This window comes from Streptomyces sp. NPDC048659 (assembly GCF_040650575.1).
Classification (GTDB): Bacteria; Actinomycetota; Actinomycetes; order Streptomycetales; family Streptomycetaceae; genus Streptomyces.
This window is the reverse complement of record NZ_JBEZHM010000052.1, coordinates 1-55,821: the sequence shown is the minus strand read 5'-3', so window position 1 is coordinate 55,821 and position 55,821 is coordinate 1. Positions and strand designations below refer to the sequence as shown.

Here is a 55,821-nt window from a genome sequence, read left to right as displayed (position 1 = left end):
GTGGAGAGTTCACCGCGTGACAACGTCCTGCTGCTGACGTTCCAGGACCCGGAGCGCTGCGGCGACGCGTTCCGGGAGGCGCAGCATCTGTCGGGGTACCGGCAGGAGGTGAGTGTCGCCCGGCGGGACGACGGGGAGCTGGAGGTGCTCGACGCGCATGTGCGCGGGACGGGGGCCGCCACGGTCGGCGGGGGTGCGGCCGGGCTCGCGCTGGGGCTGCTCGGCGGGCCGGTCGGCGCGCTGCTGGGGTTCACCGCCGGGGCGCTGCTGGGCAACGCGGCCGAGCAGCACAATCTGGAGGCCGGCGGCGAGGCGGTGATCGCTCTCAACACCCGCGTGCCCGACAGCGGTGCCGTCCTGATCCTCTCCCTGCACGAGAAGCACCCCGAGCCCGCCGACGAGCTCGCGGCCCGGCACGGCGCCTCCGTCGAGCGGCTGAGCGCCGAGGAACTGGACGCCGAGATCGAGGACCTGAAGCGCCGGGCTGATGTCGACGGGCCCGGGGACGAGTAGCGCGGCGCGGCCGACGCCCGGGGGGTGGGCGTCGGCCGCTGGGGGGATGGCCGGCGGGGTTACTGCCAGGCGCAGTGGACGTGGTTGCCCTCGTCCAGGGCCTCCGTCGCGCCGTAGGCGCGGCAGGCGCTGACGAAGGTGGCGTTGCTGACGGACATGTTGTCCGCGTCGAACGCGACGCCCTTGTAGTGGTTGGAGTTCGAGGAGTGGTCGCCGCCCGCGATCTCGGTGACGAGGAAGGTGTAGCCCCGCTCCGTGGACAGCTTCAGCATGCCGTTGAGCATGGCCGTGGAGAGCCAGACCTCGCGCTCGCCGACGTCGCTGTAGTTGCTGGTCTCGGCGGTGGTGCCGTTCTTCGTGTCGGTGATGTTCGCCTGGGCCGTGGAGTCTGCGTCGACGACCCCGCTCACGTGGTAAGTGAGCAGCGAGATACGGGAGTTGCCGTCGATCGAAGCGGCCAGCTGGGCGCGGGTGGTGCCGCCCCCGCCGCTGCCGGAGCCGCCGACCAGGGCGTTCCAGGTGTTCGGGCCGACGATGCCGTCCGCCGTCAGGCCGTGCTTGGACTGGAAGTCCTTGGCGGCGTTCGTCGACGCGGTGCCGAAGTCTCCGTCGACGGCGAGCCCGTACCCGTACCGGTTCAGCTGGGTCTGGGCGGCCTTGGCCGCGTTGCCGGTGCTGCCGCTCTGCACCGTGGCGACCAGCTTGGGCCAGGTCAGCGGGCCCACCGAGCCGTCGGCCGTGAGGCCGTTGGCGCTCTGGAAGGCCGAGACCTTCGTCTCGGTGGCGGGGCCGAACTGGCCGTCGGCGGTGGTCGCGTACCCGCGGTGGTTGAGCAGGTGCTGGACCGTCGTCACCTGCGCCCCGCTGTCGCCGTTGGCGATGACGGGCCAGGTGGCGGCCGACGCGGTGGTCGGCCCGAGCAGGACGGCGACCATCGCGGCGACGACCGCGGCGATCAGCGCCGGGAGGCGTCTGCGCATGTCTCTCCTTCGCGTGCTGTGCCGGCCCGCGTCAGCGGTAGCGGACGTGCAGGTGGTTGTCGTGGTTCGGGTACTGCGTGGTCAGGCCCTCGGAGATGAGCGTCGGGTCGTTGAAGTAGATGACCTCGATGTGCCCCGGGGCCGCCGCGCGGATCGCCTGCACGAGCTGGCGGGTCGCCGACCGGTCGTAGGTCCCGGACTGCCAGGTGATCCGGCCGGCCGAGCACTGCGCCGAGTCGGTGCGGATCGGCCAGATGTCGATGTCCAGGCCGACCTCGTGGCTCGCGTGGCCCGGGATGTCGCCGCCGTGCTCGAAGCCCGCGTCGCCCATCGGCACCTTGCCCTGGCCCGTCGAGGCGAACGACGCGGCCGCGGCCTCCAACTGGCCGACGGCGGCGGCGGTGGCCCAGTTCGCGGTGGCGTTGCCGTCCGGGTTCTGGTCGCAGATGTGGGTGAAGTTGACCAGCTCGTAGTGCCAGACCAGGTTCCGCCAGGTGTCGGGGCCGACGACGCCGTCGGCGGACAGGCCGGCGTGGCTCTGGAAGGTCTTCACCGCCGTGGCGGTCGCCGGGCCGAAGGCGCCGTCGACCGTCAGGCCCGCCGAACGCTTTGCGTTGAGCAGGTACTGCACGGCCTTCACGGCCGACCCGTTGTCGCCCTCGCGCACCGTGGAGACGAGCTTGCCCCAGGTGTTCGGGCCGACGACGCCGTCCGCCGTGAGGCCCTGGGAGCTCTGGAAGGACTTGACGGCGGTCGCCGTGCCGGAGCCGAAGACGCCGTCGGCGGTCACGGACTGGCCGTGCGCCCCCAGCAGGTACTGGAGGGCGACGACGTCACTGCCTCGGTTGCCCGAGCTCTGCAGGTGGTACGCCGCCCCCGCGAACGCCTGCGCCGGCGTGCCCGTCTGGACGAACAGGGCCATGGTCAGGGCGAGGAACAGGGCGATCCGGGCGCTCTGCTTGCGCAGACCGGACGATCGGAGCATGGTGCGTTCCCTCTCGTTTCGAGTTGTGCCGGGTTGTTCCGGGTTGTTGCGGTCTCCACGTCCCTCACGGGACCGGGTGCCCGAACGTCAGGCCGTGCCGCCGCTCCAGCTCCCGGATGCGCTGGACCAACGTGCCTTCCAGTGCGTCGAGTTCCGTCCGGTGTGCCGCCACGAAGGCGGTGCGGCGGGCGGCGCGCAGGGGTTCGCGGACCGCTTCCACCGGGGCCATGCAGGCGGCGTACGCCGCCCCGAGGCCCCGGTCGGCGCGGGCCGCCTCCGCGCCGTCCTCGATGCCCTGGACGGTGCGGTCGACGAGGGCGAAGAAGCCGTCCTCGTCCTCGACGTCGACGCCGTAGCGCGCGAGGCAGCCGGGCAGCGTCCGCAGGGCCTCGCGGGAGCGCGGGTCGTCACGGACGGCCGAGACCTCGGGCCACCACAGCGACTGGACCGGCGAGTAGATCTCCTTGAACTCCTTCGTCGCGGCGCGGCCCGCCGCCTCGCAGCGCTGCTGCGCCGCCCGGTCCGTCCGGCCCGTCGCCGCCCGCTCGGACGGGCCCGGCTCCGGCAGGGCGCGGACGCTCATGGTGAGGCCGTGCCGTCCGATGAAGCCCAGGTCGGGCAGGTCGGACCAGCCGATGTACGCCGGGGGCGGCACCTCGGGAGGCCGCACGCCCGCCTGCCGCGCGCACTCCTGGAGCCGCGCGTCGCCCACCAGTTGGGCGAAGCCGTCGAGTCCCTGGGCCAGTCTGCTGTCCGGGCCCGTGGCGGGCAGCACCATCGCCGTGAAGTCCCTCGGCAGCCCCTCCTCCACCGTCGGCGGCCGCACGGGCCCCGACGGCGTGGGAAGGGACGCCGAGGCGAGGCCCGACGGGCCGCCCCCACAGCCCGTCAGGGCACCGGCCGCGATGACGGTGCCCAGGATCACCGCGGTGAACTGCCTCTTCTTCACGGCGTCTCGTGTCCTCTGCTCGGTTCTCCGGGCGCCGCGGGGCCGTCCGCCGATGGCCCCGCGGCGTACTGCCGATCCGCCGATCCGCCGGGGAGCGGGTCAGTGGGGCGGTGGGTCAGTGGGTGATCTGCACCGTGTCGCCGCCGTCGAGCAGGCTGGAGACGCTGAACTGTGTGCCGGCGGAGAGGCCGGTGATCAGCCAGTAGGTGGAGTCGTTGACGCTGTGGTAGCCGTCGGACGCCTGGACGTACCGCTTCGAGCCGGTGACCCAGCCGGACGACTTCTTGTAGCGGCCCGCGTAGTGGTCGTAGGTGCGGCTGCCGGAGTTGTACGAGTAGGTCAGGTTCAGGTCACCGCAGCCGCTGGACGCCTTCGAGACGATGGTGCCCTGCGCCTCGTACTCACCGGTCGTGAGGGTGGAGACCGTGCACGCCTGGGCCGAGGCGGACGCGGCCGGGGCCAGCGCCACGCAGGTGGCGGCGACACCGGCGAGGGCGAGGGCACCCGCGGTGAGGGTGGTGCTCCGTATGCGACGCATGTCGTGACTCCCTTGATCGGATGGCTGGTTCTGGTGGGTGGTGCGGGGTGGAGCTCGATGGGCTCGTTCGGCCGCCGCCGTTTTCGGCCCAACGGAATCCTGACCATGACGTCCGGCGAATGCGTAGGTCCCAACGCCCACTCGGGACACTTCCGGGACGCGTACCCAAGGGCGGGACGGGTGGGTTCAGGCCAGCAGCCGGCTCCAGGTGCGGGCGTCCGCCACCCCGTCGGCCGTCAGGCTCGCCGAGGTCTGGAACGCCCGTACCGCCGTCTCGGTCCCCGTCCCGAAGCTGCCGTCGACGACGAGCGACTGACCGCGCGCGTTGAGCTGGCCCTGGAGCGCCTTCACCGGGTCGCCCTGCGCGCCGCGCGCGAGCGGGGTGGCGAGCTGGTGCCAGGTCTGGTTGCCGGCCACGCCGTCGACCCCGGCCCGGTTGGTCGTCTGGAAGGCGCGTACCGCGGTCTCCGTCGCCGGCCCGAAGGAGCCGTCGGCGACGATCGTGGCGCCCCGCGAGTTCAGCAGGTGCTGGAGCGACCTCACCCGCTCCCCGGTGTCGCCGAGCCGCGCCACCGGCCAGCCGGCCCACGCCGGGCTGCCGCCGATCCGGGCGGCGACGTCGGCCCTGAGCTGCGGCAGCAGCGCGTACAGCCGGTCGCCGGGGCACTCGGTGTTGTTGAAGTCCCGGTGCCCGAAGATCTGGTAGGCGCGCAGCCCGTACTGCTCGCAGATGTACGCGCAGAGGTCGACCAGCTTCGCGTACTGGGCCGACCGGGGGTCCACCGTCGTGTACGTGCCCTCGTTCTCGATGCCGACGGCGACGGTGTTCTGGCCGGTGCAGTGCGCCGACTCGACCTGCTGGGTCCCGGCGGCCAGCGCGGCGGCGCTGGAGTGCCGGCCCTCGGTGATCCAGCCGCCGCGGCTGATCGTGAAGTGCTGGCCCGAGTCGATCCAGCCCCGCGCGTCCATGTGGTCGGCCTGGATCGACCGGGACAGCTCGAAGGCGTGCGCCTGGGAGTAGTCGGTGCTGTTCGGGCTCGCGGTGTGGTGGACGATGATCTTCTGCGGCCCGGTGGCCAGCAGCTTGACGGGGGTACTCGGCTCCCGGGCCCCCCAGGCCACGCACCCGGAGATCACCGGCCCGGCGAGCGCGGCCCCCGCGGCGGCCCGCGCCGTCCCCGGCAGGGCGGTCCCCAGGACCGCTCCCGCCCCGAGTGCGAAGGCCCCGGACAGCAGTGCGCGGCGTCGCGGACGCGGCATCGGCAGGTCGCTCATCGTCTTCTCCCCATGGGTTCGGCCGCCGCCCCGCACGGCGCGGAGCGGCGGCCGAATGCTATGAGCAACCCCCCTGTCCCATCTGCGGATCCCGCACCTCAGGCTTGGGCGCGCCGCCGTCTCGGGACGCCCGGGGCCCGCGGCCGGGACAGCGCCGCGCCGGGGCCGGGTCAGGGCGGAGCCAGCGCCGCGACAGAGCCGAGTCAGGGCCGCGTCAGGGCCGCGTCAGGGCTGTGGGGCGTCCTGGGCGGGGTCGCACTCCTGCTCCTTGACCTTCGGGATGGTCCCGCAGATGGAGATGGTCGAGAGCGGGTACTCGGCCACGGAGAGCATCCGCGTATAGGTGTCGCGGTCCACCCGAATGGTGGACTCCTCCGTCCGGCTGCCCTTGTCGGTGATGATCACACCGTCGCCGATCGCCCCGTTCTCCAGCCTCCCCCACACCGCCTGGCAGGCGGCGCTGTGCCGGAGCTGGATCCGCAGCCCGCGCAGATAGAGGAGACGGACGGTCGTCGCGTCCCACTGGCAGTTCATCGTCTGCGGCTCGCGGCCCAGGCACGATTCGCCGGAGCAGCCGGGGAGGGGGTGGTCGGACTCGGCGCCGGGGGTCCGCTCGGTCGCGCCCTGCGCCTCCACCCCCGCCTTCTCGGCGCTCGCGGTCGGCTTGCCCGCGTCGGACCGCGCGCCGTCGGGGGTGGACTTCACCCCGAGGACGGCGATCACCACCAGGGCGCCGACGACCGCGCCGATCGCCATGTGGACGAGCGGGCGCACGCGTCCGGCGGGGCGGGGTGCGGGGCGGTCGGGTTCATCGGGCGCGGCGGGCTCCTTGGGTGGCGCCGACGCGGATGCCGGTTCGCGGGCCGGGGCGCCCTCCCGTTCGGGGTCCCCGTCGCTTACGGGCGCCCGCTCCCCCGCAGGCTCCTGCTCGCGTACCGGTCCCCCCTCCCGTATCGGATCGGATTCGCGTATCCGCTCCTCCCGTCCCCCCGGCTCCCCCTCCTCCTCTTGCTCCCCCTGCTCCCCCTGCTTCTTCTCCTCCCCTTGCTTCTCTTCCTCTTCCTCCCCCTGGCCCCCCACGCCCTCGCGTCTGCTTCTGCGGGCCAGTTCCTCGGCGCGCTCCCAGAGTGCGATCAGGGGCTTGGGGTCCTCTCCGACCACGTCCGCGAGTTGCTGGATCGCCGCGCGGCTCGGCCACTGCTTCCCGTTGAGGAAGCGCTCCCAGGACGAGCGGCTGTAGTGCGTCTTCTCCGCGAGCCGGCCGTAGCTCAGGCCGAACTCCTCCTTGATCCGGCGCATCCCGGCCAGGACCCGTTCGCGGACGGCCCTGAGCTCGGCGTCCCGCCGACGCCGCTCGTCCCGGGCCTGCTTCTCGACAGCAGTCATGCGAAGCCTCTCCCCCGTGTCGAACCCCCGTCGCAGGCAAGGGAGTTCATGAACAACGTGCCGCTGCCTGCGGCAGGACTTTGTCACACCGGCACACCGGCGACACAGCGGACTCACTGACCTCCAGGCCCCACGGGAGTGATCTACGCCACAAACGGCCGCGTGACACGAGTCGTCCCGCCCCGTCCCGTCCCGGGCGCCCCCGGCGTCCCGGCCGTCCCGGCCCCGTCCCGTATCGCTCGCGAGACGCCCCGAACCGACCGCCCCGGCAGCACCATGACGTGGGCCGCCCCCCGGCCCGACATCGAGGACAAGGACTCCGAGTGATACCCACCCGAACGCCGGCCCTCCGGCGCCGCCTGCCGCTCGCGCAGGCGGCGCTCGTGCTCGCCGCCGCGCTGCTCGCCGTGCTGGCGCCCTCCGTTCCCGCGCACGCCCTGGACTCCACCACCTGGATCCAGCGCAACCTCGCGGGCATCGGCTACCTGCCGTACAGCGGGATCGACGGCGTCTACGGCTCGCAGACCAGCGCCGCGGTCCGCTCGTTCCAGCAGGACAACGGGCTCGCCGAGGACGGCGACTACGGCAGCCGCACCGAACTCGCCCTGCACAACAAGGTGAAGGAGGTGCAGCGCAAGGCGGGCGTCACCGCCGACGGCGCCTACGGCGACGGCACCAAGTCCAAGGTGACGTCCTGGCAGCAGGCGAACGGCCTGTCCGCCGACGGCGTCTCCGGTCCGGCGACGATGAACGCGATGCGGGTCGCCCGCACCGTGAAGATCACCGCCCAGTGGAAGATCACCGAGCACGGCTGGTCCGTGAGCGGCCAGTTCGGCTGCCTGGACAACCTCTGGATCCGCGAGAGCACGTGGAAGGTGTACGCGACGAACCCCTCGTCCGGCGCCTACGGCATCCCGCAGTCCCTGCCCGGCGACAAGATGGCCGCGGCGGGCGCCGACTGGCAGACCAATCCGGCCACCCAGATCGAGTGGGGCCTCGACTACATCAAGTCGCGGTACACCACCCCGTGCGGGGCATGGTCCTTCTGGCAGTCCCACAACTGGTACTAGGAAACCTAGGAAACAAGGGAGTTCACCATGGCATCCGACCTCTCCCGCCGCTCGCTGCTGCGCTTCGGCGCCGGCGCGGCCGCGGCCACCGGTCTGGCCGTCGGCGGCGGTCTGGTCCTCGCCACCCCGGCAGCCGCGTACGGCTGGCCCTCGCAGCTCGCCCAGGGCGCGAGCGGCGCGGCCGTCACCGAGCTCCAGATCCGGATCGCGGGCTGGGCGGCGAGCTCGGCCCAGCAGACGTACGTCGGCGTCGACGGCCAGTTCGGCCCCGGCACCGACGCGGCGCTGCGCCGCTTCCAGGCGGCGTACGGGCTCTCCGCCGACGGGGTGGCCGGGCCGCAGACCTTCAGCCAGCTCAACGCGCTGGAGAGCGCGGACGGTTCGACGGCGCACTTCGAGTTCTCCGAGTTCCAGAGCAAGGACGGCTCCGGCTTCTCGGGCGGCAAGGTGGGCGCGGCGACCGTGAAGGAGAACGTGCGCCGCAACATGTACAAGCTGGAGGCGCTGCGCAAGAAGTGCGGGGACCGGGCCGTCACGATCAACTCCGGCTTCCGCAGCATCTCCCACAACTCCTCGGTGGGCGGGGCCTCGAACTCGATGCACCTGTACGGCGTCGCCGCGGACGTCGCCATCTCGGGGCTGTCCACGAAGAGCATCTACCAGAAGGCCGAGACCTGCGGTTACTCCGGCCTGGAGACCTACTCGGTGTCGTGGCAGCACGTGGACTCCCGGGTCGAGTACGCCTACGGCTCGCAGTCGTGGTGGTGGGAGGACGGCGTGGCCTGAGGCCAGGCCGAGCCAGGCCGCATCGGGGAATGTGACGTGGATCACACCCCTGGGCGGTACGGGATGGAACCGGATATGCACGCTTCCCCTCTCTATGTCCGGTAATGCCGCGCGGGCCCTCCCCGGGCCCGCGCGGCTCCTCCGCCCCGCCCCTCGCGCCACCTGGAGTACCCGTGAAACGCCGGTCGACGACCCTGCTCGCGTGCGCCGCCGTCGGCGCCGCCCTGTTCGTCACGTCCTGCTCCCAGGGCGACGAGCACGTCCGGTTCAGCGACAAGCCGGGCACCACCTCGGCGCGGCCGAGCTCGGCGGCGCCGACGACGGTCCGCCCGAGCAACAACGTGCAGTTCCCCACGAACCCGCGGGACTGGACCACGCAGCGCACCCTGGACAACGGCACCAAGGTCGTGTGGACCGAGCTCAAGGGGCCCAAGTCTGGATTCACCGGCCGGGTGTGGGCGTGGGTGCCGAAGCAGTACGAGGACGAGAAGTACCGCGACAGCGCGTTCCCCGTGCTGATCGCGCTGCCGGGCAGCAACGGCTACCCGACGAACTACTGGTTCGGCGCCGACCTCAGGCTCCAGGAGTCCGTCCAGGAGATGGCCGACGACGGCCGGGGCCTCCCCTTCATCCTCGTGATGCCGGTCCTCAACGCCTCCGACAACGCCTACTGGGACGGCTCGGACATCCCCGGGCAGCCCAAGATGGGCACCTGGATGTCGGACGACGTCCCGAACCTGGCCCGGGAGAACTTCCGCACCTACAAGGACCCCCGCGGCTGGGGCTTCTTCGGCTCGTCCTCGGGCGGCTACGTGGGGATGAAGATGGTCCTCCAGTACCCCGACCGCTTCGGCTCCGCGATCGCGGGCGGCCCGGACACCGCGCCCACCTCCCCCTTCTGGGCGGGGCACGACAAGGAGAAGCGGGCGAACGACCCGAACTACCTGGCCACCCGCCTGATCGAGAAGGGCGGGCCCAAGGTGAACATCTCGATCATGCTCGGCACCAAGGAGAGCGGGCAGGCGGCCACGAAGGCGTTCGTCAAGAAGTACGACAAGGGCCCGATCTCGATGCAGCTGCACGTGATCCAGAACGGGCAGCACAGCGGACGCCAGTACGCCAAGTCCCTCGGCGACGGCCCGCTGGAGTGGATCAGCAAGCGGATGCTGGGGCCCGTGGCCGCGAACTGATCGCGGCGCCGGCGCGACGTGCGACGAGGGGCCGGACACCCGGTCGGGCGTCCGGCCCCTCACCCGCGCTCGTGGAGCATCAGAAGCGGTCGGTGCCGCCGATCGGCAGGCGCTCGGGGATCCCCGGGAGCGTCCGGCCGTCGGAGCGCTGGGCCTGGCCGGCCGGGGTGCGGCAGGTCAGGTCCTTCGCGGGCAGCCGGCCAGTGACCAGGTAGGAGGTCGCGGTCGCGTCGGCGCAGGAGCCGAACCCGTACACGCCGTGGCCCTGGCCGCCGAGGACGGTGACCATCTTGGCGCCCTTGAGGGCCCGGCGCAGGCCCTGGCCGCTGGCCAGCGGGGTCTGGGAGTCCCACTCGTTCTGGAGGACCAGGGCGTGGACCGAGTTGTTCACGACGGTGGCCGGCTCGGCGCCGGGGCTCCAGAACGCGCAGGGCTTGATGTTCGACGCGAAGTCCCCGTACAGCGGGTAGCGGACCTTGTCGCGGACCGCGTCGCGGCGGTACTGCTCCGGGTCCTTCGGCCAGGCGCGGGTGTCGGAGCAGACCACGGACCAGAAGACCGCGTCCATGTTGTCGGCGGGCACCTCCGGCGGCGTGGCCGGGGCCGACGGGGCGGCGCGGCGGGCCGGGGCCGGGGTGCGGCCCTCGGCGGCGGCCTTGAGCCGGGCGGTCTCCTGGGAGGCGTACTCCACGTCGAAAACGAGGCCGCGGGCGGCGAGCCGGATGTCGTCGCCCGTCATCGGGAAGCCGTCGAGCTCGATCGGCTTCCGGTCCGCCTGGGCGACCAGGCCCCAGAAGGTGGCGCCGACCTGCGCGGGGGTGGCGCCGAGCCCGTACGTGGCGTTCCGCTCGGCGGCCCAGGCGGTCCAGCGCGCGAACGCCGGTTCCGCGCCCTCGCCCCATATCTGGATCATGCCGCGCCAGATCCGTGCCGGGTCCACGGCGCTGTCCAGGACGAAGCGGTCGGCGCGCTTCGGGAACAGCTGGGTATACACGGCGCCCAGGTAGGTGCCGTAGGAGTAGCCGAGGTACGAGATCTTCCGCTCGCCGAGCACGGCGCGGATGACGTCCATGTCGCGGGCCGTGTTGCGGGTGCCCATGTGCGCCAGGGCCGAGCCGTTGCGCGCCCGGCACTTCTCCGCGACGGTACGCGCCCACTGGACGTCCTTCGTGAACGTCGCCGCCTTGTACGGGCGCTGCCAGTTGCTCTCCTGCTGGTTGAGGTCGCAGGTCAGCGGGGTGCTGCGGCCGACGCCGCGCGGGTCGAAGCCGATCAGGTCGTACCGCTTCTTCAGGTCGTCCGCGAGCATCGGGCCCATCCAGACGGGCATGTCGAGGCCCGGCCCGCCGGGTCCGCCGGGGTTCAGGAGCAGCACCCCGCGCCGGTCCTTGGCGCTGGTCGCCTTCACCCGGGAGATGGCGAGGTCGAGGGTGCGGCCGCCGGGGCGGGCGTAGTCGAGGGGGACCTTGATCGTGGCGCACTCGTACGAGGCCGGCCCCTCGGCCTCGCAGCGGGTCCAGCGCGGCTTCTGGTGCTCGAAGCGGGCGAGCGGGGCGGCGGTGGCAGCGGCTGCCGCTAAGGGGGTGGCAGGGGACGCCGGTCCGGCCGCCGCCGAGGCGACGGCCGGGGTGAGCGCGGGCAGGAGCGTCGCGATGGCCCCGAGGGCCACGACGGACGCGGTGCGTCGGTTTCGCATGATGAGGGAGATCCTTGTGGGAGGTGGACATCCGGTCCCAAGAACCCTTACGTACAAGCGACTTGTCCGGATCCCCCCGAAGGAGGGCGTCTTCTCCACCTGAAGGAGGATTCGCCGCGTCGGATGCCTCGGGGTCAGCCGATGTCCGTGTCCCCGAACGCCTCCATCACCTGCCGCAGGCCCTGGGCGGTCGAGTCCACCACCTCGCGGTCGACGTCCGCGAGCAGCCGGGCGTAGGCCGCCAGGTGGTCGGCGAAGGCGGCGCGGGTGACCTCGTGGCCGTGCTCGGTGAGGCGGATCCCGATGGTGCGCCGGTCGTCGCCCTCGCGGACCCGCTCGACCAGGCCCTTGGCCTCCATCCGGTCGATGCGGTTGGTGATCGCGCCCGAGGTCACCATGGACGCCTTGAGGAACGCGCCGGCGGTCAGCGTGTACGGGGGGCCCGAGCGCTGGAGCGTGGTGAGCACGTCGAACTCGCCGTGCTCCACGCCGTGCGCCGCCGCCGCGGCCTTGGCGGACTTGTCGATGACCCGGGCCAGGCGCTGGACGCGCCCGAAGAGCTCGACCGGCCAGAGGTCCTCCACCACGTCGGGGCGCTCCTTGGCCCACTGTCCGATGATCGCGTCCACGGCGTCGCTCATGACCACGGGTCCTCTCCACGTTCATTCTCTCAACGTTAAGACACTTGACGTTGAGAGAATCCGGCTGCTTTTATCTCAACGTTGAGATTATCAAGACTGAACGACTTCCCGGAGTCCGCCGTGCCCCTGCCCCTGCCCGTCCGCCGTCTCCACCGCCACGCCGCACCCGCCGCACCCGCCGCGGCCCCCCTCGCCTCGCCCCGGACCGTGCCCGCCGGGTGGCTGGCGCTGCTCGCCGCCCCGGTCGCGGCGAGCGCCAACAGTCCCGTCCTGATCCTTCCCGACATGGCCGGCGCGCTCGGCGTCTCCACCGCCACCGCTACCTGGCTCGTCACCGTCTTCGCCTGGGCCATGGCCGTCGGCACCCCGCTGATGGCCGCCCTGCTCCGGCGGCACGGCCTCGGCGCCACGCTGCGGCTCGGCGCGACGCTCATCGTGGCCGGTACGGCGGTGGTCGCCGCGGCGCCCTGGCTCCCCGTCGCCATGGCGGGCCGCGCGGCCCAGGCGGTCGGCGGGGCCGGGCTGATCACCGCCGCGATGAGCCTGGCGGGTTCGGTGCGCCGGATGGGCGTCATCACCGCCGGGTTCGGGACGCTGGGCGCGGTCGGGCCGCTGCTCGGCTCGGCCGTCGCGGGCGCGAGTTCGTGGCGGGTGTCCCTCGCGGTCGGCGCCGTCGCCCTGCTGGCCCTGCCGCCGGTCATGCGCCGCGCCGACCTCTCGGCCCCGCCGCGCACCGCGCCCTTCGACACGCGCGGCGCCGCACTCCTGGTCCTGACCGCCACGGCGCTGGTCCTGCTCCCCCGCCACCCGCTCCCGGCGCTCGCCGCTTCGCTCCTGACGGGCGCGCTGCTCGCCCTGCACATCCGGTCCCGCGCCGACGGCTTCGTCCCCGCCGTTCTGCTGCGCACCCGGGCGTTCGTCCTCCCGGCGCTCCTCGCCTGCGCCTTCGCCACCTCGTACTTCACCCTCCTCTTCACCGTCCCGCAGCTCCTGCGCGAGCGCACCGACTGGTCGACGGCGGTGATCGGCACCGGCCAGATGTGCGCCCTGCTCGTCGGCTCCGCGCTCTCCATGGCCATGGCCGCGGGCGCCGCGCGCCTGGGCCGGCCGCGCGTCCTGACGGTCCTCATCGCCGTCGGGGCACTGGCACCGCTCACCGCCCTGCTGACCCCCTGGGCACCGCCGCTCCTGCTCGTCGCCACCCTGGCCGTCTTCACGACCAGCGCCGGACAGGCCACCCTCGCCGTCTACGCCACGCAGGCGGCGCCCCCGGCCCAGCGGCCCACGGCGATCGGCCTGTTCAACCTCTGCTACCAGCTCGGCGGCGCCTTCGGCCCGGCGATCGCCGCACTGATCACCTTGGGGGCGTGAGCCTCCGCGCCCCCGCGTCCCGTGCCCTGCGTCCCGCCTGTCACACCCCGCCCGTCACACTCTGCCTCCCACGCTCTGCCTCTCCCACGTCGCCGCCCCCAGGAGTACGCCGATGAACGCCAGTCACCCCGACAGCCCCGCCACCACTCCGGGCACCCCCGTCATCGATGCCGCCACCCGTATCCGAGTCGCCCGGCCCTCCCGCGATCTCGCGGCGGCCGAGCGGTTCTACGTGGACGGGCTCGGCCTCGGCGTGCTGTGGCGGACCACGGAGCGGGTCCCGGGCGAGCACGACCTCGTGATGGTCGGCCCGCCCGGCGCCTCCTGGCACTTCGAGCTGACGCACGATCCGGAACGGCCGCTCCCGCCCACCCCCACCGTGGACGACCTGTTCGTCGTCTACCTCGGCGCCCCGGTCGGCGAGAACCTGGTCGAGCGGCTGCTGGCCCACGGCGGCACCCGGGTGCCCTCACACAATCCCTACTGGGACACCCACGGCGTCACCGTCGCCGACCCGGACGGCTACCGGCTCGTCCTCTGCTCACGCGACTGGACCCTCTGAGTCCGCCGGACAGCTCCGGTTCGCCGAGCCGGGCGCCGGCCGTCGCCTGGATCCGGTCGAGCACCGCCGCCGGGTCCGGGCGGCCGGCGGCTCAGCCGGTGTGGAGGGCCGTGCGGAGGGTGTCGACGGCCAGGGTGATGGCGGCGTCCGCCGCCCGGGTCTCGCGGAGGGCGTTGAGCATCACGAAGTCGTGGATCACGCCCTGGAAGCGCACGCCGGCCACCGGGACCCCGGCCTCGCGGAGCTTGTCGGCATACGCCTCGCCCTCGTCGCGCAGGACGTCCGCCTCGGCCGTGATGACCAGCGCGGGCGGCAGGCCGGCCAGCTGCTCGACGGTCGCCCGCAGCGGGGAGGCGGTGATCTGGGCGCGCTCGGCCTCGTCGGTCGTGTACTGGTCCCAGAACCAGCGCATCGCGTCCCGCCGCAGGAAGTAGCCCTCGGCGAAGGTCTCGTACGAGCCGGTGTCGAAGTTCGCGTCGGTCACCGGGTAGAACAGCACCTGCTGGACGAGCGGCAGCCCGCCCCGCTCCTTCGCCAGCAGGGTCAGCGCCGCGCTCATGTTGCCGCCGACCGAGTCGCCCGCGACCGCCGTCCGGGTCCCGTCCAGGCCGTGCGCCGCGCCCTCGGTGACCGCCCAGCGGGCGACGGTCCAGCTCTGCTCCAGGGCCACCGGGTAGCGGTGCTCGGGCGAGCGGTCGTACTCCGGGAAGACCACGGCCGCGCCGGCGCCGACGGCGAGCTCGCGCACCAGCCGGTCGTGGGTGTGGGCGTTGCCGAACACCCAGCCCGCGCCGTGGATGTAGACGATCACCGGCAGCGGCCCGCCGGCGCCCTCGGGCCGGACGATCCGGGCGCGCACGGAGCCGGTCGGGCCGCCGTCCACGGTCACCCACTCCTCGTCCACGGCGGGCAGCGCGACCGGCCCGCCCTGCACGTCGTCGACGGCGGCGCGGCCCTCGGCCGGGGGGATCTGGAAGAGGTACGGGGGCTTCGCCGTCGCCTCGGCGAAAGCGGCCGCGGCGGGTTCGAGCACGGGGCGGGCGGGCTGCTGCTTCTCGGACACGGGACGACTCCTCGGGGACGTACGGCAGGGATGGCGGCGGATGGCCGTCGGTCGTGACGTTAGGGCGCGGCGGACGCCCGGCCTCGCACGTGGGCGCGGCGACACGCGCCCGTCAGCGCATGGGACCCGCCCGGCCTCGCGACGCGGCCGGGCGGGCCTGGGGGCGGAGCGGGGCGTGCGGGCGACCAGACAGGGCTGCTCGGGCTGGATCCCCGGCCCGGGTGGATCTCCGTCGCCGCCCTCGTGGTGGGGCCGGTGAGCGGGCTGCCCGCACGTACGCTGCTGCACCGCACCCCCTCCGCCGCGGAAGGAGCGTCCACCGATGCACGCACTGCTGGCTGACGTCGCCCGCACGCTGATCCCGCCGAAGGGCGACCCGCACGGGCCGCTGCCGCCGCTGATGCTGGCCCTCACGGTGGTGACGGGCCTGGTGGACGCAGTGAGCTATCTGGGCCTCGGCCATGTCTTCGTCGCGAACATGACGGGCAACGTGGTGTTCCTCGGCTTCGCCCTGGCGGGTGCCGACGGGCTGTCCGCGCTCGCCTCGGTGGTGTCGCTGGTGTCGTTCCTCGCCGGCGCGCTGGCGGGGGGCCGCTTCGGCGTCCGGTTCGCCGCGCACCGGGGGCGGCTGCTCGCGTCGGCGATGGGCGTCCAGGTGGTGCTGCTCGCCGGGGCGTTCGGCGCGGCCCTCGCGGGCGGCGCCGAGCCGGACGCCGCCGTCCGGTACACCCTGATCGTGCTGCTCGGCCTCGCGATGGGACTCCAGAACGCGGCCGTGCGGCGGCTCGGGGTGCCGGACCTGACGACGACCGTGCTCACGCTGACGCTGACCGGGCTCGCCGCCGACTCCGGCGCGGCGGGCGGCGCCGCGCCGCGGCCGGGGCGGCGGATCGTGTCGGTGCTCGCGATGTTCCTCGGCGCCCTGATCGGCGCCGTGCTCCTGAAGACCGGGCTCGCCCTGGCCCTCGGGGTGGCGCTGGCACTGCTGGCGGCGAGCGCGGCGCTGCTCTGGCGGCTCTCGGTACCGGGGGCGGGCTGGGCGGCGACGGCACGCTAGGGCCTGCACATCTGCCTGTTTACCACCCTGATGGGTGGTCAGGGCAGCGGCGTGCGGTGCAGGTTGACGAGCAGGCGCCAGACGCGGCCCGCGATCCGCTCGGGCGTGGCCTCGATCAGGCCGTGCAGCCAGTCGGCGAACACGGCGGCGAAGGACGCGGCGACGGCCGACGCGACGAGCTCCGGTTCGGGGGCCCCCGCCAGGGTCCGCTCGCGGCGGCTGCGGTCCCGGAGCTCCTGATGGAGTACGAGGCCCAGCGGGCCGCCGCCGCCCGGGCGGAGGAGCTCGCGGTAGAGCGGCGCGTGCGGGGCGATCCGCTCGAAGAAGTCCGTGAGGGCGGGCGGCGGGCTCGCCGGGTCGGGGGTGCCGCGCCAGGCGTGCAGGGCGTCGACGGCGTCGCGGACGATGTCGGCGCACGCGTCGACGGCCAGCGCCTCCAGGTCCGCGTAGTGGAGGTAGAAGGTGGCGCGGCCGACGCCTGCCCGGCGGACGACGGCGGCGACGCTCGCCTCCGCCAGCGGGCGCTCGGCGCACTCCTCGAACAGGGCCCGGCCGAGCTTGGCCCGGGTCCGGGCGGCGCGGGGGTCCGGCCGCTCGGCGGTCACCCGGCCACCAGGACGGCGGCGAGGGCCAGCGCCCCGGGGGCCGCCTGCGCGACGAGGATGCGGCGGTTGGCGGTGAACCCGCCGTACAGGCCCGCGATGACGACGCACACCAGGAAGAAGACCCGGACGGGGAAGCCGACGGGCTCGTCGGCGGTCAGGCCCCAGACGAGTCCGGCGGCGAGGAAGCCGTTGTAGAGGCCCTGGTTCGCGGCGAGCGGCGCGGTGGCCCTGGCCATGTCGGCGTCGAAGCCGGAGAGCGCGCGGCCGGGGCCGCGCTGCCACAGGAACATCTCCAGGACCAGGAAGTAGACGTGCAGCGCGGCCACCAGCCCCACCAGCACGGTCGCGGTCGTTCCCATGGACCTCACCCCTCACGCGCGCCGCCCGGCACGCCACATTTACTGGACAGGTGTCCACAATACATGGACACCTGTCCAGGAATGGTGGTCGTTACTTCACCGACCCGGCCATGACGCCCTGGACGAAGTGCTTCTGGAAGGCGAAGAACACCACGAGCGGGACGATGAGGGAGAGGAAGGCGCCGGGCGCGAGGACGCCGATGTTGCTGCCGAACTGGCGCATCTGCGACTGGAGCGCCACGGTCAGCGGCTGGGACTCGCTGTCGGCGAAGAGCAGCGCCACCAGCATGTCGTTCCACACCCAGAGGAACTGGAAGATCGCGAGGCTGGCGATGGCGGGCCGGCCTAGCGGCAGGACCAGCCGCAGGAAGATCCGCCATTCGCTGCCGCCGTCGAGGCGGGCCGCCTCCAGGAGTTCCTTGGGGATCTCGGCGAAGTAGTTGCGGAGCAGGAAGACGGCGAACGGCAGGCCGTAGGCCACGTGGAAGAGGATGACACCGGCGGTGGTACCGAACAGGCCGACGGCGCCGAAGAGTTTGGCCACCGGGAGCAGGCCGATCTGCACCGGGACCACGAGCAGTCCGACCACGACGAGGAAGACGGCGTCGCGCCCGGGGAAGCTGAGCCAGGCGAAGGCGTAGCCGGCGAGCGCGGCGATGCCGACGACGAGCGCCGTGGCGGGCACGGAGATCAGGACCGTGTTCCAGAACGCCTGGACGAGCCCGGAATCCTCGAAGAGGGCCCGGTAGTTGTCGATGGAGAGCTGGGCCGGGTCGAGCAGCGAGGTCCACCAGCCGCGCGAGGCGTTGTCCTGTTCGGAGCGGAGCGAGGAGAGGAAGAGCCCGGCGAGCGGGGTGATCCAGACCAGGGCGACGAGGGCGAGCAGGATCTGGACGGCCGAGTTGCCCAGCCATCGGGTCCGGCGGGTGTGGCTGTTCATGCTCCGCCCTTCCGGAAGCGCCGGATGTTGAAGATCATCGCGGGGACGACGAGGGCGAGCAGCAGCACGCTGAGGGCGCTGCCGAGTCCCTGGTCGTTGCCGCCGCCGAAGGAGACCAGCCACATGCGGGTGGCCAGCACGTTCGCCTCCTCCTGCACGGGTCCCGGGGCGATGATCCAGACGAGGTCGAAGACCTTCATGACGTTGATGACGAGGGTGACGAAGACGACGGTGAGGACGGGCGCGAGCAGCGGGACGGTGATCTTGCGGAAGATCTGTCCCTCGCTGGCGCCGTCCACCCGGGCGGCTTCCAGGGCGTCGCGCGGGATGGCGGCGAGTCCGGCCCCGATGAGGACCATGGAGAAGCCGGTCCAGACCCACAGGTAGGCGCCGATGATGGCGGGGGTGATGAGGGCGGGGCCGAGCCAGTCGACACCCGCGTAGCCCGCGGCGAAGTTCGAGGCGGGGACCCGCAGGGTGTAGCCGCCCTCGCCGAGTCCGGCGAAGCGGAAGGAGCCGTCGGGGCCGGTCTCGGCGGTGCCGACGACGGTGCCGTCGCGCAGCGCCTCGACGGTGACGCCGGGCAGGCCCTTCTCCTGGGGGTCGATGCTGCCCTGCCGGCCGCCCGCGCCCGGGGTGAAGTCCAGGTAGACGGCGCCGGTCAGGGCGTCCGGGGCGGGGGCGGGGGCCTTCGCGGGCGCCGCGCCGCCGGGCAGGGCGTCGGGGGCGACGCCGACGAACGGCAGCACGGCGTCCGTGCCGGGGCGCAGCGCGCCGGTGGTGTATCCGGCGCCGGGGCTGCCGTTCAGGACGCCGCCGGGGCGGGCGCGGGCGGTGGGGTAGGGGGCGGGCGGGTCGACGGCGTCGTGGACGGCGACGACGGCCGCGTTGAGGACGCCGCGGTCGGGGTCCTGTTCGTAGGCGAGGCGGAAGATGATGCCGGCGGCGAGGAAGGACACGGCCATGGGCAGGAACAGCACCAGTTTGAAGGCGGTGGCCCAGCGGACCTTCTCGGTGAGCACGGCGAGGACGAGCCCGATCCCGGTGAGCAGGGCGGGGGCGACGACGACCCAGATGGCGCTGTTGCGGACGGCCTTGACGGTGGCGGGGTCGCGGAACATCTCCACGTAGTTGCCCGCGCCGACGAAGCGGTCGCCGCTCGCGTCGAAGAGGCTGCGGCCGATGGAGAAGACGACGGGGTAGACGACGAGGGCGCCGAGCAGGAGCAGGGCGGGGAGGGCGAAGAGCACGCCGAGGAGGCGGCGTCTGCGCAGGGCGCGGCGCCGCGGGTCCACCGCGGCGCGCGCCTTCGGGGCGGGGGTGGCGACGGACACGGCGTCAGTTCCCGTACGCCTTGGCCGCCGCGTCCTCCAGGGCCGCCGCGGTGGCCTTCGGGTTCGACGGGTCGCGCAGGAAGTCCTGGAGGATCTTCCACTCGCCGGCGCCCTTGGTGCCGCCGAAGGCGGCGGGGGCCTGGTCGGACATGTCGAAGCGGACCGTGTCCCCGGCGTCGACGAGCGACTTGGCGGTGGCGCGGGCGGTGTCGTCGCCGTACGCCTCGGGCTTGACGTTCTTGTTCGGGGAGAGGAAGCCGCCCGCTCCGGCCCACACCTCGGCGGCCTCGGGGGTGGCGAGGAACTCCAGGAGCTTCATGCCGCCCGCGCCGTTCTTGGCGTCCTTGAGGACCACGGCGGCGTCGCCGCCGCTGACGACGGGCGGGGTGCCGGTGCCGACGGCGGGGAACGGGAAGAACTTGGCGTCGACACCGGGCTTCTTGCCGAACTCGTCCTTGGCGACGCCGCCGACGAAGTCGCCCTCGTAGACCATGCCGGCCTCGGGCTTGGGGCCGAAGACCTTCTCGACGGAGCCGGGGAAGTCGGTCTGGAGGGCGCCCTGGGCGCCGCCCGCGACGAGCTGCTTGTCCTTGAAGACCTCGGCGAGGGTGGTGAGGGCGGTGACGACGCTCGGGTCGGTCCACTTGAGCTTGTGCTGGGCGAGCTGGTCGTATTTCTCGGGGCCCGCCTGGGACAGGTAGACGTTCTCGAACCAGTCGGTGAGGGTCCAGCCGTCCTCGCCGGCGACGGCGAAGGCGGGGCGTCCGGAGTCGGCGAGGGCGCGGCCCGCGGCGAGGAGTTCGGCCCAGGTCTTGGGCTCGTTGACACCCGCCTGGCTGAGGGCGTCGGGGGCGTACCAGACGGTGGACTTGTGGGCGGCCTTGAAGTACAGCCCGTAGTAGGTGCCGTCGACGGTGCCGTAGTTCTTCCAGACGGGGGCGAGGCCCGCGGTGGCGGTGTCGGTGGCGGTCTTGGACAGCGGGCTGAGCCAGCCCGCCTTGGCGAACTGCTGGAGGACGCCGACCTGGGGGACGAGGACGACGTCGGGGGCGTTGCCGCCCTCGATCTTGCTCCCGACGAAGGTGGAGACGTTGTCGCCGGAGGGCACGAAGACGGTCTTGGCGCCGGTCTTGGCGCTGAAGGCGTCGAGGACCTTCTTGAAGTTCTTCTGCTCGCCGCCGGTCCAGACCCCGGCGACGGTGACGGTCTTGCCGCTGAGCTCGCCGCCGCCGCCCGCGGGCGCGGGGTCGCCGCCGCAGGCGGTGGCGGTGAGCGCGAGGGCGAGCACGCCGGAGGCGGCGGCGGTGGTACGGAGGGCGGTCGCTGCGGTTCGTCGCATGACGGTGCTTCCTTCCGGGGGAACGGGACGGGGCGGGGCAGGCGGTGGGTCGGGGTGCGGATCGGGGGGCTGGTCAGGGGGCGGACGTGTCGGTGGACCACCAGGCGGCGGTGCCGCCGGGGAGTTCGCCGTCGGGGCAGGGGCCGCTGGCGAGCAGCGGCGCGCCGGGCACGGGGGCGGGGACGGTCGCGTCGCCGAAGTTGACGGCGCAGACCAGGCCGTCGCCGCGGGCGAGGGCGAGGACCTGGGGCGGGGCGTCGAGCCAGCGCAGGGTGCCCTCGCCGAGCTGGGGCAGGCTGCGGCGCAGTTGCAGGCCCTCGCGGTAGAGGTGCCAGAAGGAGCGGGTGTCGGCGAGGGCGCGGTCGGTGGCGTACTCGGCGAACCACTCGGGCTGCGGGAGCCAGGTGCGGGCCCCGGCGGCGCCGCTGAAGCCGAACGGGGAGGCGTGGCCGGACCACGGGAGGGGGACGCGGCAGCCGTCCCTGATCCGGGCGCGGCTGCCGGTGCGGTGGTAGATGGGGTCGGTGAGGACGTCGTCGGGGAGGTCGAGCACCTCGGGCAGGCCGAGCTCCTCGCCCTGGTAGACGTAGGCGGCGCCGGGGAGGGCGAGCATGAGGAGGGCGGCGGCGCGGGCGCGGGCGGCGCCGGCGTGCTCGGTGCCGGGGCCGCCCGCGTAGCGGGTGACGGTGCGGACCTGGTCGTGGTTGTTGAGGACCCAGGTGACGGTGGAGCCGGTGCCGGCGATGTCGCGCAGGGCCTCGTCGATGGCGGCGCGGAAGGCGTCGGCGCCCCAGGGGGCGCCGAGCAGGTCGAAGAAGAACGCCTGGTGGAGCTCGTCGGGGCGTACGTAGAGGGCGTGTTCGCGCGCGTTGGGTACGGACACCTCGCCGACGAGGAGGCGTTCGGCGCCGTCGCGGGCGGTGTACTCCTCGCAGACGGCCCGCCAGCGCCGCCACACGTCGTGGACCTCGGGCTGGTTCCAGGCGAGCGGGTTGACGGAGTCGCGGGTGCGTTCGTCGGCGGCCGGGTCGTCGGAGTCGGGCAGCTCGGGGTGTTTGAACAGGCCGGCGGCGACGTCGATGCGGAAGCCGTCCACGCCGCGGTCCAGCCAGAAGCGGAGGACCTTCTCGAACTGCTCGCCGACGCGCGGGTCGCGCCAGTTGAGGTCGGGCTGTTCGGGGGTGAAGAGGTGGAGGTACCACTCGCCGGGGGTGCCGTCGGCCTCGGTGACGCGGGTCCAGGCAGGGCCGCCGAACATGGCGCGCCAGTTGTTCGGCGGCTCGGCGCCGTCGGGGCCTCGGCCGGGGGCGAAGTGGAAGCGGGAGCGGGCGCGGCTGCCGGGCCCGGCGGCGAGCGCCTCGCGGAACCAACGGTGCTCGCTGGAGTAGTGGTTGGGCACGATGTCGATGAGCAGCTTGAGGCCGAGCCGGTGGGCCTGGGCGACCAGGCGCTCGAATTCGGCGAGGTCGCCGTAAACGGGGTCCACGTCGCGGTAGTCGGCGACGTCGTAGCCGTGGTCGTGCTGCGGCGAGGGGTAGAAGGGGCTCAGCCAGATGCCGTCGACGCCGAGTTTCCTCAGGTAGGGCAGTCCGGCGCGGACACCCGCGAGGTCGCCGACGCCGTCCCCCGTGCTGTCGAGGAAGCTGCGGACGTAGACCTGGTAGATCACCGCGTCCCGCCACCAGGGGGTGTGCGTGCGGGTGCGGGGAGGGCAGCCGGCCTGGGCCGGAAGAGTGCTGAGCATCTCGCGTCGACCTGTCTGGAGTGAATGCGGGAGCGCCCGAACGGGAGCCTCTGCTATGCATTCATGTTAAGTAGGTGTGACGGCGGGGTGTCAACGATGCTGCCGAACTTGCCCGCCCCGTTGCCCTGTTGGGCGGAACGGGTGGGCGAAGGGGCAGCCGTTGTGACGCAACGGGCGCGTGGGGCTGGGGAGTCGGGGCCGGGGGCGGCTCGGGGGTCAGCGTCCGCCGGAGATCGCGGTCAGTTCGCGGGCCAGCCGCCGGACGCCGTCCTCGGGGGTCTCGCGCCGGGCCAGCACGTCCTGGCCGACGGCCTGGACGGCGAGGCTCACCTGCTCGTAGCGCGCGCTCTTGGGGCGTGGCACGGCCGCCAGCACGCTGCGGCGCAGGATCGGGAGGTAGGGGTGGGAGGCGACGAGCTCCGGGTCGTCGTACAGGGAGGCCCGCACCGGCGGCAGGGAGCCGCGGACGAGGACGTCCCGCTGGACCGGCTCGCTGGTCAGGTACGCGATGAAGTCGGCGGCGGTGGCGGCGTGCCGGGAGCGGGCGGACACGGCCAGGTTGGAGCCGCCGAGCACGCTGGTGCCGGGGCCGTCCAGCCCCGGCAGCGGCACGGCGCCGACGCGCCCGGCGACCCGGGAGCCGGGCCCGTTGGCGTCGGTGTACACGTACGGCCAGTTGCGCAGGAAGAGCAGCCGGCCCGCCTCGAACGCGGCCCGGGACGCCTCCTCGTCGTACCGCAGCGCCGCCTCGGGGATCCAGCCCTCGCGCAGCCCGTCGGCGAGGAAGGCGAGGCCCGCGCGGGCGGCGTCGGAGTCGACGCCGACGCGGGTGCCGTCGTCGCGCAGCACGGTGCCGCCCGCGGACTGGACGGCCTCGGTGACGTTCACCGTCAGCCCCTCGTAGGGCAGGAACTGGCCCGCGTACCCGTCCAGTCCGTGCCGGGGGGCGAGGGTGCGGGCCTGCCGGGCGAGCTCGGCCCAGGTCCGGGGCGGCCGCTCGCCGGCCGCCGCGAGCACGTCCGTGCGGTAGTAGAGCAGCCCGGCGTTGGTGACGTACGGGACGGCGTAGAGCCGCCCGTCGAAGGTGGCCGTGTCCACCACGGGCGGCAGCAGGGCGCCGAGTTCGAAGCGGCCCGGGTCCAGCGGGCGGATCAGGCCCGCGGCGGCGAACTCGGAGGTCCAGGCCACGTCGATGTTGAGGACGTCGAAGCGGCGGCTGCCGGAGCGCAGTTCGCTGAGCATCTGGGCGCGGGTCTCGTCCGCGGTGTCGGGCAGCTCGACCAGGGTGACCGGCTCGTCGCGGTGCGCCCGGTTCCACTCGGCCACCAGCGGGGCGAGGTAGCGGGTGAGGTCCCCGGCGGTGACGAAGGTGAGCGGGCCCCGCTCCCAGGCGGCCGGTCCGGGGCGGGGCGCGGCGCCGGAGCAGCCGGCCAGCAGCACCGCCGCCGCGAGGATCCCCCGCGCCATGGCCCGTATCCACCCCATGGGCTCCTCCTGGACGTGGTCCCGGACGTGAACGGGGACCATCGTGGCATAGGTCGGCCGGGGGGAATCGGTGATACTGGACCGCCGGACGGCCCCGTGGTCGGCCGGTGCGCCGGGCTCGGGTCCGGGCTACCGGAACGACACAGAAGGGGGAGCGTGTGCGGCAGCAGTTGCTGGCACTCCTCACCCGGGGCCCCGCCCACGGCTACGAGCTCAAGCAGGGCCTTGAACAGATGCTGGGCGCGGCCTACCCTCAGCCGAACGTCGGCCAGGTCTACGTGACGCTCGGGCGGCTGGAGAAGAGCGGTCTGATCGAGGGCGAGGACGTCGAGCAGACCGGCCGCCCCAACAAGCGGACGTACCGGCTGACGGAGGCGGGGCGGGCGGCCGTCACCGCCTGGTTCGAGGAGACCGCCGACGAGCCGAGGGTCCGCGACGAGTTCTTCATGAAGCTGGCGCTGGCCCCGCTCTCGGGTCTCGCCGACCCGATCGCCCTGATCCACCGGCAGCGGCGGCACCACCTGAACACGATGCGGACGCTGTCCCGGCTGGCCGCGGCGGAGGACCGCGACAACAAGATCGCCCGACTCCTGATCGAGGGGGCCATGCTGCACCTGCAGGCCGATCTCGACTGGCTGGAGCGCTGCCAGGAGGAACTGGAATGACCGGAGTTCCGGACGCGTCCCCCGCCGAGGGGACGATCGTGCACGCCGAGGGCCTGACCAAGACCCATCGCGGGGACAGCGCCCCCGTCCAGGCCGTGCGCGGGGTCGACCTGACCGTGCGTCCGGGCGAGTTCGTCGCCGTCACCGGGCCCTCCGGCGCCGGGAAGTCGACCCTGCTGCACCTGGTGGGCGGGCTCGAACGGCCGGACGGCGGGCGGCTGTGGCTGGGCGGGGAGCGGGTGGACGGCTACTCCGAGGCCCGCTGGGCGGTGCTGCGGCGGCGCCGGGTCGGCGTCGTCTTCCAGTTCTTCAACCTGGTCTCCGACCTCACCGTCGCCGACAACGTCGAGCTGCCCGCGCTGCTCGCCGGGGCCTCGCCCCGCGCCGCCCGCCGCGCGCGGGCCGAACTCCTGGAGGAGCTGGGCCTCTCGGCCCGGCACCGGGCGATGCCGGGCGAGCTGTCCGGCGGCGAGCAGCAGCGGGTGGCGCTCGCCCGCGCGCTGGTCAACGAGCCGGCGCTGCTGCTGGCCGACGAGCCGGCCGGCAGCCTCGACGGCAAGGGGACCCGGGACGTGCTGCGGCTGCTGTCCCGCTTCCACGGGCGGGGCCAGAGCATCCTGATGGTGACCCACGACGCCCGGATGGCGAGCGCCGCCGACCGCGTCATCAGCTTCTTCGACGGGCAGGTCACCGACGACGCGCGGCTCGGCGCCGCCGGGCCCGCCGCCCGGCCCGGGGTGTCCGGCGTGCTCGAACTGCGAGACTGAGGCGGTACGCCGTGCGGGCCATTCTGCGCTGGGCGCACTCCGGCCTGCGGGCCCGTCGGGGCGAGGCGCTGTTCGCGGTCCTCGCGAGCGCCGGGGTGATCGCCTCGCTGCTGCTGTCCGGGGCGCTCCTCGGCTACGCGGTGAACCCCTGGCAGCGGGTCTTCAACCAGTCCCAGGGCGCCCACGTCTGGCTGCACACCCGGGGCGGCCTGGACGCCTCGGCGCTGGCCTCGCTGGACGAGGTCGCGGCGCTCTCCGGGCCGTTCCGCACCGCCGACGCGACCGTCGCGGCGGGCGGCGCGCGGGCCCGGGTCACGCTGCGCGGCGCCGGGGCCCGCCCGCCGGAGGTGGCCCGGCCGCTGCTCACCGGGGGCGGCTGGCTCGCGGCGGGCGGCGAGGGGGTGGAGGACGCCCGGGACGGCGGCGGCAAGGGCGGGGTCGGCTCCGGCGGCGACGGCGAGGTCGTGCTGGAGAGCGGGCTCGCGCGGGCCCTGTGGGCCGGTCCCGGCGACCGGGTGACCGTCACCGGCGCGGCCGGGACGCCGCTGACGCTGCGGGTCGCGGGGGTCGCGGAGACCGCCGAGCCGCGCTACCGGGCCGGTCAGGACCCGGGCCTCGGCTGGGTGCTGCCGGGGACGCTGGACCGGCTGGGTCCGGCCGGGCAGAGCGTGGGGCTGCGGCTCAAGGACCCGGACGACACCGAGTACGTGGTGCAGCGGGCCGTGACGCTGCTGGGCGCCGCGCGGGTGGACCGGGTGACGAACTGGCAGGAGGCCAGGGCCGCCGCCGGAGACGCCGACCGGCTGCTCGGGCAGATGTTCGCCGCCTTCGGGGTCGCGGCGCTCGGCGCGGCGGCGGTCGCCGTCTCGGGCGCGGTCGGCGCGCGGGTCCGGGGCCAGCTGCGGGACATCGCGGTCCTCAAGGCCGTCGGCTTCACACCGGGGCAGGTGATCAGGGGCTTCCTCGTCCAGCACCTGGGCTTCGCGGTGCTCGGCGCCGGGCTCGGCACCGCGGCGACGCTGACGCTCGGCCGCTGGATCCCGGGCCGGATCGGGGAGGCGGTGGTCCTGTGGCCGCAACTGCCCGGCCACCGGGCGGTCGTCGTCGGCCTGCCCGTCGCCGCCGTGCTGCTGATCGGCGCCGCCACCGGGCTCGCCGCCTGGCGCGCCGGGCGGGTGCCGCCGGTGCCCGGCGCCCGGTCGGCGCTGCCCGCCGCGCACCCGCTGACCCGCCTGGGCCGCCGCGCCATCGGGCTGCGCCTCTCCCCCGCGCTGGTCCTCGGCTGGCGCTCGGCGTTCACCGGGCGCGGCCCGGGGCTGCTGTCGATCGCGCGGCTCGCGCTGCCGGTGGCGCTGATGACGGTGGCGCTGGTGGCCTGGACGACCCTCGACCGGTTCGGCGGCGATCCCGCCGCGATGGGCCGCGCCGCCGCCCTCACCGTACGGGCCGAGCAGCCGGGACCGGGCGACGATCCGGCGCTGGAGCGCGCCCTGGCGGCGGTGCCGGGCGTCCAGGACGCCTATCCGGGCGCGGAGTTCGCGGCGCTGGCGCCGGGCCAGACCGGCACGATCACGCTGCGCGGGCTGGGCGGGGCGGCCCGCCCCTATCCGCACACCGTGGTGGCGGGGCGCGCCCCGAGCGGCCCGGACGAGGCGGTCGCCGGGCAGGGGCTGCTCGACCTGCTGGGGGTGCGGGTCGGCGAGTGGGTCCGGCTGACGGTCGAGGGCCGCCCGCAGATCCTGCACATCGTGGGGCGCAGCCTGGAGCCCGACCAGAACGGGCGGGTGATCTCCACGGGCCTGGACGTGCTGCGCGACGGCGATCCGGCGCTGCGGGCGCAGTTCCACGCGCTGGTGCTGCGGCCGGGGGCCGATCCCGGGCGGGTCGCGGCGGCGGTGCCGAGGGCGGCGGGCGCGGCGCTGGAGGTGCGCCAGACGCCGACACCGGCGGACCGGCTCGACGCCCCGCGCGGGGTGGTGGCCGCGCTCATCGCGGTGCTGGCCTTCATCGCCCTGGTCGAGCTGCTCACCCTGATCGGCACGGGGGTACGGGCCCGGGCGCGCGACCTTCTGGCGCTGCGGGCGATCGGGCTGACCCCGCGCCAGATCGGGGCGGTGATCGTCACGGCGGCGGCGCTCGGCGCCCTGGTCGCCGCGCTGCTCGGCACGGCGGCGGGGGCGCTGCTGGGCCGGTGGCTGGTGGACCGGGAGGGCCGGGCCGGCGGCATCGGCGCGGGCATCGCGCAGGTCCCCTCGCCCGCGCTGCTGGCGGCGCTGGTGGCCGCGGTGACGGCGGTCGGCGCGGTGGCGGCGCTGGCCCCGGCCGCGCGCACGGCCCGCCGGCGGCTCATCGACTCGGCGCACGAGCTCCTGTAGGGACCGGGTGCCCGGGGTCGATCGGGGACCCGGGGGCTGTCCCGGCGGTCGTCCGCGCGGACATCGGCAGGAGTAGTTATCCGTTAGGTAGGTGAGACCGCCCTCCCGCGCCCTCCCCGCGTGCGCCCGCCCTCCGTCACTCCTCGGAGAGCAGCTCCCACACCCTGAGGTGGGGGCGCCCGTCCCGGCGGGCGCCCCCGCCGTCCGCGTACACCTCGTGCCGGTAGACGGGGCCCACGGCCGGGACGGGGGTGTGCGCGGTGGTGCGGACCCGGCAGGCGTCGAAGACGAAGAGCGGCCGGTGGAAGACGGCGACGAGCGCGCGCAGCGGCAGCCGTACGGCGTCGAGCGCGGCCGGCGGGGGCGGCGTGTCCGGCGGGGCGCCGGGCGGGCCGACGGTGTAGAGGCGCTCGCGGGCCTGCGCGGCCAGCTCCGTCATCTCGACGAACGACCACTGGTCGGCGACCTCGCAGTGCCCCCGGTGCAGCGAGGTGCGCCAGTCCCGGGCGAGCACGGCGGGGGTGGCGTCCGCGCCGAACGGGTCGGGGCGCAGGTCCGGGGAGCGGAGCCCGGCGGCGGGCCCGAGGCCGTCGGCGCTCAGCAGGCTCCGCAGCTCCGGCGGCAGGGTGCCGGGGAGCGCGGACATGCTCGCGGCGTCCTGGAGTTCCAGGATCCGCGCGATCAGCCGGGCGCGGACGGCCTCCCTCCCCGTGTGCCGTCCCGCGCCCGGCCCTTCGCCGTCCCGGCCCGGGCAGCCGCCCTCGTCTCCCGGCCCGTCCCGCCAGCCCCGCCCGCCCGGGGCCGCGCAGCTCAGCTCGACGGCCGCGAAGCCGCCGCAGTCGCTGAAGGTGACCGAGGTGCGGGCGGTGAGCCGGGGGCGATCGGTGTAGTCGGCGAAGACGGGGTCGGGGGCCCGGTAGTCGATCCGGAGGCTCTGGACGGCCAGCGCCCGGTGGTGGGCGTGCAGGAGCCTCGGGAAGGGGACCAGGTGGGCCTCCATCCAGCGGGCGAAGCCGTTGAAGGCGAGGTCCAGCACGGCCCGGGGGCGTAACTGCCGGGGGCTGAACTGGGTGGTGCGCACGGGGTCGGTGAAGGTGATCGGGCGCGGCACCTCAGCCCCCCGCCACGGCGGTGAGCACCTCGACGCGGTCCCCGGCGGCGAGCGGCTGGTCCGGGGACGGGTCGGGGAGCCGCAGGTCGTTGAGGAAGAGCTGGTGGGTGCGGCGGATCCCGCCCGCCGCGTCCAGCATCAGTTCGGCGGCGCGCGGATGGAGCCGGGCCAGCTCGGCCATCGCGTGCCCGAGGGTCGCCGCGTCGAGGTCGACGGTCCGCCGGTAGTCCACGTACTGGAGCATGAACCCGCTGAACACCAGCCTCATCCCGCGCCTCCCGGGGTGTGCGCCGCGTGGACGCCGAGGTTGATCTCCAGGTGCTCCTGGGTGCCGGAGCCCGCGACGAGGCCGTGGAACTCCCGTACCGCCATCGCGAAGTGCGGGTCCCCGTAGTAGGCGTGGCCGCCGAGCACCCGGAACGCCTCCTCGACCAGGGCCAGCGCGGCGGCCGTGACCTGGTGCTTCGCGGTGGCGACGACCGGGTCGAAGCCGGGCTGGAGGCGCCCGCTCTCGATGTGGCGCAGCGCGTGCCCGGTCACCGCGTGGGCGGTGACCACGCCCATCGACATCCGGCCGAGGGCGGCCTGGACGTTGGGCAGGTCGATGAGCAGGCGGCCGTGCCGCTCCGTCACGCGCAGCCGCTCCACGGCCCGGTCCAGGAGGGTCCGCATCTGGCCGGCGACGGTGCAGGCGATGTCGATGCGCCGGGTGTTGAGGAAGCGCTGGGCGTGGCTCAGCCCGTCCACCGGCGCGACGATCCGGTCGGCGGCGATCGGCACGTCGGCCATCAGCAGCCGCGCCGAAGCCCCGGTCGCGAAGCCGAGGCCGGTCACCGGCTCGACGCGCACCCCCGGGTCCCCGGCGTCGACGAGACACGCCACCAGGTCGCCGCCGGGCGCCGCCGCGTAGACCAGGAAGACGTCGGCCGTCAGTCCCCCGCCGACGAACTCCTTGCGCCCGTCAAGGCGGAAGCCCGCGCCGTCGGGCCTGATCCGGGTGCGCATCGAGAAGAGGTCGGCGTCCTCGGAGAAGGCCAGCGCCGGTACGCACGCGCCCGCGACGATCGGCCGCACCCACCGCTCGTCCAGCCCGTCGTCCCCGGCGGCGGCCAGGACGCCCGCGATGCCCGCCTGGACGCCGACCAGCATGGGGAAGACCGGGTCGGCGCACAGCCGGCCGAGCTCCTGCTGGGTGCGGCCCCAGGCGCCGGGGCCCGCCCCGCCGCCGCCGACCCGGGGCGGCAGCGCGTAGCCGGTCAGGCCCTCCTCGGCCGCGCGCCGGAACGCCTCCCGGGGCAGCGCGGTCCCTTCGGCGTACCGTCGCGGCGCGTCCTTCCCCACGTCGTCGAGGAGTCCGCCCCAGCGGCGGCGCGCCTCCGCCGCCGCGTCCTCGTACCCGCGTCCCTCGCCTGTCACCAACGCTGCGGTCACCGCGCTCCTGCCCACACCTCACGACTGTCCGAACGCCCCCGACCCTGCCCCGCGCGCGTCTCGGCATGCGGACGGCGGTGCCCCGTCACCACAACGGATGACGGGAGAACGGGCGGTCTACGCGCGTCCGTTGCCGTGTTTGCATATCGGAAAGCACCAGCCGGAACCGGCCCGCTTGGATCTATGACCACAACCCGCCGGTAGGGGGCGAAAAACCGTCTGGACACGGGAGAGAATCCCGGACGCACTGTCCAAAAGAGCAAGAGGAAATCCCGTGCGACCACGACTCCCCGGCCTCGCCGCCTCCCTGGCCGCGTTCGGACTGCTGGGCTCCCTCGTCACCGGCTGCGGTACGGAGGGGAGCTCGGGGACGACGGTCCGGCTGGTCGTCCCCGAATACGGCGACGGCCCGGCGACCTCCTCCAAGGCGTACTGGGACAAGCTGGCCGCCGCCTTCACCGCCGCGCACCCGGGCAAGACCGTCGAGGTGACGCTGCTGCCCTGGGCGGACGTCGACCGCGAGGTCACCCGCATGGTCGACGAGGACCGGGCCCCGGACGTGGCCCTGATGGGCGCCTACTCCGACTTCGCCGCGCAGGGGCGCCTGTACTCCGCCGACGAGGTGCTGTCGATCCGCGCCGAGGCCAACTTCCTGGCCCCGCTGAAGGAGGCGGGCACGGTCGACTACACCCTCTACGGCCTGCCCTTCGTCGCCAGCAGCCGGCTGCTCTTCTACAACAAGGACCTGTTCCACAAGGCCGGGGCCGAGCCGCCCCGCACCTGGTCGGAGCTGAAGACCGCCGCCAAGGCGCTGAAGCGGGAGGGCGTGAGCTACCCGTACGCCCTGCCGCTCGGCCCGGAGGAGGCGCACGCGGAGGCGCTGATCTGGGAGCTGAGCAACGGCGGCGGCTACACGGACAACACCGGCGCCTACAGCATCGCGTCCGCGCAGAACACCCAGACCTTCCGCTGGATCCGGGACAACCTCGTCGCCCCCGGCCTCACCGGCCCCGTCGCGCCCGCCCGGCTCAACCGGCAGGACGCCTTCGCCGCGTTCCTGCGCGGCGAGGTCGGCATGGTCAACGGCTACCCGTCCCTGCTCCACCAGGCCGAGGCCAAGGGGATGAAGGTCGGCACCCTGACCATGCCGGTCGCCGACGCGCTGCGCGGCAAGGAGGCCCCGCCCTCGGCGGGTGTCGCCGACTGGATGATGGCCTTCAAGCACGACGGCAACCGCGAACTGGTCGGCAGCTTCCTGGACTTCGTCTACGAGGACAAGAACCTCAACGAGTTCGCCGGGCGCTACCACCTGCTCCCCTCCACCGTCTCCGCGACCCAGACCTCCCGCGACGCCGCGTCGGACCCCGACGCCGAGCAGTTCCTCACCGCGCTGCGCACCGCCAGCCTCTACCCGGTCAACGACCCCTCGTGGCTGAGCGTCAGCGACACCATCAAGCGGAACATAGGCAAGGCCGTCGACCCCGCCGCCGACCCGAAGCAGGTCCTGGAGGGCATCGCCCAGAAGGTCCGGGACACCACGCAGGAGGACTGACCGGCCGCGTTGCCGGGAGGAGCAGGGGCGGTCAGCGGGCCAGCGCGTACAGGTAGCCGTCCGTCGCGGCGACGTACACCGCGTCGGCGCCGACCGCCACCGAGCCGGTCGCCCCGCCCGCCTCGAAGTGCCAGCGCTCCGTGCCCGTCGCCGCGTCGACGGCGTGCACGAAGCGCGTGCCCCGGTTCTTCTCCCGGTACTCGGCCTTGTCCGGCAGGCTCTGGTAGGCGAGGCTGCCCAGGTAGAGGGTCCCGCCGTCGAGTACGGGGCTGGAGCCGCCGTAGAGCGCGTACTGTCCCCAGCTCGCGAACCGCTCGCCGTACCGGACGGGGAAGCGCCAGCGCACCGAACCCGTCCACGGGTCCCGGGCGGTGAGCTGCCCGTCCACGGTCGTCGTGTACAGCACCCCGCCCGCCAGCGTGAACGGCTGGAGGTCGGTGGCCGCCTCCATGGAGACCGACGGCTGGGACCAGCGGTTCTCGCGGGTCGCCAGGTCCACGGCGGTGATCTTGCTCAGGTAGTGGCTGTAGAAGCACTGGGAGTCCACGGCCAGGAAGTCGCTCGGGTTCGACACGTCGCGCCACCGCTCGCGCCCGGTGCGCCGGTCCACCACGCTCACGTCGTTACTGGTATCGCTGTAGGTGCCGACGCACACCAGGCCGTCGCTCACCGCCGGGCCGCTGTTGGTGCCGTCCGGCGGCGCGTACCCCCAGCGCTTGCGGCCCGTCGCCACGTCGAGGGCGACCAGGGGCGCGCCCGGGTGCGACGCGTACACGATGCCGTCCCGCACCAGCGGAGCGAACGCGCGCAGGGCGAGGGTGTCGGTCCCCAGCCGGTACGCCCACTTCTTCACGCCCCGGCGCACGTCGACGCCCCGCAGATACCCGTCCTCGTCCTCGACGCACAGGACATCCGAGTCCACCGCCGTACCGCGCAGCTGCTGGGTGAAGAGCGCCGAGTGGGCCAGCGTCCACACCCGCTCCCCCGACGTCCGCGCGTAGCCGCGCAGCACGCCGTCCAGGTTCAGCACCAGCACCTCGCCGACGAGCAGCACATCGGACGCCTCCCCGGCGACCGGGATCTTCGCCCGCCACAGCACCGAGCCCGGCGTCGGCGGGGCCTTCGGTTTCGGGGGGCTCGCCGCGGTCGTCGTCGGCGGGGCCGTCGGGGTGGCCGAGGTGGAGGCGGAGGCGGACGGGGCGGACGGTGTCCCCGTGGTGGAGGGCGGCGGCGCGGCGGCCGGACCGGTGCCGCCCGCTTCGCCTTCGCCGCCGAGGAGCAGCCGCCGTACGCCGAGCCCCGCCCCGCCCAGGCCCGCCGTGCCGACGGCGGCGCCGACGAGGAGCGTGCGCCGGGAGATCCGGCGCAGCAGCGGGACGGGCTTCGGGGCGAGTCCGGCGAGTGCCCGGTCCGCCGCCGCGGTCGTGGCCCGGGCGCTCGGGTGCGCCTGGTTGCGGGCCACGACGATCAGCCCGCCCGCGTTCCTGTTGCGCTGCTGCGGCAGGGGGCGCCCCTTGGCGGCGAGCCGCGCGTGGACCTCCCGGTAGACGGTGTGCATGTCGAGGAGTTCGGGCCCGTCGGGCACGCCGGCGGCGAGGACGCCGATCAGCTCGCCGGTGAACGCGGTGTACCGCTCGCCGGGGAAGGAGAGCGCCTTGCGGGTCTCCGCCGTGGACGTGAGCAGGCAGGTGCCGTCGATCAGCGTCTGCGCGGCGACGTGGTCCCCGGCGCCCATCTCGCCGATCAGCGCGCGCCCGCTGTAGCAGCAGTCGAGGATGACGATCTTGCGGCGGGCCGTGACGGCCGGGTCGAGCACCGCCCTGCGCACGTACTCGTACCGCAGGGCGCCGTCCGGGCGGCCCTGTTCGGAGCCGGGCAGCGCCAGGTACAGCTCGTCCGTGTAAGGGTCGACCAGGCCGTGGCCCGCGTAGTACACGAGCAGCGTGTCCAGGGCCTCCGGCGCCTGCGCGTGCAGGGCGTCGAGGGCCTGCCCGGCGTTCTCCGGCTGGGCGAGCACGGTGCAGTGCGATTCCGGCAGGCCCCAGACGGAGGGGTGCCGCAGGGCGGCGGCGAGTCCGGTGAGGTTCCCCGCCACGGCGGGCAGGCCGGGGAGCCGCCGGTAGGTGTGGGTCCCGATCAGGACCGCGCGCGAGGCCCTCGGGTCCGGCAGGGACGCGCGCACGGCTACGGCTGCCGCGCCGGACGGTCCCCGGACGGGGCGGGCGGCTCGGGCGGCTGGGCCGCTCCCGTCGCGCCGCCCAGCGCCGTGACGATTCTGCGTACGTTCTCGGCGTCGGCCGCGTCCCCGGTCAGCTCCACGGCGGTGCCGTCGCGTTCGATGCGGACGGACGGGGGCGTGGGCCGCGAGTCGCGCCAGGCCAGCACGGCGACCACCAGGCTGCCGAGGGCCAGGGCGTTGCTGACGACCGCGCTGACCGACTCGAAGTCCGCGCCCATGTCGCCGTCCCGCAGCGGCGCGGCGGACAGGGTGACCCGGGTCTCGCGGACGACCTCCCGGTCCTGCGCGATCCAGCGGTGCAGCGAGGTCAGCTCGCGCCCCGGGCCCGCCACGACCACACGAAACTCCACCGTGCCTCCCCCGCCCCACCCGACCCCGTGGTCCCGGAGCCGCCCGCATCCTAACCTCAACATCCTTACGCCGAACGGCCGTTCACCGAATCCCGCCGGTCACGCGGGCCCCGGTCGGCGCGCGTATGTGAAGAGGTGCTGTTCCGGGGTGGCGAGGGGGCCGTCCGGGGTGAAGACGGAGAGGGCGTGGTGGAGGACCTCCAGGCCGCACTCCTCGCGCTGGAGGCGCAGGTACTCCTCGGGGGCGAAGCTGGAGACGCGGACCGGGTGGCCCATCCAGACGATGGCGGCGTCCGCCACGTCCGCGGGCACGGTCGCCGTCACCAGGTGGCCGCCCGGCGCGAGCCAGCCCGCCATGCGCTTCAGGACGTCCGTCGCCTCGGCCCGGGTCATCATCAGCAGCGGGAAGAACGCGCAGACCGCGTCGTAGCCGCCCGCCGGCGCCTCGAAGGTCCGCGCGTCGGCCTGGACGAAGCGGGCCCCGGGGACCTGGGCGCGCGCGAGGGCGACCATCTCGCCGGAGACGTCGATGCCGGTCACCTCGCAGCCCGCGCGGGCCAGCAGCTCGGCCACCGGGCGGCCGGTGCCGCTGCCGACGTCGAGGACGCGGGCGCCGGGGCGCAGGCGGGCGGTGAGCCACTCGACCGCCGCCCGCTGGGCCGGCAGCCGGCCGAAGGCGTGCTCGTAGGCGATGCCCAGCCCGTCGAACAGCTCCGCCGCCGTCTCCGGCGGTCCCTCCGTACCGTTCTCGTCCGCCATGCCTGTGCCCTCCGGTCGTCGCGCGCGTGCGTACGTACACCGCTCTACCCCGGCCCGGCCGTCCGGCAACGCCCGGGAATCCCGGCGGTCCGGGACACCCGGCCCATGCGGGCGGGACACCGGGCGCGCGACCGTGGTCCGGGCGGGGGAAGGGCCCCCGCGCGGTGGAACGGGGGACGGCATGGCCGGTACGGGGGAAGAGGGGCGCGCGTGGGGGTGGGGCGGGATCGTGACCGCCCTCGCGGGGGCCGGGGTGGTCGTCGCGGCGGGGCCGCTGTGGCCCTTCCAGGAGGCCGATGTCGCGGACAACGCGGCGATGGTGGCCCGGTTCGACGGCTCGACCATGTGGTGGGCGTTCGTGACCCAGCTGTCGTTCACGGTGGCGGCCTTCGGGTCGGTGCTGTTCGGGGCGGGGCTCAAGCGGCGGCTGGAGCGGCAGTGCCCGGTGGGGAGCCTGGTGCCGAGGGCGGCGTTCCTGGGGATGGTGCTGACGGGGGCGATGAGCCTGGCGGGGTGCGGGATGGGCACCGAGGCGTTCCATCTGATCCGCAAGCGGGCCGCGAGCGACCCGGACACGGTGATGGCGGCGGTCGGGCAGCTCGGCACGTACGGCTGGCTGTGGTCGGGGCTGCTGCTGACGGCGGCGGCGCTGGTGGTGGCGGCGTTCCGGCAGGGGGCGGTGGCGCGCTGGATCGGGGTGCTGAGCGCGGTCTTCGGGCTGCTGCTGGCGGTGACGCAGCTGACGCCGTTCCAGTACATGGCGCTGTTCGTCGGGGTGCCGTATCTCTTCGTCCTCGGCGCCGCTTTCGCCTGGGGTCGGCGCGTCCCCGCCTGACCCTGTGACAGGGGCCGGGCGCCTTGGGATCCTTCCCCCATGGGGGACGGGGACGGGGAGGGGTGGGGGACGTGGGCGACGCGGCGGACGCGGACGATTCTGCGGACAGGGGCGGGGAGAGCGTGCCGGAGGGGCGCGGCGGCGGGCATCGGAGGGTGGCCGCCGCCGTCCTCGTGACGGCCTGGGGGCTCGCGCTCGCCGGGATCGCCCTCGCGGTGGCGGCGGGCGCGCCCTGGGACAGCGACCAGGGCTTCTTCCTCGTCGACACCGCCGACGCGCTGGTGTACGGGCTGGTGGCCGCCGTGGTGCTGAGCCGGCGGCTGCACCCGGTGGGCTGGCTCGTCGCGCTGACGGCGCTCGGCACGGGAGTCTCGGCCGTCGTCGCCCAGCTCGGCGAACTGGCCATGGGCGGGGCGCCGGACGGGCCGCCGCCGCCCTGGCTCGTGCTCCAGGGGACGGCGTGGGTGCCGGGCACCCTGGCGCTGATGCTGGTGGTGCCGTACCTGCTGGCCGGGGAGCGCCCGTCGCGGGGCGGGCGTGCCGCCGTCGGCGCGGGGGTCGCGGTGATCGCCGCCTCCCTCGCCGTACGGCTGCTGGATCCGTGGCCGTGGCCGGAGGCGGACCTGTCCTTCTCGCCGCTCGGGGTGCGCGGCGAGGCGTGGGCGCGACTCGCGGAGCCGCTGGCGTGGTGGCTGCAACTGGCGGTCGTGGTGCTGGGGTTCGGCGGGGCGGGGTACGCGGCGTGGACGCGGTGGCGGGACCGGGAGGCCCGGGGGCTCGGCTGGCTGGCGATCGGCGTGGCGCTGATCTCGGCGACGTTCGTGCCGCTGCTGGCCTGGCCGGAGGGCGAACCGGGGCGTGCCGTCGCGCTGTTCACGCCGCTCGCGCATCTCGCCTCGCAGGCGTTCTTCCCGGCGGCGATCCTGGTGACGGTGTTGCGCAGGCGTCTGTTCGGCATCGATCTGGCGGTCAGCCGGACCCTGGTGTGGACGCTGCTGACGGGGCTGCTGGTGGCCGGGCACCTGGCCTCGGTGGCGCTGCTGGGCCTGCTGCTGCCCGGCGAGGGCACGGTGGCGCGGGTGCTGGCGACGGCGGGCACGGCGGCGGCGATCCAGCCGGTGCGCGGCTGGTTGCAGCGGCGGGTGGACCGGCTGGTGTACGGGGAGGCCCCGGCGCCCGCACTGACCCGGGTCGGGCGGCATCTGGGCAGCGCCGGTCCGCCGGAGGAGGCGCTGGCCGGGATGGCGGAGTCGATCGCGGGCTCCTTCCGGCTGGGCGCGGTGCGGATCCTCGGCCCGGGCGCGACCGGGCGGTCCCCGGACGACGTGGCGGTGCCGCTGTCGGTGCGGGGCGAGCCCGCGGGGGTGCTGCTGGTGACCCCGCGGCCCGGGGAGCGGCTGGACCGGCGGGCGCGGGCGGCGCTGGACGAGGTGGCGCCGGTGGTCGCGACGGCGGTGCGGCTGGCGGCGGTGACGCGGGCGCTGCGGGAGTCGCGCGGGCGGCTCGCGGCGGCCCGGGACGACGAACGCCGTTTGCTGCGGCGGGAGTTGCACGACGAGATCGGCCCGGCGCTGGCGGGTGTGGGGCTGGGCCTGGCGGCGGTGCGCAATCTGCTGCCGCCGGGGGCGGAGCGGGCGGACGAGCTGCTGGCCCGGCTGCGGGAGGAGGTGGACGCGCGGGTGGAGGAGGTCCGGGTGCTCGCGCGCGGCCTGGTGCCGCCGGTGCTGGCGGAGCTGGGCCTGGTGGCGGCGCTGCGGGAGCTGGTGATGCGCTACGAGGCGGACGGCCTGACGGTGCTGGTGCGGGCGGCGGGCGGGGCGGGCGACCGTACGCCGCCGGAGGTGGCGGGCGCGGTGTACGCGATCGTCGCGGAGGCGATCCGCAATGTGGCCCGGCATGCGCGGGCAGGGCTGTGCGTGGTCGAACTCGGCGTGTCCGAGGGGCTGTTGAAGGTGGCGGTGCAGGACGACGGGGCGGGGATGGCCGCGGGGGCCCGGCAGGGGGTGGGGACGGTGTCGATCCGGGAGCGGGCCGAGGGCGTCGGCGGCACGGCGCTCTGGTCTCCGGGCGAGGGCGGACGGGGCACCCGCCTGGAGCTGAGGCTGCCGTGCTGAGGGTGCTGGTGGTGGACGACCATCCGGTGTTCCGGCTGGGGATGTCGGCGCTGCTGGGCTCGCTGGCGGGGATCGAGGTGGTGGGCGAGGCGGCCTCGGTCGCGGCGGCGGTGGCGGCGGCCGGGGCGCTGGTCCCGGACGTGGTGGTGATGGACCTGCACCTGGGCGAGGCGGCCGCGTCGGGGGTGGACGCGACGCGGGAGATCCTGCGGATCCTGCCGGGGGCGGGGGTGCTGGTGGTGACGATGCTGGACGACGACGACTCGGTGTTCGCGTCGATGCGGGCCGGGGCGCGCGGCTACCTCCTGAAGGGCGCCGCGGCGGCGGAGATCGAGCGGGCGGTGCGGGCGGTCGCCAACGGGGAGGTGATCCTGGGGCCCGCGGTGGCCGGGCGGGCGGTGGCGTACCTGACGGGCCGCGCGGAGGCGGCGGGCGGGCCGGTGCCGCTGCCCGAGCTGACCTCGCGGGAGCGGGAGGTGCTGGACCTGGTGGCGCGCGGGCTGGACAACCTGGCCGTGTCGCGGCGCCTGACGCTGAGTCCGAAGACGGTGCGCAACCACCTGTCCAACATCCTGGCGAAGCTCCAGGCGGCGACCCGCGCGGAGGCCATCGTGCGGGCCCGCCGCTCGGGGCTGGGCGGCGGGCCGTGACCGGCGCGCGGGGGCCGCGCACGGGGCCGCCGCCCGAAGGCCGCCGCTTACGCGCAGGGCCGCCGCGTACGCGCAGAGGCGCCGCGTACGCGCAGGGCCGCCCCGCACGCGCAGGGGCGCCGCCCGGAGACCTCCCGGACGGCGCCCCCGGCACCGCTCACTTCCTCGCCGGCTACTTCTTGGCGAAGCCGTAGTCGAGCAGCTTCTTCACGTCGGCCGCCCGGTTGGTCTCGTTGGGTGCGCCGAGCACCGCGCCGACGACCGTCTTGTTGCCGCGGGTGGCGGCGAAGACCAGGCAGTACTTGGCCTGCGGGCCGGAGCCGGTCTTCAGGCCGATCGCGCCGCTGTAGGTGCTCAGCAGCTTGTTCGTGTTGGTCCACGCCATGTTCCGGTAGCCACCGTTCTTGGTGGTCACCCGCTGGGTCGTGGACTTCGTCTTGACGACGGTGCGGAAGGTGGCGTCCTTCATCGCGCTGCTCGCCAGCTTCGTCAGGTCGCGCGGGGTCGAGTAGTTCGTCCCGTTGCTGATCCCGTCGAAGGAGTCGAAGCGGGTGTTCGTCATGCCCAGCTTGCGCGCCTCGTCGTTCATCTTGCCGATGAAGGACTTGACGCGCGCGGCACGGGTGGTGCCGGTGCCGAACTTGTCCGCCAGCGCGTACGCGGCGTCGCACCCCGACGGCAGCATCAGGCCGTAGAGGAGCTGCCGGACCGTCACCTTGTCGCCGACGATGAGCCGGGCCGAGGAGGCGCCCTTGGCGACGATGTAGTCGCTGTACGCCTTGTCGATCGTGACCTTCGCGTCGAGGTTGAGGCCGCGCTGGGCCAGCACCACCTTCGCGGTCATGATCTTCGTGGTGGAGCCGGTCGAGCGGCGGGTGTCCGCGGCCTTCCCGTAGAGCGCGGCGCCCGTCCCGTTGTTCATCACGAAGCCGCCCGGGGCGGTGATGGACGGGGCGGGCGGCGTCGCGGCGTGCGCCTGGCCGGCGAACAGGCCGCCGGTCAGCACGGCCGACGCGGTGACCGCGACGGTCATGGCACGACGCACGCCCAAAGTGGTAGATATCAAAATGTTCTGCCCTTGGTAGAAGTCGGTCTCGCGCGAGACCCACGCGGACCTCGCGCACACAAGATGCATGAAGGGATCGCATGGATGCGCTGCGGGGGACGTGACCTGCCTCACCCGCCCGTTTTCCGGCGGAACGTGCGGACCGAGCACAATCCGGGCGGCGTTGGCCGCACCGACATCTCACGGCCGCGACCCGGACACCGGCCGTCCCTAGCCTCACAGCGCCTGGGGACCCGGGTGCGCCCGCGGACCGGTGGGGAAGGTCCGCGCGCGGTCGACGGAATGCCCGAGGAGGCATCGCACATGCGCAGAGGTACGAGGACCCTGTTGGTGCTCGGAGTGACGGGGGCGGTGACGGCCGCAGCCGCCGTGACCGCGAGCTCGGCGCCGCGGCACGAGGACCGGCACCCGGAGATCCGCAACGTCGTCTACCTGCTCGGCGACGGCATGGGCCGCACCCATGTCACCGCCGCCCGCGAGCGGTACTACGGGGCGGCGGGCCGGCTGAACATGGAGCGGCTGCCGGAGTACGGCGCCGTCTCCACGTACGCCGTCGAGAAGGGCACCGACCGGCCGGCGCTGGTCACCGACTCGGCGAGCTCCGCCACCGCCTGGTCGTCGGGTGTCAAGACGTACAACGCCGCGCTCGGCGTCGACGCGTACGAGAAGCGGGTCGCGACCCTGATGGAGCAGGCCCACCGGGCGGGCTTCGCCACCGGCAACGTCTCCACCGCCGAGATCACCGACGCCACCCCGGCCGCCCAGTTCAGCCACGCGCTGCTGCGCGGCTGCCAGGGCCCGGTCTACTCGGACGCGGCCTGCCTGCCCAAGAAGGCCGACGGCACGTACGAGGACAGGCCCGCCGACCCGACCCTGATCACCCCGATCGCCGAGCAGATCGCCCGCAACGGCACCGCCGACGTCATCCTCGGCGGCGGCCTGGCCCGCTTCGAGCCGGACGACCAGCGGGCGCTGCGGGCCCAGGGCTACCAGGTCCTCGGCAGCTTCGGCGACCCGGCGCTGCCCGCGCAGACCGCCGCCAGCCAGCGGGTCGCCACCCGCGCCGACCTCGCCGGTGTCACACGCGGCAAGGTCGTCGGCCTGTTCAACCGCGGCAATCTGACGGTGGAGCAGGCGAAGGCGGGCCTGCCGGCCGACGCGCCGCAGCGCCAGGAGCCGACGCTGGCCGAGATGACGCGGAAGTCGCTGTCCCTGCTCGACGGGCGGTCGAAGAAGGGCTTCCTGCTCCAGGTCGAGGGCGCCCAGATCGACAAGCGCTCGCACGCCAACGACGCGGCGCAGACGCTCGCCGAGATCAAGGCGTTCGACGACGCCGTGAAGGCGGCCGTCGACTTCGCCCGGAAGGACGGGCACACCCTGGTGGTCGTGACGGCCGACCACGAGTGCGCGGGCTTCAACATCGTCGAGAAGGGCTCGTACACCAACGCCGAGGCCCTCGCCCCGCCGGCCAACACCGACGCGGGCAACCCGGCGAACGACTCGCGGCCGTCGCGCGCCGCCTCCGGCGCCAAGGACCCGGCCCGCTCCACCGGCCCCGTCAACGGCACCGGCGCGGCCGACCCGAGGAACTTCGCCCCGGCCACCTTCCGCACCCCGGACGACCCGGCCGGTGTCCAGGACGGCAGCCCCGAGGCGAGCCTGTGGCTGTCGTACCTGTCCGGCAACCACACCGGCGCCGACGTGCCGATCTACGCCTACGGCCCGGGCGGGCGGCAGTTCGCCACCAGCCAGGACAACGTCGAGCTGTACGGCAAGATGTACCGCTCGCTCTTCGGCACCGCGCCCCGCGGCCGCTGACCCCGACCGCCCGCGCGGGGGGCCGGAGCCGCCTCCGGCCCCCCGCGCGGCCCGCCCCCTTTGGGAGAACCGCCCGATGAGACCGCGCACCCCGGCCGTGACCCTCGCCCTGATCGCCGCGCTCGCCGCCCTCGGCCCGCTCACCGGCTGCGCCCGCTCCGGGGACGCGGACCCGGCCGCGGGCCCGGCCGCCGGGCCGGAAGCCGCCGCGGCGGCGACCGCGCCGCCGGTCACGGCCTTCCCCGCCCCGCGCGGGGCCCCGGCGCCCGCGCCGAGCCTCGCCGCCGCGCCCCGCGCCGGTGACGTGCGGGTGGAGGACGGCCCGTTCACCGACCGGGTGCGCTTCGACCGGCTCACCCTCACCGACCGGCGCACCGTGACCGGCCGTCTCACCGTGACCTCGGACGTCAGCGACGTCGTCGCCCTGGAGCTGCGCGCCGCCTTCTACGACACGAGGGGGCGGCTCGCCGGGACCGGGACGTTCACGTACAGCGAGGAGCACGGGGCCGAGCGGGGCGGGAGCCACGGGGAGCGGAGGGCGGAGGGCGCGGGCATCGACTTCTCCGTGTCCCTGCCCGCGTCGGCCCCGGCGCCCGCCGCGGCGGTGCTGTCCGTGCCCGTGCTCGTCAACGAGTAGGGCCGGTCCCGGCCGCCGGTCCGGTCCCGGCGGCCGGTGCCGCGCCGGGCTCCTCGGGGGCCCCTTCGCCCTCGGCGCGCATGGCGCGCGTCTCGCTCTTGAGGATGCGCAGGGACTTGCCGAGGGACCTCGCGGTGTCCGGCAGCCGCTTCGATCCGAAGAGCACGATGAACGCGATCGCCACGAGCAGCAGATGCCACGGTTCCAGTGCGTTGCGGAGCACGGGTCACTCTCCCTCTAGGACTGACGTTTGCCTTGTTGCGCAACTGTACAACTGGCTGGATCGGCACGCACCGCCCCCCGGCCCTCGACGCGTGATGGAGCTCACGACGCTTAAAGAGTTGCGCAACCTTTAAAGTTGCCTCATGGGGACGACGAGTGACATGACGGCGGCTCTGCGGAGCGCGGTGCTTCAGGGCGGTCCCGCCGACGGGACCCGTCTGACGGTGTCCGACCGGCCGGCCGTGCTCCAGGTGACCTTCCCGTGCGCGGTCGAGGACGCGGCCCCCGGGGTCCGGGTCGAGGCCCTGCACGTCTACCGGCTGGACAGCGGCGGCTCCGGGGACGGGATCCTGCGGTACGGGTACGACCCGGCCAGCCCGTAACGGCCGCCCCGCCCCGGCTCAGCCGTCCTTCCGGGGCCCGCCCAGGCTCTCGCGCAGGACGGCCGCCTCCTCGTCGAGGTGGTGCAGCAGCGCCTGGAGCGCGGGACTGCGGGTGCGGTGGGCGACCTCCGTGGTGCCCACGGTGCGGCCCACCGAGGGGAGTTCGACCGGGAGCGCGGCGAGCCGCTCGTCGTCGCGCAGCACCAGCTCGGGGAGGAGCGCGACCATGTCGGTCTGGAGCAGCAGGGCCCGCATGGTGAGGATGGACGTGCACTCGACCCGGTCGCCGGGGAGCGCGAGCCCCAGGTCGGCGAAGTGCGCGCCGAGTTCCTGGCGCAGCGCCGTCTGCTCCACGGGCAGGATCCACGGGTGGCCGAGGGTGTCGGTCAGGGTGACGCGGGCCGCGTCGAGCAGCGGGTGGCCGGAGCGCACGGCGAGCCGGATGCGCTCGCGGTAGAGCCGCCGCTGGCGCAGCCCGTCGCCCTCCTTCGGGGCCGGGCCCACCCGGCCGACGATGACGTCGAGTTCGCCCGCGAGGAGCGCCCGGTGGAGGACGTCGGGGGTGCCCTCGCGGACGACGACGGTGAGCCGGGGCCGCTCCCGCTTCAGCCGCGCGACCGCCCGGGGCAGCAGCACGTTCGTCCCGGCGAGGAGCGCGCCCACGGTGACCGTGCCGTCCTGGCCCTCGCGCAGTCCGGTGAGGTGCTCGGCGGCGCGGCGCAGTTCGGCGAGGACGGTGCGGGCGTGTTCGGTGAGGGCGTGCCCGTAGACCGTGGGGCGCATCCCCCGGGGGATCCGGACGAAGAGCGGCAGCTCGGCGATGCCCTCCAGTTCGCGCAGGGTGCGGGTGGCGGCGGGCTGGGTCAGGTGCAGGGTCTCGGCGGCCCGCGCCACGCTGCCGTGGTCGACGATCGCGACCAGCAGGGTCAGGTGACGGAACTTCAGTCGGCCGTCCAGGAGGTCCATCGGCGGGGCTCCTCGCGGGAGGGTCCGGGGCCCGCTCCCCCGCCATACCGAAATCGGTAGGGGAAGCGTGCCTTTTGGCATTGGCTCGGCATAGCTCGGTGGGCGCATGATACCGGCACACGCCGGGACAACAGTTCCGAGAGCCCGGCCTGGTCACGCAACGGAGGTCTGCAAGGTGCGCTCACCTGTGCGGCATTACGTAGGGGGCGGCTTCGACGCCACGGGCGAGCTGCTCCCCCTCGTCGACCCGGTCCTGGGCACCGTCGCGGGTGCGCTGCCCTCGGCCCCCCGCGAGCTGGTGGACCGCGCGGTCGGCGCCGCCCGGTCCGCCCTGCGCGGGCCCTGGGCCCGCTGGAGCCCGGCCGAGCGGGCCCGGGTGCTGCACCGGATCGCGGACGGGATCGAGGCGCGGTTCGAGGAGTTCGTCGACGCCGAGTGCGCCGACACGGGCAAGCCCCGGGAGCTGGCCTCGACGGTCGACATCCCGCGCGCCGTCGCCAACTTCCGCGCCTACGCCGAGCTGCTGGCGGGCCGCGCCGAGCGGTCCTGGCACACCCCCACGCCGGACGGGCGCGGCGCCCTCAACTACACGGTGCACAAGCCGCTGGGCGTGGTCGCGGTGATCTCGCCGTGGAACCTGCCGCTGCTCCTGCTGACGTGGAAGGTGGCCCCGGCGCTCGCCACCGGCAACACGGTCGTCGCCAAGCCCTCCGAGCTGACCCCCGGCACCGCCTGCCTGCTGGCCGAGGTGATCGCCGGGACGGACCTGCCGCCCGGTGCCTTCAACCTCGTGCACGGCGCGGGCGCGGACGCCGCAGGTCAGTGGCTCACCGAGCACCCGGACGTGGACGCCGTCGCGTTCACCGGGGAGTCCCGCACCGGTTCGACGATCATGCGGGCCGCCGCCGGACGGCTGGCCCCGGTCTCCTTCGAGCTGGGCGGCAAGAACGCCGGTCTCGTCTTCGCCGACGCGGACCTGGAGCGGGCGGTGGAGGGCACCCTGCGCTCGGCGTTCACCCACAGCGGGCAGGTCTGCCTGTGCACCGAGCGGGTGTACGTGGAGCGGCCGGTGTTCGACGCGTTCGCCGAGGCCCTGGCGGCCGGGGCGCGGCGGCTCGAAGGCTACGGCCCGATGGTCTCCGCCGCCCACCGCGACAAGGTGCTCGGCTACCTCGGGAAGGCGGCGGCCGACGGCCGGGTCCTGGCGGGCGGCGGGGTGCCGCGCTTCGGGGACGACCGGGACGGCGGCTTCTGGGTCGAGCCGACGGTGCTGACCGGACTGCCCGAGGACCACCCGGCGGTACGGGAGGAGATCTTCGGTCCCGTCGTGCACCTGGCCCCCTTCGACACCGAGGAGGAGGCGCTGGACCTCGCCAACGCGGGGCCCTACGGCCTGGCCGCCACGGTGTGGACCGGCGACGTGAGCCGGGCGCACCGGGTCGCCCCGGCCCTCGACGTCGGCATCGCCTGGGTCAACACGTGGAACCTGCGCGATCTGCGCACCCCCTTCGGCGGCGTCAAGGCGTCCGGCATCGGCCGCGAGGGCGGCGACCACTCCCTCGACTTCTTCTCCGAACCCATGAATGTGTGCGTGAAGCTGTGAACACCGCCGCCGCGAACACCCGCGAGGCACCCCCGGCCGGCCAGGCCGTCGACCCGGCCGTCGAGCGGGCCGCCGGACTCCTCGCCGCCGCCCGCCGCACCGGCGTGCCCTGCGCCCCGGTCCGCGAGCTGCTGCCGGCCGGGGACCTGGACGCGGCCTACGCCGTCCAGAGCCTGCTGGCCGACCGGCAGCTCGCGGAGGGCCGCCGGATCACCGGCTGGAAGATCGGGCTGACCTCACCGGCGGTGCAGGCGCAGCTCGGCGTCGACACCCCGGACTTCGGCCCGCTGTTCGACGACACGGCCGTCCCGGACGGCGCCGAGATCCCGTGGGGCGCCGTCCTCCAGCCCCGGGCCGAGGCCGAGGTCGCCCTGGTCCTCGACCGCGACCTCCCGCACGAGCGGCACACCGTGGCCGACGTGATCCGGGCGACGGCCTTCGCGCTGCCCGCCGTCGAGGTCGTCGGCAGCCGGATCCGCGACTGGGACATCACGGCCGTGGACACCATCGCGGACAACGCCTCCAGCGGCGTGTACGTCCTGGGCACCCGCCCCGTGCCGCTGCGGGAACTCGACCTGCGGACCGCCGGGATGGTCCTCGAACGGCGCGGCGAGCCGGTCTCCACCGGGGCGGGCGCGGCCTGCCTGGGCAACCCGCTGAACGCGGCCGTCTGGCTCGCCGACACCCTCGCCCGGCTCGGCCGCCCGCTGCGGGCCGGGGACACCGTGCTCACCGGCGCGCTCGGCCCCATGGTCGCCGTCGCGCCCGGGGACGTCCTCGAAGCCCGTATCGACGGTCTCGGCTCGGTCCGCGCGGCCTTCGGCCGCCCCACCACGGAAGGGGACGCCCGATGAACCCCGGCGCACTGGCCGAGGCCCTCGACGGCGCGGCACGGGACGGGCGCGCGCTCGCGGGCGGCGGCAGCGGGCTGACGGACCCGGCCGAGGCGTACGCGGTCCAGGACGCCCTGGTGGCCCGGCGGCTGGCCCGGGGCGAGCGGCTCACCGGCTTCAAGCTCGGCTTCACCAGCGTCGCCAAGATGCGGCAGATGGGCGTCGCCGACCTGATCCACGGGCGGCTCACGGACCGGATGGAGGTCCCGGACGGCGGGCGGCTCGACGTCTCCGGCCTCATCCACCCCCGGGTCGAGCCCGAGGTCGCCTTCCTGCTCGGCGGCGTCCTGCGGCCCGGCGGGGACCCGATGGCGGCGGTCGCGGCCGTGGCCCCGGCCCTGGAGGTCATCGACTCCCGCTACGACGGCTTCCGCTTCTCGCTGCCCGAGGTCATCGCCGACAACACCTCGGCCGCCCACTACGCCGTGGGCGCCTGGCGCTCGCCGCGCGAACTCGGCGGCCTCGGGGTCCTCCTGGAGCTCGACGGGCGCACCGTCGAGACCGGCTCGACCGCCGCGATCCTCGGCCACCCGCTGCGCGCCCTGGCCGCCGCCGCCCGGCTCGGCGGCCCGCTGGAGCCCGGCACGGTGATCCTCGCGGGCGCGGCCACGGCCGCCGTGCCGCTGCCGCCGGGGACCCACGTCCGGGCCACCGTCGCCGGTCTCGGCACGGTCGCCCTCACGACGGAAGCCGCCGGGACCGAGGGGGGAACCGCGTGATCGTGCCCGGCGCCGCGCCCCCGCGCGGCCGGTTCCCGCACCTCCGGCGCGCCGGCGACCTGGTGTACGTCTCCGGCACCAGCTCCCGGCTGCCCGACGGCAGCTTCGTGGGCGCGAGCGCCGACCCGATGGGGGTCACCGACCTCGACATCCGGGCCCAGACCCGGGCCGTGATCGAGACCATCGGCCGCCTCCTCGGCGCCGCCGGCGGGGGCCTCGGCGACCTGGTCTCCGTCACGACGTACCTGGTCAGCATGAACGACTTCGGCGGCTACAACGAGGTCTACGCCGAGTACTTCGACGAGACCGGACCGGCCCGCACCACCGTCGCCGTCCACCAGCTCCCCCACCCCCACCTGCTGATCGAGATCAGCGCCGTCGCCCACATACCGCAGGACCAGGACAAGGAACCACCCCGATGACCATGAGACCGTTCAACCTCCAGGCGTGGATCGAGGAGCACCGCCACCTCCTCAAGCCCCCGGTCGGCAACGTCCAGATCTGGCAGGACGCCGATCTGATGGTGACGGTCGTCGGCGGCCCCAACCGCCGCACCGACTTCCACGACGACCCGATCGAGGAGTTCTTCTACCAGCTCAAGGGCGACATGGTGCTCCGCGTCATGGACGCCGAGGGGCAGCCGCCGCGCGACATCCACATCCGCGAGGGCGACGTCTTCCTGCTCCCGCCGCACGTCCGGCACTCCCCGCAGCGCCCGGAGGAGGACAGCGTCGGCCTGGTCGTCGAGTTCGCCCGGCCCGAGGGGCAGCGCGACGCCTTCGAGTGGTACTGCGTCGACTGCCACCATCTGGTGCACCGCAGCGAGGTCCAGCTCACCTCGATCGTCGAGGACCTGCCGCCGGTGTTCGAGGCGTTCTACGGCGACGAGGCCGCCCGCACCTGCCGCCACTGCGGCGCCGTGCACCCGGGCAAGGACTGGCCCGAGGAGCTGCGGCCGCGCACCCGCCGCGACGAGGCGGGCCCGGCATGACCGTCGTCGACATCCACGCGCACGTCTTCCCCGAGCTCGGCCGCGCCGAGGCCGAGCGGCTCACCGGCTCCGCGGACGCCCCCTGGCTGCGCACCACGGACGGCCCGGACGCCGGGATGATGATGGCCGGGTCCACCGAGTACCGGCCGGTCCGGCGCACCTTGTGGGACCCGGCGGAGCGGGTCGCCGACCTGGACCGGCTCGGCGTCGACGTCCAGGTGGTGTCCAGCACCCCGCTGCTCTTCGGCTACGAGCTGGAGGCGCGGCGGGCCGTCGACTGGTGCCGCACCGTCAACTCCCACCTCCTCGCGTACGGCGCGCACGCCCCGCACCGGCTGGCCCCGCTGTGCCAGGTGCCGCTCCAGGACACCGAGGCGGCCTGCGCGATGGTCACCGAGGCCATGGCGCAGGGCTTCCACGGCGTCCACATCGGCAACCACCTCGGCGACCGGGACCTCGACGACGGGGCGCTCGTCGAGTTCCTGGCGCACTGCGCCGAGCAGGACGCCGCCGTCCTGGTCCACCCCTGGGACCTGCCGGCCGGGCCCCGCTACCGCCGCTACATGCTGGCCTGGCTCGCGGGCATGGCCGGCGAGACCCACCTGACGATCCTGTCGCTCATCCTCTCCGGCGCCTTCGAGCGGCTCCCCGCCTCGCTGCGGCTGCTCTTCGCGCACGGCGGCGGCAGCTTCCCGTACCTCCTGGGCCGCGCCGACAACGCCTGGCACCGCCGCGACCTGGTCCGCGCGGACAGCCCGCACCCGCCCTCGCACTACACCGACCGCTTCGCCGTCGACTCCGCGGTCTTCGACCCGGGCGCGCTGCGGCTGCTCGTCGACGTGATGGGCGCCGAGAGGGTGCTGCTCGGCTCCGACCACCCCTTCCCGCTGGGCGAGGAGGAGATCGGCAGGCTGGTCCGCGAGAGCGGGCTCACCCCGGCCGAGCGGGACGCGGTCCTCGGCGGCAACGCCGTCCGCTTCTTCAACCTCGAACCCGCCCACGCCACGAAGGAGGCCGTCCGATGAGGGCCGCCGTGATCGGGTCGGGCAACATCGGCACCGACCTCCTCATCAAGATGATCCGGGGCTCCGGCGCGGTCACCGCCGCCGCGATGATCGGCATCGACCCGGAGTCCGACGGGCTGGCCCGCGCCCGCAGGCTGTCCGTCGCGACCAGCGCCGGAGGGGTCGAAGGGCTCATCGCCCTCGACGAGTTCGACTCGATCGACCTCGTCTTCGACGCCACCTCCGCCGCCGCCCACCACCGCAACGCCGCCGCGCTCGCGCCGTACGGCAAGCGGATCGTCGACCTGACCCCGGCGGCCATCGGCCCCTACGTGGTCCCGCCCGTCAACCTCGACGAGCACCTCGACGCCCCCAACCTCAACATGGTCACCTGCGGCGGCCAGGCCACCGTCCCGATCGTCGCCGCCGTCTCCGCGGTGGCCCCCGTGCACTACGCGGAGATCGTCGCCTCGATCGCCTCCCGCTCGGCGGGCCCCGGCACCCGGGCCAACATCGACGAGTTCACCGAGACCACCTCCCGCGCCCTGGAGCGGGTCGGCGGCGCCGCCCGGGGCAAGGCGATCATCATCCTCAACCCGGCGGAGCCCGCGCTGCTCATGCGGGACACCGTGCACTGCGTCGTCGACGACTGCGACACCGATCGGGTGGCCGCCTCCGTGCACGCGATGGCCGCGTCCGTCGCCGCGTACGTCCCCGGCTACCGGCTCAAGCAGGAACCGCAGTTCCGCCGCCTCGCCGCCGACGACCCGCTCGCCCGGCTCGCCGGGGGCGCGCCGCCCGCCGGCGGGTCCCGGCTCCTCGTCTCCGTGTACCTGGAGGTCGAGGGCGCCGCCCACTACCTCCCCGCCTACGCCGGGAACCTCGACATCATGACCTCCGCCGCGCTGCGCACCGCCGAGCGCCTGGCCGAACGGAGCCCGGCCCGATGACCTCCGTCTACGTCCAGGACGTCACCCTGCGCGACGGGATGCACGCCGTCTCGCACCGCTACACCCTCGACCAGGTCCGGGCCATCGCCGCCGCCCTGGAGGCGGCCGGTGTCGACGCCGTCGAGGTCGCCCACGGCGACGGCCTCTCCGGCTCCTCCGTCACCTACGGCCCCGGCGCGCACACCGACTGGGAGTGGCTGGAGGCGGCGGCCGAGGTGCTCGACCGCGCCCGGCTCACCACCCTGCTGCTGCCCGGCGTCGGCACCGCCGAGGACCTGCGCCGCGCGCACTCCCTCGGCGTCACCTCGATCCGGATCGCGACGCACTGCACCGAGGCCGACATCGCCGCCCAGCACATCGGCCTGGCCCGCGAGCTCGGCATGGACGTGTCCGGCTTCCTGATGATGTCCCACATGGCCCCGCCGGCCGAACTCGCCGCCCAGGCCAAGCTCATGGAGTCGTACGGCGCGCACTGCGTGTACGTCACCGACTCCGGCGGCCGGCTCACCATGGACGGCGTACGGGACCGGGTGCGCGCCTACCGGGACGTGCTCGACCCGGCCACCGAGATCGGCATCCACGCCCACCACAACCTCGGCCTCGGCGTCGCCAACAGCGTCACCGCCGTCGAGGCGGGCGCCCGCCGCGTCGACGCCTCCCTCGCGGGCCAGGGCGCGGGGGCGGGCAACGCCCCGCTGGAACCGACCATCGCCGTCTTCGACCTGATGGGCTGGGAGCACGGCTGCGCGCTGTTCCCCCTGATGGACGCGGCCGAGGAGCTCGTACGCCCCACCCAGGACCGGCCCGTGCGGGTCGACCGGGAGACGCTCACGCTCGGCTACGCCGGGGTGTACTCCAGCTTCCTGCGGCACGCCGAGGCCACCGCCGGGCGCTACGGCCTCGACACCCGCGACCTGCTGGTCGAGGCCGGCCGGCGCGGGCTCGTCGGCGGGCAGGAGGACCTGCTCGCGGACATCGCCCTGGACCTCACGGGGAAGTCCCCGGCCACCGCGCCCTCCGCAGCCGCCGCTTACGCTTCGCCCGCCACATCTGCCACATCCGCCACCCCCGTCACAACGGAGTGACCGCAATGCCGACCACAGACACGCCCGCGACCCCGGTGACCGGCCCGGACGCCACGCTCGCCGACCGCGCCGCCGCCCTCGACGCGGCCGACGCCCTCGCCCACGTCCGGGACCGCTTCCTGCTCCCCGAGGGGGTCGTCTACCTCGACGGCAACTCCCTCGGCGTCCTCCCCGCCGCCGTGCCCGCCGCCGTCGAGGACGCCGTGCACCGCCAGTGGGGCACCGACCTGATCCGCTCCTGGAACGCCAACGGCTGGTGGGAGGCGCCCACCCGGACCGGCGACGCGATCGGCCGGCTCGTCGGCGCCGCCCCCGGGCAGGTCGTCGCCGGGGACTCCACCAGCGTCCAGCTCTTCAACACCCTGCTCGCCGCCGCCCGGCTGCGCCCCGGCCGCCGGGTGCTGCTGACCGACCCCGACCACTTCCCCACCGACCAGTACATCGCCGACTCGGTGGGCCGCCTCCTCGGGCTCGACGTGCGCCGGGTGCCCGCCCGCGAGGCCGCCGCCGTGCTCGCCGCCGAGGGCGCGGACGTCGCCGTCGCCGCGTACGCCCCGGTGGACTACCGCACCGGCGAGCTGTACGACATGGCCGCGCTCACCGCCGCCGCGCACGAGGCCGGGGCCCTGATCCACTGGGACCTGTGCCACGCGGCGGGCGCCCTGCCCGTCCGACTGGACGAGATCGGCGCGGACTTCGCGATCGGCTGCGGCTACAAGTACCTCTCCGGCGGCCCCGGCGCCCCCGCCTTCGGCTACGTCGCCCACCGCCACCAGGAGGGCTTCGACCACCCGCTGACCGGCTGGCACGGGCACGCCGAGCCGTTCGCGATGTCCGGCACGTACACCCCCGCCCCGGGGGTCGCCCGCGCCCGCATCGGCACCCCGCCGCTGCTCTCCCTGATCGCCCTGGAGGCCGCGCTGACGGCGTACGAAGGTGTCGACATGGAGGCGCTGCGGGCCAAGAGCCTGTCCCTGACCGGCTTCTTCCAGGAGTGCGCCGACTCCCTCCTCGACGGCCTGGGCTTCACCATGGCCACCCCGCGCGAGGCCGCCCGCCGGGGCAGCCAGGTCGCGCTGCGCCACCCGGAGGCGTACCCGCTGATCGCCGCGCTCACCGCGCGCGGCGTCATCGGCGACATGCGCGCCCCCGACCTGCTGCGCTTCGGCTTCAACGCGCTCTACCTCAGCCACGCGGACGTCCTGGCGGCGGTGACCGAGCTGCGGTCCGTCGTGACCTCCGGCGCCCACCTGGCCGCCGAGTACCAGCAGCGCCCGACCGTCACCTGAGGTCCCGGCACACCCACCCACGGCCGGTCCGCGCGATCCCCCAGCCGCCGCCCCCCTCGGGGCCGTCGGCCGCCGCGCGGACCGGACCCCTCGCACGTCCCTCGCACGTCCCTCCCACCGTCTCCACCGCCGAGCACCCCGAGGACCCCCATGCGATCACTGCGTACGAAGACGGCCCTGGCCACGGCGGTCGCCGCCGCCACCGCCGCCACCCTGCTCGTGCCCGGCGGCTCCGGCGCGGGCTCCGCGTCCGCCGCCCCCCGCGCGACCGACCCGGACATCCCGGAGGTCTGCGCCGACCGGCGTCCCGGCCCGGCGGACCCCGGCGCGTACGGGATGCAGCTGGACGGCACGTTCCGGCACCCCGCGCTCACCCCGCTCGACGAGGAGAACGAGCACGCGTTCCCCGGCCGCAACGCGGAGTACGACACCCGCTCGTACATCAAGAACATGAAGGTCGAAGCCGCCTACGAGGGACCGGACTTCACCCCCGACTACTTCCACACCTGGCAGAACATCGTCGACTTCGACGGCCGGCGGTACATGTTCCAGTACGACCGCTCCGAGGGCCGCGTCTACGACATCACCGACGTGAAGAAGGTGAAGGTCGTCGAGCGGGTCAGCCGCGAGGACGTCGGCGGCGACGAGACGAAGGCCAACGGCGACTGGGCGGCCAACGACTACTGGGGCGCCTCAACCATCCAGTGGAACAAGAAGCTCGGCGCCTACGTCATGGTGCAGAGCTTCGAGAACAAGCGGCAGATCCACGAGCTCACCGACGACCCGGCCGAGGACAAGTACGGCAACCCGGAGGGCGTCCGCAAGCTGCGCGCCAAGCCGGGCCTGAAGGGCTTCAAGGTCTTCCGGCTGGACGGCCCCCGCAAGAAGGACTGGAAGCTGCTCGCGACGGTCTCCACCGACGCCACCCAGAAGGACCCGCTGCGCAGCGACCCGAACAGCGCGCAGCAGGGCTCCGGTTCGCTCGACACCCCGTACTGGACGGGCGACCGGTACATGTTCCTCGCGACGGCGCCGGACGACACGTACTCCCGCACCGAGTACCCGACCAACCTCCACTCGGCCGGCTACCAGTCCTGGGACATGGCCGACCCGGCCCACCCGAAGCTCCTCGACACCTGGCACCTGCCCGGCCAGCGGACCGGTGAGGACGCGGCGTACCGCGAGAACCCGCGCTGCGGCAACCGCACCAGCTGGATGGGCGCGCGGATGCCGCTCTTCGTGCCCAAGCCGGTGGAGAAGGGCGGGCGTTACGCCTTCGCCGCGATGGGCGGCTACGGGCTGACCGTGCTCGACATCTCGGACCCGGCGAACCTGCGGACCGTCAGCCACCTGGACCTGCCGCCGTCCGTGGCGGGCACCGAGGGCGACAACATCGACGTGTCCCAGTACGAGCGGACCGGCATCATCTACTACTCGGGCTACCCGCTGACCGAGGACTGTTACGAGCCCTACAAGGACGTCTACCAGATCGACGCCAAGGACCCGAAGAACCCCCGCGTCGTCGGCGCCCTGCCCCGCCCGGTGCCGCCGAAGGCGTCCGGCATGACGGACTTCTGCCAGCGGCGCGGCAGCTTCGGCCCCAAGCGCACCGGCTCCTACACCAACCCGGGCCGGCACACCCCCGGCGTGCTGGGCTACGGCTTCTACAACGCGGGCGTGCAGTTCTTCGACGTCTCGAACCCGGCCGCGCCGGAGATCGACGCCTACTTCGTTCCCAAGGCGTACGGCAAGGGGACCCCGGACTACGCCTACGGCAACCAGACCCACGGCGTGTACGTGGAGTGGGACCGGAACATCGCCTGGGTGCTGACCAACCACGGCATCTACGCGCTGTCCTCGCCGAAGGTGCTCGGCAAGCCGGACCTCGACCGTCCGGCCAGGCCGTTCCGCACCAGCGAGTTCTGACCCTCCCTCCCCTCCCCGCCCCCGCTCGTAGACAAGGACACCCGCCATGGCCACTCAGGAAAGACCCGTCCCGGTCGCCGACTCCGGCACCGAAGGCGGCGGCCTCGTCCGCTCCCTGACCCCTCGTCAGACCACCATGATCGGACTGGGTTCCGCGCTCGGCACCGGCCTGTTCCTCGGCTCCGGCTCGGCGATATCCGCCGCCGGGCCCGCGGTGATCGTCTCGTACGCGATCGGGGCCGTGCTGGTCGCGATCATCGCGGTCCTGCTCGGCGAGATGTCCGCCGCGCACCCCGTCCAGGGCTCGTTCGGCGCCATCGCGCAGACGTACCTCGGGCCGTGGGCCGGCTTCGTGACCCGCTGGATGTACTGGTTCAGCGCCGTCGTCGTCATCGGCACCGAGGTCGTCGCCTCGGCGCTGTACATCCGGTGGTGGTGGCCCGGTGTGCCGATGTCGGCGGCGATCCTCGCCGTCGCGGCGGTGGTCCTCGCGGTCAACGTCATCAACGTGAAGTCCTTCGGGACCACGGAGTTCTGGCTCTCCACGATCAAGGTGACCGCGCTGTGCGCGTTCATCCTGTGCGCGGCGCTGCTGGTCTTCTTCGGCCTCCCGGACACCGAGGCCACCGGCTTCGCCCACCTCACCGACGACGGCGGCTTCATGCCGCACGGCGCCAAGTCCGTCTGGATCGCGATGTCGGTGGTGATGTTCGCGTACGCCGGGTTCGAGGTCGTCGCGATCGCCTCGGCCGAGGCCACCGACCCGCAGCGCTCGATCCGGACCGCGATGCGCCAGCTCGCCTGGCGGCTCAGCGTCTTCTACGTCCTCGCCATCACGCTGGTCGTGGCGCTCATCCCGTGGCAGCGGCTCGCGAAGAGCGACGGCAGCGTCGAGGCCAGCCCCTTCGTGCGGGTCTTCTCCGACGTCGGCGTCCCGGCGGCGGCGACCCTCACCAACCTGGTGGTGCTGATCGCGGCCGTCTCCGCCGCCAACGCCCACCTGTACGGCGCCTCCCGCCTGCTGCACTCCCTCGGCCACGACCGGCTCGCCCCGGCGCCGCTGGCCCGGCTCACCGCGCGCGGCGTCCCGGCGGCGGCCCTGGCCGCCTCCACCCTGGGCATCGCGGCGGCGGCGCTGCTCGCCTTCTACGACGTCGGCGGCATCTTCGGGATCCTGATGTCGATCGCGCTCTTCGCGGTGCTGCTCGTCTGGCTGCTGATCCTCGCCTCGTACGTGGCCTTCCGCCGCCACCGCGACGCGCACCCCGCGGACTTCACCGGCTTCAGCATCCCGGGCGGCAGCAAGCTGGCGGTGCTGGCCGGGGCCGGGGTGCTGGCCGTCGCGGCCACCGCGATCGAGGTCCCGGACATGCGGCAGGCGGCGGGCATCGGCCTCGCCTTCACCGCCGTGCTCCTCGTCTGCTACGCCCTGACGGCGCTGCGCCGCAGGAGCAGGATCTTCGTCCTCGCCCCGCGCCCCGGACACTTCGCCGCCGTCGTCGGCGGCAGCGGCATCACCCCGGTCCTGTCCATGGCCGCCACCCTGCTCGCCC

At 74.3% G+C, this 55,821-nt stretch carries 54 protein-coding genes; 29 read left to right on the top strand and 25 right to left on the bottom strand.

Translation table 11 applies throughout. The annotated features are described in order from the left end of the window. Nucleotides 1-513, top strand: coding sequence for a hypothetical protein (locus AB0C99_RS30915; RefSeq protein ID WP_362482112.1), 513 nt, complete (start codon nt 1-3; stop codon nt 511-513). A gap of 59 nt (nt 514-572) precedes the next feature. On the opposite strand, the gene AB0C99_RS30910 is transcribed toward AB0C99_RS30915, so the two are convergent. The 6 genes from AB0C99_RS30910 to AB0C99_RS30885 form a co-directional block, all read right to left on the bottom strand. Further along, on the bottom strand, nt 573-1,493 hold the full coding sequence (locus AB0C99_RS30910; protein ID WP_362482110.1) for a peptidoglycan-binding protein: 921 nt from the start codon (nt 1,491-1,493) through the stop codon (nt 573-575). Between the two features lie 31 nt (nt 1,494-1,524). After that, nucleotides 1,525-2,478, bottom strand: a complete 954-nt coding sequence (locus AB0C99_RS30905) for a penicillin-insensitive murein endopeptidase (protein ID WP_362482107.1) — start codon at nt 2,476-2,478, stop codon at nt 1,525-1,527. Nucleotides 2,479-2,542: 64 nt separating this feature from the next. After that, nucleotides 2,543-3,427 carry a hypothetical protein gene (locus AB0C99_RS30900; RefSeq protein WP_362482104.1) on the bottom strand — a complete coding sequence of 295 codons (885 nt, stop codon included), beginning with the start codon at nt 3,425-3,427 and terminating at the stop codon, nt 2,543-2,545. A 115-nt stretch (nt 3,428-3,542) separates the two neighbouring features. Continuing rightward, nucleotides 3,543-3,965: a hypothetical protein gene (locus AB0C99_RS30895; protein WP_362482101.1), complete on the bottom strand. Its 423-nt coding sequence runs from the start codon at nt 3,963-3,965 to the stop codon at nt 3,543-3,545. A 186-nt stretch (nt 3,966-4,151) separates the two neighbouring features. Then, nucleotides 4,152-5,240 carry an N-acetylmuramoyl-L-alanine amidase gene (locus AB0C99_RS30890; RefSeq protein ID WP_362482098.1) on the bottom strand — a complete coding sequence of 363 codons (1,089 nt, stop codon included), beginning with the start codon at nt 5,238-5,240 and terminating at the stop codon, nt 4,152-4,154. 225 nt (nt 5,241-5,465) lie between these two features. Next, nucleotides 5,466-6,626: a DUF2690 domain-containing protein gene (locus tag AB0C99_RS30885; RefSeq protein ID WP_362482095.1), complete on the bottom strand. Its 1,161-nt coding sequence runs from the start codon at nt 6,624-6,626 to the stop codon at nt 5,466-5,468. 162 nt (nt 6,627-6,788) lie between these two features. Here AB0C99_RS30885 and AB0C99_RS30880 point away from each other — a divergent pair, with 162 nt between their 5' ends. From AB0C99_RS30880 to AB0C99_RS30865, 4 genes are all read left to right on the top strand, one after another. After that, complete coding sequence (locus tag AB0C99_RS30880) at nt 6,789-6,953, top strand: hypothetical protein (protein ID WP_362482092.1); 165 nt, start codon at nt 6,789-6,791, stop codon at nt 6,951-6,953. Then, the gene (locus AB0C99_RS30875) at nt 6,950-7,696 is read left to right on the top strand and encodes a peptidoglycan-binding protein (protein WP_362482090.1); all 747 of its coding nucleotides are present in this window, start codon (nt 6,950-6,952) and stop codon (nt 7,694-7,696) included. The genes AB0C99_RS30880 and AB0C99_RS30875 overlap by 4 nt, the downstream gene beginning before the upstream one ends. A 27-nt stretch (nt 7,697-7,723) precedes the next feature. Beyond that, the gene (locus AB0C99_RS30870) at nt 7,724-8,482 is read left to right on the top strand and encodes a D-Ala-D-Ala carboxypeptidase family metallohydrolase (RefSeq protein WP_362482087.1); all 759 of its coding nucleotides are present in this window, start codon (nt 7,724-7,726) and stop codon (nt 8,480-8,482) included. 173 nt (nt 8,483-8,655) lie between these two features. Continuing rightward, nucleotides 8,656-9,672: an alpha/beta hydrolase-fold protein gene (locus AB0C99_RS30865; RefSeq protein WP_362482083.1), complete on the top strand. Its 1,017-nt coding sequence runs from the start codon at nt 8,656-8,658 to the stop codon at nt 9,670-9,672. Nucleotides 9,673-9,751: 79 nt separating this feature from the next. On the opposite strand, the gene AB0C99_RS30860 is transcribed toward AB0C99_RS30865, so the two are convergent. Both AB0C99_RS30860 and AB0C99_RS30855 read right to left on the bottom strand, forming a co-directional pair. Next, nucleotides 9,752-11,368, bottom strand: coding sequence for an alpha/beta hydrolase (locus AB0C99_RS30860; RefSeq protein ID WP_362482080.1), 1,617 nt, complete (start codon nt 11,366-11,368; stop codon nt 9,752-9,754). Between the two features lie 134 nt (nt 11,369-11,502). Beyond that, entirely contained in the window at nt 11,503-12,009 is a 507-nt protein-coding gene (locus AB0C99_RS30855; protein ID WP_362482078.1) for a MarR family transcriptional regulator, read from the bottom strand. Nucleotides 12,010-12,129: 120 nt separating this feature from the next. Between AB0C99_RS30855 and AB0C99_RS30850 the strand changes: the two genes are divergently transcribed. Further along, entirely contained in the window at nt 12,130-13,380 is a 1,251-nt protein-coding gene (locus AB0C99_RS30850) for an MFS transporter (RefSeq protein WP_362482075.1), read from the top strand. Nucleotides 13,381-13,492: 112 nt separating this feature from the next. Continuing rightward, on the top strand, nt 13,493-13,942 hold the full coding sequence (locus AB0C99_RS30845; protein WP_362482072.1) for a VOC family protein: 450 nt from the start codon (nt 13,493-13,495) through the stop codon (nt 13,940-13,942). A 91-nt stretch (nt 13,943-14,033) separates the two neighbouring features. On the opposite strand, the gene AB0C99_RS30840 is transcribed toward AB0C99_RS30845, so the two are convergent. Then, nucleotides 14,034-15,005 (bottom strand): alpha/beta hydrolase, encoded by a 972-nt coding sequence (locus AB0C99_RS30840; protein WP_362482069.1) that lies wholly within the window; start codon nt 15,003-15,005, stop codon nt 14,034-14,036. 322 nt (nt 15,006-15,327) lie between these two features. Between AB0C99_RS30840 and AB0C99_RS30835 the strand changes: the two genes are divergently transcribed. Further along, nucleotides 15,328-16,062, top strand: a complete 735-nt coding sequence (locus AB0C99_RS30835) for a YoaK family protein (protein ID WP_362482066.1) — start codon at nt 15,328-15,330, stop codon at nt 16,060-16,062. 38 nt (nt 16,063-16,100) lie between these two features. Here AB0C99_RS30835 and AB0C99_RS30830 read toward each other — a convergent pair whose 3' ends face one another. From AB0C99_RS30830 to AB0C99_RS30800, 7 genes are all read right to left on the bottom strand, one after another. Further along, nucleotides 16,101-16,667 carry a TetR/AcrR family transcriptional regulator gene (locus AB0C99_RS30830; protein ID WP_362482064.1) on the bottom strand — a complete coding sequence of 189 codons (567 nt, stop codon included), beginning with the start codon at nt 16,665-16,667 and terminating at the stop codon, nt 16,101-16,103. Continuing rightward, nucleotides 16,664-17,026, bottom strand: a complete 363-nt coding sequence (locus AB0C99_RS30825; protein ID WP_362482061.1) for a DUF1304 domain-containing protein — start codon at nt 17,024-17,026, stop codon at nt 16,664-16,666. The genes AB0C99_RS30830 and AB0C99_RS30825 overlap by 4 nt, the downstream gene beginning before the upstream one ends. A 91-nt stretch (nt 17,027-17,117) precedes the next feature. After that, complete coding sequence (locus tag AB0C99_RS30820) at nt 17,118-17,966, bottom strand: carbohydrate ABC transporter permease (protein WP_362482058.1); 849 nt, start codon at nt 17,964-17,966, stop codon at nt 17,118-17,120. Further along, nucleotides 17,963-19,300, bottom strand: coding sequence for an ABC transporter permease subunit (locus AB0C99_RS30815; protein ID WP_362482056.1), 1,338 nt, complete (start codon nt 19,298-19,300; stop codon nt 17,963-17,965). Before AB0C99_RS30815 ends, AB0C99_RS30820 begins: the two co-directional genes overlap by 4 nt. A 4-nt stretch (nt 19,301-19,304) precedes the next feature. Further along, nucleotides 19,305-20,639 carry an ABC transporter substrate-binding protein gene (locus AB0C99_RS30810; protein ID WP_362482053.1) on the bottom strand — a complete coding sequence of 445 codons (1,335 nt, stop codon included), beginning with the start codon at nt 20,637-20,639 and terminating at the stop codon, nt 19,305-19,307. A gap of 73 nt (nt 20,640-20,712) precedes the next feature. Beyond that, nucleotides 20,713-22,383 (bottom strand): glycoside hydrolase family 13 protein, encoded by a 1,671-nt coding sequence (locus AB0C99_RS30805; protein WP_362482050.1) that lies wholly within the window; start codon nt 22,381-22,383, stop codon nt 20,713-20,715. A 216-nt stretch (nt 22,384-22,599) separates the two neighbouring features. Beyond that, on the bottom strand, nt 22,600-23,868 hold the full coding sequence (locus AB0C99_RS30800) for an ABC transporter substrate-binding protein (protein WP_362482047.1): 1,269 nt from the start codon (nt 23,866-23,868) through the stop codon (nt 22,600-22,602). A gap of 158 nt (nt 23,869-24,026) precedes the next feature. Between AB0C99_RS30800 and AB0C99_RS30795 the strand changes: the two genes are divergently transcribed. Genes AB0C99_RS30795 through AB0C99_RS30785 form a run of 3 tightly spaced genes read left to right on the top strand, consistent with a single transcriptional unit; the run spans nt 24,027 to nt 27,675 of the window. Further along, nucleotides 24,027-24,533: a PadR family transcriptional regulator gene (locus AB0C99_RS30795; RefSeq protein ID WP_362482044.1), complete on the top strand. Its 507-nt coding sequence runs from the start codon at nt 24,027-24,029 to the stop codon at nt 24,531-24,533. Further along, on the top strand, nt 24,530-25,300 hold the full coding sequence (locus tag AB0C99_RS30790) for an ABC transporter ATP-binding protein (RefSeq protein WP_362482041.1): 771 nt from the start codon (nt 24,530-24,532) through the stop codon (nt 25,298-25,300). Before AB0C99_RS30795 ends, AB0C99_RS30790 begins: the two co-directional genes overlap by 4 nt. 11 nt (nt 25,301-25,311) lie before the next feature. Further along, entirely contained in the window at nt 25,312-27,675 is a 2,364-nt protein-coding gene (locus tag AB0C99_RS30785; protein WP_362482038.1) for an FtsX-like permease family protein, read from the top strand. 136 nt (nt 27,676-27,811) lie between these two features. On the opposite strand, the gene AB0C99_RS30780 is transcribed toward AB0C99_RS30785, so the two are convergent. Genes AB0C99_RS30780 through AB0C99_RS30770 form a run of 3 tightly spaced genes read right to left on the bottom strand, consistent with a single transcriptional unit; the run spans nt 27,812 to nt 30,217 of the window. Then, entirely contained in the window at nt 27,812-28,786 is a 975-nt protein-coding gene (locus tag AB0C99_RS30780) for a hypothetical protein (protein ID WP_362482035.1), read from the bottom strand. Between the two features lies 1 nt (nt 28,787). Beyond that, nucleotides 28,788-29,054, bottom strand: a complete 267-nt coding sequence (locus AB0C99_RS30775; protein ID WP_362482032.1) for a MoaD/ThiS family protein — start codon at nt 29,052-29,054, stop codon at nt 28,788-28,790. Continuing rightward, complete coding sequence (locus AB0C99_RS30770) at nt 29,051-30,217, bottom strand: acyl-CoA dehydrogenase family protein (RefSeq protein ID WP_362482030.1); 1,167 nt, start codon at nt 30,215-30,217, stop codon at nt 29,051-29,053. The genes AB0C99_RS30775 and AB0C99_RS30770 overlap by 4 nt, the downstream gene beginning before the upstream one ends. A gap of 274 nt (nt 30,218-30,491) precedes the next feature. Here AB0C99_RS30770 and AB0C99_RS30765 point away from each other — a divergent pair, with 274 nt between their 5' ends. Next, entirely contained in the window at nt 30,492-31,769 is a 1,278-nt protein-coding gene (locus AB0C99_RS30765) for an extracellular solute-binding protein (RefSeq protein ID WP_362482027.1), read from the top strand. A 31-nt stretch (nt 31,770-31,800) separates the two neighbouring features. Here the strand turns inward: AB0C99_RS30765 and AB0C99_RS30760 are convergent, their stop codons facing one another. The 3 genes from AB0C99_RS30760 to AB0C99_RS30750 all read right to left on the bottom strand — a co-directional run bounded on the left by AB0C99_RS30760 (nt 31,801) and on the right by AB0C99_RS30750 (nt 35,117). After that, entirely contained in the window at nt 31,801-33,951 is a 2,151-nt protein-coding gene (locus AB0C99_RS30760; protein WP_362482024.1) for a PQQ-binding-like beta-propeller repeat protein, read from the bottom strand. A 2-nt stretch (nt 33,952-33,953) separates the two neighbouring features. Next, nucleotides 33,954-34,358, bottom strand: coding sequence for a hypothetical protein (locus AB0C99_RS30755; RefSeq protein WP_362482021.1), 405 nt, complete (start codon nt 34,356-34,358; stop codon nt 33,954-33,956). 99 nt (nt 34,359-34,457) lie between these two features. After that, nucleotides 34,458-35,117 (bottom strand): class I SAM-dependent methyltransferase, encoded by a 660-nt coding sequence (locus AB0C99_RS30750; RefSeq protein WP_362482018.1) that lies wholly within the window; start codon nt 35,115-35,117, stop codon nt 34,458-34,460. Nucleotides 35,118-35,346: 229 nt separating this feature from the next. Here AB0C99_RS30750 and AB0C99_RS30745 point away from each other — a divergent pair, with 229 nt between their 5' ends. The 3 genes from AB0C99_RS30745 (at nt 35,347) to AB0C99_RS30735 (ending at nt 38,716) form a co-directional block, all read left to right on the top strand. Further along, nucleotides 35,347-35,952 carry a hypothetical protein gene (locus AB0C99_RS30745; RefSeq protein ID WP_362482015.1) on the top strand — a complete coding sequence of 202 codons (606 nt, stop codon included), beginning with the start codon at nt 35,347-35,349 and terminating at the stop codon, nt 35,950-35,952. Nucleotides 35,953-36,074: 122 nt separating this feature from the next. Continuing rightward, on the top strand, nt 36,075-38,066 hold the full coding sequence (locus AB0C99_RS30740; RefSeq protein WP_362482012.1) for a histidine kinase: 1,992 nt from the start codon (nt 36,075-36,077) through the stop codon (nt 38,064-38,066). Next, nucleotides 38,060-38,716: a response regulator transcription factor gene (locus tag AB0C99_RS30735; RefSeq protein WP_362482009.1), complete on the top strand. Its 657-nt coding sequence runs from the start codon at nt 38,060-38,062 to the stop codon at nt 38,714-38,716. The genes AB0C99_RS30740 and AB0C99_RS30735 overlap by 7 nt, the downstream gene beginning before the upstream one ends. A gap of 172 nt (nt 38,717-38,888) precedes the next feature. Here AB0C99_RS30735 and AB0C99_RS30730 read toward each other — a convergent pair whose 3' ends face one another. Then, nucleotides 38,889-39,749, bottom strand: a complete 861-nt coding sequence (locus AB0C99_RS30730) for a D-alanyl-D-alanine carboxypeptidase (RefSeq protein ID WP_362482120.1) — start codon at nt 39,747-39,749, stop codon at nt 38,889-38,891. A 336-nt stretch (nt 39,750-40,085) separates the two neighbouring features. On the opposite strand from AB0C99_RS30730, the gene AB0C99_RS30725 reads away from it, so the two are divergent. After that, entirely contained in the window at nt 40,086-41,600 is a 1,515-nt protein-coding gene (locus tag AB0C99_RS30725; RefSeq protein ID WP_362482006.1) for an alkaline phosphatase, read from the top strand. A gap of 76 nt (nt 41,601-41,676) precedes the next feature. Further along, nucleotides 41,677-42,237 (top strand): hypothetical protein, encoded by a 561-nt coding sequence (locus tag AB0C99_RS30720; protein ID WP_362482003.1) that lies wholly within the window; start codon nt 41,677-41,679, stop codon nt 42,235-42,237. Here AB0C99_RS30720 and tatA read toward each other — a convergent pair. Further along, nucleotides 42,227-42,460, bottom strand: coding sequence for a Sec-independent protein translocase subunit TatA (gene tatA, locus AB0C99_RS30715; protein ID WP_362482001.1), 234 nt, complete (start codon nt 42,458-42,460; stop codon nt 42,227-42,229). The genes AB0C99_RS30720 and tatA overlap by 11 nt on opposite strands. A gap of 142 nt (nt 42,461-42,602) precedes the next feature. On the opposite strand from tatA, the gene AB0C99_RS30710 reads away from it, so the two are divergent. After that, nucleotides 42,603-42,842: a hypothetical protein gene (locus AB0C99_RS30710; RefSeq protein WP_362481999.1), complete on the top strand. Its 240-nt coding sequence runs from the start codon at nt 42,603-42,605 to the stop codon at nt 42,840-42,842. 18 nt (nt 42,843-42,860) lie between these two features. Here AB0C99_RS30710 and AB0C99_RS30705 read toward each other — a convergent pair whose 3' ends face one another. Further along, complete coding sequence (locus tag AB0C99_RS30705) at nt 42,861-43,808, bottom strand: LysR substrate-binding domain-containing protein (RefSeq protein ID WP_362481997.1); 948 nt, start codon at nt 43,806-43,808, stop codon at nt 42,861-42,863. A 187-nt stretch (nt 43,809-43,995) separates the two neighbouring features. Here AB0C99_RS30705 and AB0C99_RS30700 point away from each other — a divergent pair, with 187 nt between their 5' ends. The 11 genes from AB0C99_RS30700 to AB0C99_RS30650 all read left to right on the top strand — a co-directional run. Further along, on the top strand, nt 43,996-45,411 hold the full coding sequence (locus AB0C99_RS30700; protein ID WP_362481994.1) for a 2-hydroxymuconic semialdehyde dehydrogenase: 1,416 nt from the start codon (nt 43,996-43,998) through the stop codon (nt 45,409-45,411). 104 nt (nt 45,412-45,515) lie between these two features. Next, on the top strand, nt 45,516-46,265 hold the full coding sequence (locus AB0C99_RS30695; protein ID WP_362482118.1) for a fumarylacetoacetate hydrolase family protein: 750 nt from the start codon (nt 45,516-45,518) through the stop codon (nt 46,263-46,265). Then, nucleotides 46,262-47,023, top strand: coding sequence for a fumarylacetoacetate hydrolase family protein (locus AB0C99_RS30690; RefSeq protein WP_362481991.1), 762 nt, complete (start codon nt 46,262-46,264; stop codon nt 47,021-47,023). The genes AB0C99_RS30695 and AB0C99_RS30690 overlap by 4 nt, the downstream gene beginning before the upstream one ends. After that, nucleotides 47,020-47,445 (top strand): RidA family protein, encoded by a 426-nt coding sequence (locus tag AB0C99_RS30685; RefSeq protein WP_362481989.1) that lies wholly within the window; start codon nt 47,020-47,022, stop codon nt 47,443-47,445. The genes AB0C99_RS30690 and AB0C99_RS30685 overlap by 4 nt, the downstream gene beginning before the upstream one ends. After that, complete coding sequence (locus AB0C99_RS30680; protein WP_362481986.1) at nt 47,442-48,014, top strand: 3-hydroxyanthranilate 3,4-dioxygenase; 573 nt, start codon at nt 47,442-47,444, stop codon at nt 48,012-48,014. The genes AB0C99_RS30685 and AB0C99_RS30680 overlap by 4 nt, the downstream gene beginning before the upstream one ends. After that, nucleotides 48,011-49,039: an amidohydrolase family protein gene (locus AB0C99_RS30675; protein ID WP_362481983.1), complete on the top strand. Its 1,029-nt coding sequence runs from the start codon at nt 48,011-48,013 to the stop codon at nt 49,037-49,039. Before AB0C99_RS30680 ends, AB0C99_RS30675 begins: the two co-directional genes overlap by 4 nt. Beyond that, nucleotides 49,036-49,968, top strand: a complete 933-nt coding sequence (locus AB0C99_RS30670) for an acetaldehyde dehydrogenase (acetylating) (protein WP_362481980.1) — start codon at nt 49,036-49,038, stop codon at nt 49,966-49,968. Before AB0C99_RS30675 ends, AB0C99_RS30670 begins: the two co-directional genes overlap by 4 nt. Then, a complete protein-coding gene (dmpG, locus tag AB0C99_RS30665) occupies nt 49,965-51,053 on the top strand; it encodes a 4-hydroxy-2-oxovalerate aldolase (protein WP_362481978.1) in 1,089 nt (362 codons plus the stop codon). Before AB0C99_RS30670 ends, dmpG begins: the two co-directional genes overlap by 4 nt. Before the next feature lie 5 nt (nt 51,054-51,058). Then, on the top strand, nt 51,059-52,342 hold the full coding sequence (gene kynU, locus AB0C99_RS30660; protein WP_362481975.1) for a kynureninase: 1,284 nt from the start codon (nt 51,059-51,061) through the stop codon (nt 52,340-52,342). 150 nt (nt 52,343-52,492) lie between these two features. Continuing rightward, complete coding sequence (locus AB0C99_RS30655) at nt 52,493-54,268, top strand: hypothetical protein (RefSeq protein WP_362481972.1); 1,776 nt, start codon at nt 52,493-52,495, stop codon at nt 54,266-54,268. Nucleotides 54,269-54,314: 46 nt separating this feature from the next. Further along, on the top strand, nt 54,315-55,821 hold a 1,507-nt coding region (locus tag AB0C99_RS30650; RefSeq protein ID WP_362481969.1), incomplete at its 3' end, for an amino acid permease.

What these genes read in the sequence shown, in the direction of transcription:
- AB0C99_RS30910 (WP_362482110.1), bottom strand. Translation starts at nt 1,493, where the DNA reads ATGCGCAGACGCCTCCCGGCGCTGATCGCCGCGGTCGTCGCCGCGATG.
- AB0C99_RS30905 (WP_362482107.1), bottom strand. Translation starts at nt 2,478, where the DNA reads ATGCTCCGATCGTCCGGTCTGCGCAAGCAGAGCGCCCGGATCGCCCTG.
- AB0C99_RS30895 (WP_362482101.1), bottom strand. Translation starts at nt 3,965, where the DNA reads ATGCGTCGCATACGGAGCACCACCCTCACCGCGGGTGCCCTCGCCCTC.
- AB0C99_RS30890 (WP_362482098.1), bottom strand. Translation starts at nt 5,240, where the DNA reads ATGAGCGACCTGCCGATGCCGCGTCCGCGACGCCGCGCACTGCTGTCC.
- AB0C99_RS30885 (WP_362482095.1), bottom strand. Translation starts at nt 6,626, where the DNA reads ATGACTGCTGTCGAGAAGCAGGCCCGGGACGAGCGGCGTCGGCGGGAC.
- AB0C99_RS30870 (WP_362482087.1), top strand. Translation starts at nt 7,724, where the DNA reads ATGGCATCCGACCTCTCCCGCCGCTCGCTGCTGCGCTTCGGCGCCGGC.
- AB0C99_RS30860 (WP_362482080.1), bottom strand. Translation starts at nt 11,368, where the DNA reads ATGCGAAACCGACGCACCGCGTCCGTCGTGGCCCTCGGGGCCATCGCG.
- AB0C99_RS30855 (WP_362482078.1), bottom strand. Translation starts at nt 12,009, where the DNA reads ATGAGCGACGCCGTGGACGCGATCATCGGACAGTGGGCCAAGGAGCGC.
- AB0C99_RS30845 (WP_362482072.1), top strand. Translation starts at nt 13,493, where the DNA reads ATGAACGCCAGTCACCCCGACAGCCCCGCCACCACTCCGGGCACCCCC.
- AB0C99_RS30835 (WP_362482066.1), top strand. Translation starts at nt 15,328, where the DNA reads ATGCACGCACTGCTGGCTGACGTCGCCCGCACGCTGATCCCGCCGAAG.
- AB0C99_RS30825 (WP_362482061.1), bottom strand. Translation starts at nt 17,026, where the DNA reads ATGGGAACGACCGCGACCGTGCTGGTGGGGCTGGTGGCCGCGCTGCAC.
- AB0C99_RS30820 (WP_362482058.1), bottom strand. Translation starts at nt 17,966, where the DNA reads ATGAACAGCCACACCCGCCGGACCCGATGGCTGGGCAACTCGGCCGTC.
- AB0C99_RS30810 (WP_362482053.1), bottom strand. Translation starts at nt 20,639, where the DNA reads ATGCGACGAACCGCAGCGACCGCCCTCCGTACCACCGCCGCCGCCTCC.
- AB0C99_RS30805 (WP_362482050.1), bottom strand. Translation starts at nt 22,383, where the DNA reads ATGCTCAGCACTCTTCCGGCCCAGGCCGGCTGCCCTCCCCGCACCCGC.
- AB0C99_RS30800 (WP_362482047.1), bottom strand. Translation starts at nt 23,868, where the DNA reads ATGGGGTGGATACGGGCCATGGCGCGGGGGATCCTCGCGGCGGCGGTG.
- AB0C99_RS30790 (WP_362482041.1), top strand. Translation starts at nt 24,530, where the DNA reads ATGACCGGAGTTCCGGACGCGTCCCCCGCCGAGGGGACGATCGTGCAC.
- AB0C99_RS30775 (WP_362482032.1), bottom strand. Translation starts at nt 29,054, where the DNA reads ATGAGGCTGGTGTTCAGCGGGTTCATGCTCCAGTACGTGGACTACCGG.
- AB0C99_RS30750 (WP_362482018.1), bottom strand. Translation starts at nt 35,117, where the DNA reads ATGGCGGACGAGAACGGTACGGAGGGACCGCCGGAGACGGCGGCGGAG.
- AB0C99_RS30730 (WP_362482120.1), bottom strand. Translation starts at nt 39,749, where the DNA reads ATGACCGTCGCGGTCACCGCGTCGGCCGTGCTGACCGGCGGCCTGTTC.
- AB0C99_RS30725 (WP_362482006.1), top strand. Translation starts at nt 40,086, where the DNA reads ATGCGCAGAGGTACGAGGACCCTGTTGGTGCTCGGAGTGACGGGGGCG.
- AB0C99_RS30720 (WP_362482003.1), top strand. Translation starts at nt 41,677, where the DNA reads ATGAGACCGCGCACCCCGGCCGTGACCCTCGCCCTGATCGCCGCGCTC.
- AB0C99_RS30710 (WP_362481999.1), top strand. Translation starts at nt 42,603, where the DNA reads ATGGGGACGACGAGTGACATGACGGCGGCTCTGCGGAGCGCGGTGCTT.
- AB0C99_RS30705 (WP_362481997.1), bottom strand. Translation starts at nt 43,808, where the DNA reads ATGGACCTCCTGGACGGCCGACTGAAGTTCCGTCACCTGACCCTGCTG.
- AB0C99_RS30690 (WP_362481991.1), top strand. Translation starts at nt 46,262, where the DNA reads ATGAACCCCGGCGCACTGGCCGAGGCCCTCGACGGCGCGGCACGGGAC.
- AB0C99_RS30680 (WP_362481986.1), top strand. Translation starts at nt 47,442, where the DNA reads ATGACCATGAGACCGTTCAACCTCCAGGCGTGGATCGAGGAGCACCGC.
- AB0C99_RS30675 (WP_362481983.1), top strand. Translation starts at nt 48,011, where the DNA reads ATGACCGTCGTCGACATCCACGCGCACGTCTTCCCCGAGCTCGGCCGC.
- AB0C99_RS30670 (WP_362481980.1), top strand. Translation starts at nt 49,036, where the DNA reads ATGAGGGCCGCCGTGATCGGGTCGGGCAACATCGGCACCGACCTCCTC.
- dmpG (WP_362481978.1), top strand. Translation starts at nt 49,965, where the DNA reads ATGACCTCCGTCTACGTCCAGGACGTCACCCTGCGCGACGGGATGCAC.
- kynU (WP_362481975.1), top strand. Translation starts at nt 51,059, where the DNA reads ATGCCGACCACAGACACGCCCGCGACCCCGGTGACCGGCCCGGACGCC.
- AB0C99_RS30655 (WP_362481972.1), top strand. Translation starts at nt 52,493, where the DNA reads ATGCGATCACTGCGTACGAAGACGGCCCTGGCCACGGCGGTCGCCGCC.